Source organism: Streptomyces sp. SAI-135 (assembly GCF_029893805.1).
Lineage (GTDB): Bacteria > Actinomycetota > Actinomycetes > Streptomycetales > Streptomycetaceae > Streptomyces.
The window spans coordinates 8,275,572-8,333,242 of sequence record NZ_JARXYP010000002.1 but is presented as its reverse complement, the minus strand read 5'-3'; the positions used below and the strand labels follow the sequence as shown (position 1 = coordinate 8,333,242).

The 57,671-nt window shown below is 72.5% G+C and carries 43 protein-coding genes and 3 pseudogenes (1 of these 46 only partly in view); 28 read left to right on the top strand and 18 right to left on the bottom strand.

Annotated features, from left to right (window positions below):
- Positions 1 to 1,448, bottom strand: the 5' portion of a protein-coding gene (locus tag M2163_RS42140) for a cellulase family glycosylhydrolase (RefSeq protein WP_280896674.1). The gene continues 412 nt to the left of window position 1, outside the view; the window shows 1,448 of its 1,860 coding nt (coding positions 1-1,448); the start codon lies at positions 1,446 to 1,448; the stop codon falls past the left edge of the window.
- 77 nt (positions 1,449 to 1,525) lie between these two features.
- A complete protein-coding gene (locus tag M2163_RS42135; RefSeq protein ID WP_280896673.1) occupies positions 1,526 to 3,490 on the bottom strand; it encodes a TetM/TetW/TetO/TetS family tetracycline resistance ribosomal protection protein in 1,965 nt (654 codons plus the stop codon).
- 464 nt (positions 3,491 to 3,954) lie between these two features.
- On the opposite strand from M2163_RS42135, the gene M2163_RS42130 reads away from it, so the two are divergent.
- Positions 3,955 to 5,055, top strand: coding sequence for an XdhC/CoxI family protein (locus tag M2163_RS42130; RefSeq protein ID WP_280896672.1), 1,101 nt, complete (start codon positions 3,955 to 3,957; stop codon positions 5,053 to 5,055).
- Positions 5,056 to 5,390: 335 nt separating this feature from the next.
- Here the strand turns inward: M2163_RS42130 and M2163_RS42125 are convergent.
- Positions 5,391 to 5,894, bottom strand: a pseudogene (locus M2163_RS42125) (metallophosphoesterase).
- A gap of 378 nt (positions 5,895 to 6,272) precedes the next feature.
- Between M2163_RS42125 and M2163_RS42120 the strand changes: the two are divergent.
- On the top strand, positions 6,273 to 8,219 hold the full coding sequence (locus M2163_RS42120; protein WP_280896671.1) for a glycosyltransferase family A protein: 1,947 nt from the start codon (positions 6,273 to 6,275) through the stop codon (positions 8,217 to 8,219).
- A gap of 68 nt (positions 8,220 to 8,287) precedes the next feature.
- Here M2163_RS42120 and M2163_RS42115 read toward each other — a convergent pair whose 3' ends face one another.
- From M2163_RS42115 to M2163_RS42095, 5 genes are all read right to left on the bottom strand, one after another.
- A complete protein-coding gene (locus M2163_RS42115; protein WP_280847591.1) occupies positions 8,288 to 9,091 on the bottom strand; it encodes a class I SAM-dependent methyltransferase in 804 nt (267 codons plus the stop codon).
- Entirely contained in the window at positions 9,088 to 9,324 is a 237-nt protein-coding gene (locus tag M2163_RS42110; RefSeq protein WP_280896670.1) for a hypothetical protein, read from the bottom strand. Before M2163_RS42110 ends, M2163_RS42115 begins: the two co-directional genes overlap by 4 nt.
- A 356-nt stretch (positions 9,325 to 9,680) precedes the next feature.
- Positions 9,681 to 9,857 (bottom strand): hypothetical protein, encoded by a 177-nt coding sequence (locus tag M2163_RS42105; protein ID WP_280847593.1) that lies wholly within the window; start codon positions 9,855 to 9,857, stop codon positions 9,681 to 9,683.
- A 154-nt stretch (positions 9,858 to 10,011) separates the two neighbouring features.
- The gene (locus M2163_RS42100; protein WP_280847594.1) at positions 10,012 to 10,431 is read right to left on the bottom strand and encodes a CBS domain-containing protein; all 420 of its coding nucleotides are present in this window, start codon (positions 10,429 to 10,431) and stop codon (positions 10,012 to 10,014) included.
- Between the two features lie 46 nt (positions 10,432 to 10,477).
- Positions 10,478 to 12,925, bottom strand: coding sequence for a SpoIIE family protein phosphatase (locus tag M2163_RS42095; RefSeq protein WP_280847595.1), 2,448 nt, complete (start codon positions 12,923 to 12,925; stop codon positions 10,478 to 10,480).
- A gap of 194 nt (positions 12,926 to 13,119) precedes the next feature.
- Here M2163_RS42095 and lanKC point away from each other — a divergent pair, with 194 nt between their 5' ends.
- The 4 genes from lanKC to M2163_RS46680 all read left to right on the top strand — a co-directional run bounded on the left by lanKC (position 13,120) and on the right by M2163_RS46680 (position 19,769).
- On the top strand, positions 13,120 to 15,744 hold the full coding sequence (gene lanKC, locus M2163_RS42090) for a class III lanthionine synthetase LanKC (protein ID WP_280896669.1): 2,625 nt from the start codon (positions 13,120 to 13,122) through the stop codon (positions 15,742 to 15,744).
- A gap of 59 nt (positions 15,745 to 15,803) precedes the next feature.
- Positions 15,804 to 15,920 carry a SapB/AmfS family lanthipeptide gene (locus M2163_RS42085; RefSeq protein WP_020117173.1) on the top strand — a complete coding sequence of 39 codons (117 nt, stop codon included), beginning with the start codon at positions 15,804 to 15,806 and terminating at the stop codon, positions 15,918 to 15,920.
- Between the two features lie 88 nt (positions 15,921 to 16,008).
- Entirely contained in the window at positions 16,009 to 17,730 is a 1,722-nt protein-coding gene (locus M2163_RS42080) for an ABC transporter ATP-binding protein (RefSeq protein WP_280896668.1), read from the top strand.
- Positions 17,727 to 19,769, top strand: coding sequence for an ABC transporter ATP-binding protein (locus M2163_RS46680; RefSeq protein WP_348541369.1), 2,043 nt, complete (start codon positions 17,727 to 17,729; stop codon positions 19,767 to 19,769). Before M2163_RS42080 ends, M2163_RS46680 begins: the two co-directional genes overlap by 4 nt.
- Here M2163_RS46680 and M2163_RS46675 read toward each other — a convergent pair.
- Positions 19,692 to 19,976, bottom strand: a pseudogene (locus M2163_RS46675) (LuxR C-terminal-related transcriptional regulator); the annotation flags it as partial. The gene M2163_RS46680 and the pseudogene M2163_RS46675 sit on opposite strands and share 78 nt — an antisense overlap.
- A 604-nt stretch (positions 19,977 to 20,580) precedes the next feature.
- On the opposite strand from M2163_RS46675, the gene M2163_RS42065 reads away from it, so the two are divergent.
- A complete protein-coding gene (locus tag M2163_RS42065; RefSeq protein WP_280854007.1) occupies positions 20,581 to 22,701 on the top strand; it encodes a SpoIIE family protein phosphatase in 2,121 nt (706 codons plus the stop codon).
- A 196-nt stretch (positions 22,702 to 22,897) separates the two neighbouring features.
- Here M2163_RS42065 and M2163_RS42060 read toward each other — a convergent pair whose 3' ends face one another.
- Positions 22,898 to 24,292 (bottom strand): S1 family peptidase, encoded by a 1,395-nt coding sequence (locus tag M2163_RS42060; RefSeq protein WP_280896667.1) that lies wholly within the window; start codon positions 24,290 to 24,292, stop codon positions 22,898 to 22,900.
- 191 nt (positions 24,293 to 24,483) lie between these two features.
- On the opposite strand from M2163_RS42060, the gene M2163_RS42055 reads away from it, so the two are divergent.
- From M2163_RS42055 to M2163_RS42035, 5 genes are all read left to right on the top strand, one after another.
- Positions 24,484 to 24,897 carry a PaaI family thioesterase gene (locus M2163_RS42055; RefSeq protein WP_037714151.1) on the top strand — a complete coding sequence of 138 codons (414 nt, stop codon included), beginning with the start codon at positions 24,484 to 24,486 and terminating at the stop codon, positions 24,895 to 24,897.
- Positions 24,898 to 25,348: 451 nt separating this feature from the next.
- Positions 25,349 to 25,564 (top strand): hypothetical protein, encoded by a 216-nt coding sequence (locus M2163_RS42050; RefSeq protein ID WP_020134776.1) that lies wholly within the window; start codon positions 25,349 to 25,351, stop codon positions 25,562 to 25,564.
- Positions 25,565 to 25,734: 170 nt separating this feature from the next.
- Positions 25,735 to 26,541 (top strand): HlyD family efflux transporter periplasmic adaptor subunit, encoded by an 807-nt coding sequence (locus tag M2163_RS42045; RefSeq protein WP_280847601.1) that lies wholly within the window; start codon positions 25,735 to 25,737, stop codon positions 26,539 to 26,541.
- The gene (locus M2163_RS42040; RefSeq protein ID WP_280896666.1) at positions 26,538 to 28,760 is read left to right on the top strand and encodes an NHLP family bacteriocin export ABC transporter peptidase/permease/ATPase subunit; all 2,223 of its coding nucleotides are present in this window, start codon (positions 26,538 to 26,540) and stop codon (positions 28,758 to 28,760) included. Before M2163_RS42045 ends, M2163_RS42040 begins: the two co-directional genes overlap by 4 nt.
- A 1-nt stretch (position 28,761) precedes the next feature.
- Positions 28,762 to 31,575 (top strand): NHLP bacteriocin export ABC transporter permease/ATPase subunit, encoded by a 2,814-nt coding sequence (locus M2163_RS42035; RefSeq protein ID WP_280896665.1) that lies wholly within the window; start codon positions 28,762 to 28,764, stop codon positions 31,573 to 31,575.
- Between the two features lie 13 nt (positions 31,576 to 31,588).
- Here the strand turns inward: M2163_RS42035 and M2163_RS42030 are convergent, their stop codons facing one another.
- Together M2163_RS42030 and M2163_RS42025 are read right to left on the bottom strand one after the other, a co-directional pair.
- Complete coding sequence (locus tag M2163_RS42030; RefSeq protein WP_280896664.1) at positions 31,589 to 32,098, bottom strand: SRPBCC family protein; 510 nt, start codon at positions 32,096 to 32,098, stop codon at positions 31,589 to 31,591.
- A gap of 6 nt (positions 32,099 to 32,104) precedes the next feature.
- A complete protein-coding gene (locus M2163_RS42025) occupies positions 32,105 to 32,449 on the bottom strand; it encodes a metalloregulator ArsR/SmtB family transcription factor (protein ID WP_280847605.1) in 345 nt (114 codons plus the stop codon).
- 174 nt (positions 32,450 to 32,623) lie between these two features.
- Here M2163_RS42025 and M2163_RS42020 point away from each other — a divergent pair, with 174 nt between their 5' ends.
- The 6 genes from M2163_RS42020 (at position 32,624) to M2163_RS41995 (ending at position 37,495) form a co-directional block, all read left to right on the top strand.
- Positions 32,624 to 34,126, top strand: coding sequence for an MFS transporter (locus tag M2163_RS42020; RefSeq protein ID WP_280896663.1), 1,503 nt, complete (start codon positions 32,624 to 32,626; stop codon positions 34,124 to 34,126).
- 208 nt (positions 34,127 to 34,334) lie between these two features.
- On the top strand, positions 34,335 to 35,345 hold the full coding sequence (locus tag M2163_RS42015; RefSeq protein WP_280854008.1) for a Ppx/GppA family phosphatase: 1,011 nt from the start codon (positions 34,335 to 34,337) through the stop codon (positions 35,343 to 35,345).
- Between the two features lie 22 nt (positions 35,346 to 35,367).
- Positions 35,368 to 35,538, top strand: a complete 171-nt coding sequence (locus M2163_RS42010) for a hypothetical protein (RefSeq protein WP_280847607.1) — start codon at positions 35,368 to 35,370, stop codon at positions 35,536 to 35,538.
- Between the two features lie 60 nt (positions 35,539 to 35,598).
- Positions 35,599 to 36,612 carry an iron-containing redox enzyme family protein gene (locus M2163_RS42005; protein ID WP_280896662.1) on the top strand — a complete coding sequence of 338 codons (1,014 nt, stop codon included), beginning with the start codon at positions 35,599 to 35,601 and terminating at the stop codon, positions 36,610 to 36,612.
- On the top strand, positions 36,613 to 37,299 hold the full coding sequence (locus M2163_RS42000; protein ID WP_280896661.1) for a HemK2/MTQ2 family protein methyltransferase: 687 nt from the start codon (positions 36,613 to 36,615) through the stop codon (positions 37,297 to 37,299).
- Entirely contained in the window at positions 37,280 to 37,495 is a 216-nt protein-coding gene (locus M2163_RS41995; RefSeq protein ID WP_280847610.1) for a CDGSH iron-sulfur domain-containing protein, read from the top strand. The genes M2163_RS42000 and M2163_RS41995 overlap by 20 nt, the downstream gene beginning before the upstream one ends.
- Positions 37,496 to 37,704: 209 nt before the next feature.
- Here M2163_RS41995 and M2163_RS41990 read toward each other — a convergent pair whose 3' ends face one another.
- Entirely contained in the window at positions 37,705 to 38,133 is a 429-nt protein-coding gene (locus M2163_RS41990) for a protease inhibitor (protein ID WP_280847611.1), read from the bottom strand.
- Positions 38,134 to 38,455: 322 nt separating this feature from the next.
- Between M2163_RS41990 and M2163_RS41985 the strand changes: the two genes are divergently transcribed.
- The 4 genes from M2163_RS41985 (at position 38,456) to M2163_RS41970 (ending at position 42,669) form a co-directional block, all read left to right on the top strand.
- The gene (locus M2163_RS41985) at positions 38,456 to 39,019 is read left to right on the top strand and encodes a hypothetical protein (RefSeq protein ID WP_280896660.1); all 564 of its coding nucleotides are present in this window, start codon (positions 38,456 to 38,458) and stop codon (positions 39,017 to 39,019) included.
- A 156-nt stretch (positions 39,020 to 39,175) separates the two neighbouring features.
- On the top strand, positions 39,176 to 40,744 hold the full coding sequence (locus M2163_RS41980; protein WP_280896659.1) for a cytosine permease: 1,569 nt from the start codon (positions 39,176 to 39,178) through the stop codon (positions 40,742 to 40,744).
- Positions 40,741 to 41,442: an alpha/beta hydrolase gene (locus M2163_RS41975; RefSeq protein WP_280896658.1), complete on the top strand. Its 702-nt coding sequence runs from the start codon at positions 40,741 to 40,743 to the stop codon at positions 41,440 to 41,442. The genes M2163_RS41980 and M2163_RS41975 overlap by 4 nt, the downstream gene beginning before the upstream one ends.
- A 57-nt stretch (positions 41,443 to 41,499) precedes the next feature.
- Positions 41,500 to 42,669 (top strand): lactate 2-monooxygenase, encoded by a 1,170-nt coding sequence (locus M2163_RS41970; protein WP_280847615.1) that lies wholly within the window; start codon positions 41,500 to 41,502, stop codon positions 42,667 to 42,669.
- 34 nt (positions 42,670 to 42,703) lie between these two features.
- On the opposite strand, the gene M2163_RS41965 is transcribed toward M2163_RS41970, so the two are convergent.
- The 3 genes from M2163_RS41965 to M2163_RS41955 all read right to left on the bottom strand — a co-directional run bounded on the left by M2163_RS41965 (position 42,704) and on the right by M2163_RS41955 (position 45,489).
- Positions 42,704 to 44,320, bottom strand: coding sequence for an RICIN domain-containing protein (locus tag M2163_RS41965; protein ID WP_280847616.1), 1,617 nt, complete (start codon positions 44,318 to 44,320; stop codon positions 42,704 to 42,706).
- 542 nt (positions 44,321 to 44,862) lie between these two features.
- A complete protein-coding gene (locus M2163_RS41960; protein WP_007386606.1) occupies positions 44,863 to 45,240 on the bottom strand; it encodes a hypothetical protein in 378 nt (125 codons plus the stop codon).
- 3 nt (positions 45,241 to 45,243) lie between these two features.
- Entirely contained in the window at positions 45,244 to 45,489 is a 246-nt protein-coding gene (locus tag M2163_RS41955) for a hypothetical protein (protein WP_053852057.1), read from the bottom strand.
- A 143-nt stretch (positions 45,490 to 45,632) separates the two neighbouring features.
- On the opposite strand from M2163_RS41955, the pseudogene M2163_RS41950 reads away from it, so the two are divergent.
- The 3 genes and pseudogenes from M2163_RS41950 to M2163_RS41940 all read left to right on the top strand — a co-directional run.
- Positions 45,633 to 45,919: pseudogene (locus tag M2163_RS41950) on the top strand (2OG-Fe(II) oxygenase); the annotation flags it as partial.
- Between the two features lie 94 nt (positions 45,920 to 46,013).
- A complete protein-coding gene (sigJ, locus tag M2163_RS41945) occupies positions 46,014 to 46,928 on the top strand; it encodes an RNA polymerase sigma factor SigJ (RefSeq protein WP_280847617.1) in 915 nt (304 codons plus the stop codon).
- Positions 46,925 to 48,454, top strand: a complete 1,530-nt coding sequence (locus M2163_RS41940) for a cytochrome bc complex cytochrome b subunit (RefSeq protein ID WP_280896657.1) — start codon at positions 46,925 to 46,927, stop codon at positions 48,452 to 48,454. The genes sigJ and M2163_RS41940 overlap by 4 nt, the downstream gene beginning before the upstream one ends.
- On the opposite strand, the gene M2163_RS41935 is transcribed toward M2163_RS41940, so the two are convergent.
- The gene (locus M2163_RS41935) at positions 48,399 to 50,642 is read right to left on the bottom strand and encodes a glycoside hydrolase family 9 protein (protein WP_280847618.1); all 2,244 of its coding nucleotides are present in this window, start codon (positions 50,640 to 50,642) and stop codon (positions 48,399 to 48,401) included. The two genes, M2163_RS41940 and M2163_RS41935, sit on opposite strands and share 56 nt — an antisense overlap.
- A gap of 387 nt (positions 50,643 to 51,029) precedes the next feature.
- On the opposite strand from M2163_RS41935, the gene M2163_RS41930 reads away from it, so the two are divergent.
- The 3 genes from M2163_RS41930 (at position 51,030) to M2163_RS41920 (ending at position 55,634) form a co-directional block, all read left to right on the top strand.
- Entirely contained in the window at positions 51,030 to 53,411 is a 2,382-nt protein-coding gene (locus M2163_RS41930; protein WP_280896656.1) for a SpoIIE family protein phosphatase, read from the top strand.
- Positions 53,412 to 53,598: 187 nt separating this feature from the next.
- Entirely contained in the window at positions 53,599 to 54,288 is a 690-nt protein-coding gene (locus tag M2163_RS41925) for a DUF4232 domain-containing protein (protein WP_280896655.1), read from the top strand.
- Between the two features lie 89 nt (positions 54,289 to 54,377).
- Positions 54,378 to 55,634, top strand: coding sequence for an arsenic transporter (locus tag M2163_RS41920; protein ID WP_280897400.1), 1,257 nt, complete (start codon positions 54,378 to 54,380; stop codon positions 55,632 to 55,634).
- Positions 55,635 to 55,640: 6 nt separating this feature from the next.
- Here the strand turns inward: M2163_RS41920 and M2163_RS41915 are convergent, their stop codons facing one another.
- On the bottom strand, positions 55,641 to 57,578 hold the full coding sequence (locus M2163_RS41915) for an RICIN domain-containing protein (protein ID WP_280896654.1): 1,938 nt from the start codon (positions 57,576 to 57,578) through the stop codon (positions 55,641 to 55,643).
- Positions 57,579 to 57,671: the final 93 nt, after the last annotated feature.

Genomic DNA, 57,671 nt, shown 5'->3' with positions numbered 1-57,671 from the left:
TCGTACGTGAAGGCGACCGTGGTGCCCGAGGTGGCGCTCGGGTAGATCCGGTCGAGGAGCCGGGCGTCCTGGCGGAGTACCGCCGTGCCCGAGTCGTCGAGCCGCACGGCCGACAGGTCCTCGTCGTTCCAGGCGTCGCCGGACGTCCTGACCTTGGCGGGGTTGTCGTTCATCAGCTCGTGGTGACGGCCGTTGTAGATGTCCCACTGCCACTGGCTGCCGGAGAGGACGGGCCCCGAACCGGCTGGCACGGACCACCAGTCGGCGCCCTTCACCCGGGAGTCGAGCGCCTGGTACATGGCCTTGAGCACGGTCGGCGCCTTGCCGGCGGTCGAGCCGTTCAGCGGGTGCCCGAACTCGCTCACCACGGCCGTCGTCCCGGCCGCCGCCGCGCGGTCGCGGACCGTGCCGAAGTCGCCGGTGTACTGGCCGTCGGAGGCGTTGCCCCACATCAGGATGCCGGAGATGGCCTTCTGGTCGTAGAAGTGGGTGTTGAAGACGTACCGGGAACCGAGCGTGCCGGCGTCGAGGAGGCCGCCCTCCTCCTTGCTGACGTTGCCGTTCCAGAAGAGGTTCGGTTCGACCATCGCGGGCTTGTCCGTCCAGCCCGCCGCGTCCATCCGGGCCCGGAACCGCACGTAGAAGGGCCACAGCAGGTCGCGTTCCCAGGTGCGGCTGTTCTGCCCGGAGTCGTAGGTGCCGGCGTAGGGCTCGTTGTAGGGGTCGAAGCCGACCACACCGGCGAACTCCTCGGCGGAGAGGTTGGCCCTGAGGTACGCCATGGTCTTCTCGGCGGTGGTCAGGAAGGCGTCCTGGAGGCCGTACCTGTTGTGCCAGAAGTCGTACTGGGCCGCCTTCACCGCGCCGTTCTGGGTGATGTTCTGGCCCCACAGCAGGCAGATGCCGCAGGACTCGGCGGGGTAGCCGCCCAGCGCCACGGCCCACGCGGGGGCGCCGTCGCCGGTGTACCAGCTGCCCTGGTTGAACAGCCAGCGGGAGTACAGGTCCTGGTGGAAGTCGGGGTAGACCCGGATGCCCGCGTCGAGGAAGGCCCGCAGCTGCGCGGTGGCGCTCGCCAGGTACGCGGTGTCCACCTGGCCCCTCACCGGTTCCGCGTAGGCCCAGGAGAGCAGGAAGCGCACGGAGTTGCCGCCGCCGAGGGCTCTGAGCGCGGTGGCCGACTTCCTGGCGTCGGCGACGGAGGCGAAGGGCAGGCCCTTGTTCTCGGCGAGCTTGGTCTCGCCGGAGACGTTGTAGCCACGCAGCACGACCTCGCGGCCGTTGCCGTCGACGAACCGTCCGTTCCGGACGGTGAGGGCGGTGCCGTCGAACGGGAGGGAGTCGGTGAGGGCGTCGGCGGGAGCGGGCCGGACGCCCGCGACCGTCAGGAATCCACAGAGGACAACCAGAACAACGAGCAGACGTGCGCGTTTATTCGGCATGTCCATTACAGTCCGGCCATTTCGGTACAACGTCAACACCATCTGACTGATGAGTAAGTTTCACTTTCGTCGCTTTCGACGCCTCATCCGCCGACTCGACGTGTCACGTTCAACAGATACTCCCTGCGGTTGAGGGGGTTGTGATCACTGCGTGGGCGCCGCGGAACGGTTCCGTGCGAGACCGGCGCGTAGTGGTCGAAGCCGCTCTCCAACTCCCCCTCGCCGCGCGTCAGTCCGGGCAGCCGCTGCTCGAGGCCGTGCACCCGGGCGGCCGGAACCGCGCCCTCCAGGACACACCGGTCGCCCCGGGTCTCCGTCGTCCGCGGGACGGCCCTCAGAGCGGCGAGCACCGGCAGCAGGGCGCCGAGGGTGTCGGCCGGGGCCTCGACGCGGAAGCGGTGCATCGGCTCGTACACCCGGGTACCCGCCCGGCGGAGCGCCTCGACCAGGACCAGCGGGGTCAGGCCCCGGAAATCCGCTCCGGTGCTGGACATGCTCTTGTCGAAGCCCTGGTGGGCATGGCTCTGCCGGGGGCAGTAGCCGCAGTGGGTCATGGTGACCGTGCAGTCGGTGACCTGCCAGCCGGCGAGGCCCTGGCCGAGGGTCTCGCGCACGGTGTCCTCGACGGCCTTGAAGAAGGCGTACGGCATGGCACCGAGCTCCACCTCCAGGCGGAAGGACACACCGGAGCCGATCGGTGCCGGGTCGACGCGCAGGCCGACGGTGGCGAGGAAGGGGTTGGCGTCCTTCTTGACGAACTCGGCGGCCTCGCCCGTCCCGGCCGGACGCTCGACGCACAGGGGCGTGGTCTCACGGAAGGTGACGTCGAGGCCGAACTCCTCGGCGAGCGTGGCCTGGACGACCTCCTTCTGGACCTCCCCGTAGAGGGATACGGAGGTCTCCTGGCGTACCTCGTCGTGGCGCAGGTCGATCAGCGGGTCCTGTTCGGCGAGCCGGGTGAGGGCGAGGTGGAGGGACCTCGCGTCCGTGCCCGGGCCCGGCACGACGACCGTTTCGAGGGAGGGCGGGGCGAAGAAGCGGCCGTGGGCCTTGCGGGGTTCGCCGAGGGCGTCGCCGACGCGGACGCCGGTGAGCCCCCACAGCTTGGCGATCCGGCCCGCGGGGACCGTCTCCCGAGGGGCCTCGGTGCCGCCGCCGAAGACGCTGATCGCGGTGACACGGCCCTCGGTGCGCGCCTCGCCGAACGGCACCCTGTCGCGGACACCGAGCGTGCCGGAGAACAGGCGCGCGTACGCGATCTTCTCCCCTGCCGGTCCCCGCTCGACCTTGAACACCGTGCCGGAGACGGGCCCCTGCGGGTCGCCGTCGGAGGCGGGCAGCAACTCCGTGATGCCGGTGATCAGTTCGGGCACTCCCGCGCCCGTGGCCGCCGAACCGAAGTACACCGGGTGCACCAGGGCCCGCCGGGTCTGCGCGGCCAGCGCCCCGCGCAGCAGCCCCTCGTCGACCCGCCCCTCCACCCAGGCCGACAGCAGGTCGTCGTCGTGGTCCGCGAGGACGTCGTGGGCACCGATCCCGGGGACGAAACGGGCCTCGCGCGTGCCGGGCCGGTCCACCGTCCCCATCGGCACGATCTCCGGCGTGAGCCGCTCGGCGACGGTCCGCAGGACCTGCTCGGGACGGGCACCCCGGCGGTCGATCTTGTTGACGAAGAAGAGGGTCGGGATGCCCAGCCGCTGGAGGGTCCGCATCAGGATCCGGGTCTGCGCCTGGACTCCCTCGACGGCCGAGACGACGAGCACGGCGCCGTCGAGCACGCCGAGGATCCGCTCCACCTCGGCGATGAAGTCCGGGTGGCCCGGGGTGTCGATCAGATTGACGGTCACGTCGTCGACCGGGAAGGAGACGACGGCCGACTTGATGGTGATGCCGCGCCGGCGCTCCAGCGCGAGCGTGTCGGTCCTTGTGCTGCCGGCGTCGACACTGCCGATCTCGTCGATGACCCCGGCCGAGTGCAGCAGCCGCTCGGTCAGGCTGGTCTTACCGGCGTCGACGTGGGCGAGAATCCCGAGGTTGAGCAGGTGCACGAAGCGTCATGTCCTTTGGAGAGAGGGAGATTCCTTCCGGGATGGACAGGGACGCAGTGCGCATTTCGGCTCCAGGATCATGCGAGGCACGGACCTCTGAAGTGCAGCAGGTGCGCGCTCCCGGAGGCAACGGATTAAACGGACCGGGCGATGGCGGCGCTCGCCGGGGCCGTGCCCGACCGGCGCCGGGGTACCCGGTTCGGTGAGCCGCGCGGGAGGTCCTGGACCGCTGGAACCGGCAGGGCCCACGGCGGTCGTGGTGGTGCTGCCGGACGGCCGGGAGCGTGGCGATCCGGAGCTGCTCGCGGCCCGGATGCGAGGCTTGCACCGGTCGGCGCACGGGTGATCCGGGCCGATCCGCTCAAGGCGCACCCCGGTCGCGCCGGCGAGCGTGGACGCGTTCGTCGAGGGGCACAGCATGGCCGCACCGGAGCGTCCGGCGGCGGTGGTGAAAGGAGCCGGCGATGCGTGACATCCTCCCGGTGCTGAACGGCTGGTACACGGCGGGGCTGCCGTTCGGACTGGCCACGGTCGTCTCGACGAGCCGCAGCGCGCCCCGCGATCCCGGGGCGGCCATGGCGGTCGGCCCGGGCGACGAGGTCGTCGGCAGTGTGTCCGGCGGCTGTGTCGAGAGCGCCGTCTTCGAGGTGGCGAAGGAGGTCGTGGCGAGCGGCGAGGCCCGCCTCGAGACCTTCGGGTACAGCGACGAGGACGCGTTCACGGTGGGCCTCACCTGCGGCGGGGAGATCACCCTCCTCGTACGGCCCGTGACGGCCGCCCTGGATCCCGCGTTCGGCGAGATCGCGGAGTCGGTGGCGGCGGGCGCCCCGGTGACCGTGGCGACGGTGACGGACGGCCCCGCACCGCGCGGCGCCACGCTCGCCGTGTGGCCGGACCGCGTCGCGGGCACCCTCGGCACCACCGGCCTGGACGTGGCGGTCACCGCCGACGCCCGCGGCGAACTCGCCCTGGGCGCGACCGGGTCGCGGCACTACGGCCCGCGCGGCGAGCGGCGTGAGGACGCGGTCGGCGTCTTCCTGCACTCCTTCGCACCGCCGCCCCGCATGCTGGTCTTCGGCGCGATCGACTACGCGGCCGCCGTCGCCCGCATCGGCGCGTTCCTCGGCTACCGGGTCACGGTCTGCGACGCCCGCCCGGTCTTCGCCACGCCGAAGCGCTTCCCGGAGGGCGTCGAGGTGGTCGTGGACTGGCCGCACCGCCACCTGAGCGGCACCGCCACCGACGACCGCACGGTGATCTGCGTGCTGACCCACGACCCCAGGTTCGACGTGCCCCTGCTGGAGGAGGCGCTGCGCCGCCCCGCCGCGTACATCGGGGCGATGGGCAGCCGCCGTACGCACGACGACCGGCTGAAGCGGCTCGCCGAGGCGGGGCTGACCGAGGCCGAGTTGTCCCGGCTGCGCTCGCCCGTCGGCCTCGACCTGGGAGCCCGTACGCCCGAGGAGGTCGCCGTGTCCGTGGCCGCCGAGATCATCGCCCTGCGCTGGGGCGGCAGCGGCGCCCCGCTGACCGCGACGGCGGGCGCCATCCACCCGTCTGGGTGAGGAACTGCTCCCCGGCAGGCCGAGGAAGCCGACGGCGAGCCGTTCGGCCTGCTGCGCGCGACCGGCGTACCGGGCGCCGGGCGGGCCGTGGCCGCGTCGGCGGCGGCCGACGTGGTGGTCGCGGACACGCGGATAGGACGACGGAATCGAGGAAGTGCACCGCGAAGCGTGTGAGGCGCGCTCACAGGGGTAGCCGCCGAGCTACGGGAGAGGGTGTGGGAGCCCTCACCCGCCTCCGATCGGGAAGGAGGTCCGTGAAAGCGCACACTCGTAGCGTCCGGGCCGCTCTCCGGTACACGGGGCGGCCCGGACCCCCTCCCCATGCCGGACCGGCGTCACCGGTGCGGCGGCAGCCGGTGCAGCTGGACGTCCGCGAGGCGGCCGTCGGCCACGGTGGCGGTCATGTACGTGCAGTATGGCTGGCGGCGGCGGTCGGTCGGCGAGCCGGGGTTCAGCAGTCGTAGGCCGCCGGGCGCGGTGGTGTCCCAGGGAATGTGGCTGTGCCCGAAGACCAGGACGTCGGTGTCGGGATAGCGGGCGGCACAGCGGGCCTCCCGCCCTTGCGCGGCACCGGTCTCGTGGACGACGGCGAAGCGCAGGCCGCCCAGTTCGACTTACGCCACCTCGGGCAGCCGGGCGCGCAGTTCGGGTCCGTCGTTGTTGCCGTAGACGCCCACGAGGCGGGCGCTGCGGCTCTCCAGCAGGTCGAGGGTGGCGGCGTCGACCCAGTCCCCGGCGTGGAACACGACGTCGGCGCGCGGGAGTTCGTCGAGCAGCCGGCCCGGGAGCTGCTTGGCGCGCTTGGGGAGATGGGTGTCGGACATCAGCAGCAGACGCACGGGATCACCCTAGAGGAGCCTGCGGACAGCGTCCGGGACGTACTGCCTCGGCACGCCTCCTGAACCGGACCGCCCCCTCGCCACCCCGTCCATCCGTCAACTTCCCTTGATTTTGGACCGGGTGACGTTGCCGGCAACAGGTCGACGCCGTCGGCGGCCACCGCAATGCGGCCCCGTCCCGGCGGCGCACGGCAACAGGCGAGGTCGGCGTCGTGAGCCTCACGTCACGGGCGGCACCGCCCCCACCCCGAGTGCCCGAACCCGGCGGCTCCCGCCCACGGAAGGCGGGAAACGGCAGGGGCCCGAGGTCGTTAGCATCGGCCCGCATTGCGCCAATTGTGACGCAAGCCACAAACCACCCAAGGAGTCCGGACCCCGATGCCGGTCAAGGTCAGCGTCGTCATCCCCGTCTACAACCCCGGGGAGTACATCGAGGACTGCGTCGCCTCGCTGCGCAGGCAGTCCCTGCCCCCCGACGAGTTCGAGGCGATCTTCGTCGACGACGGTTCGACCGACGCCACACCGGCCCGGCTCGACGCGCTGGCCGCCGAGGTCGCGAACATCACGGTCATCCACCAGGAGGCCTCGGGCTGGTCGGGCAAGCCCCGCAACGTCGGGATCGAGGCCTCCCGGGGCGAGTTCGTGATGTTCGTCGACAACGACGACTACCTCGGCGACGAGGCCCTGGAGCGGATGTACGACTACGGGGTCGCCAACGGCGCCGACGTGGTCGTGGGCAAGATGGCCGGCAAGGGGCGCGGCGTCCCGGTGGAGCTGTTCCGCCGCAACCACCCCCGCGCCACCGTCGACAGCGCCCCGCTGATCGACAGCCTGACCCCGCACAAGATGTTCCGGCGGGCCTTCCTCGACCGCATCGGCCTGCGCTTCCCCGAGGGCAGGCGCCGGCTGGAGGACCACGTCTTCGTCACCGAGGCGTATCTGCGCGCGGACAACGTCTCCGTGCTCAGCGACTACGTCTGCTACTACCACCTCAAGCGCGACGACGCCTCCAACGCGGGTTTCCAGCGCTTCGACCCGGTGGGCTACTTCGCGAACCTGCGCGAGGCGCTCGACATCGTCGAGAAGTACACCGAGCCGGGGCCCTCCCGCGACCGGCTGTTCCGTCGCTGGTTGCGCAACGAGATGGTCGAGCGGATGCGCGGCAGGCGGCTGCTGGCCGCGCCCGAGGACTACCGCAAGGAGCTCTTCACCGAGATCCGCGGGGTGGTCGTCGAGCGCTTCGGCCCCGGCGTCGCGGCCGGCCTCCAGCCCATCCAGCAGGTCGTCGCCGCGCTGATCGCCGACGGCAGGCTCGACGACCTGGTGGCGTTCGCCGAGTGGGAGGCCCCCATCGCCGCCAAGGCCGGGCCGGACGGCGTCGCGTGGGAGGACGGTGTGCTGCGGATCGGCCTGTCCGCCGAACTCGCGTCCCGGGGTGCGCCGCTGACGTTCCCCGCCGAGGGCGGCGCCACGCCGCTCACCAAGCCGCCCGCCTCCGTCGAGGAAGCCGTGGACTGGGTCGGCGCCCACGCCGTGGACGGCTTCCAGCGCGCCACGGTCGATCTGCTGGTGCAGGAACGCGCCAGCTCGGCCCAGTACTTCCAGCCCGTGGACTTCACCCGGGAGAGCGTCCCGGACGAGGACGGCCGGGTGCGGCTGGTGCTGCGGGGCACGGCGACGGTGGATCCGGCCGTTGCGGCCGACGGCGGCCCGCTCGGCGCCGGGCAGTGGGACGTGTTCGTCCGCGTCAAGCTCGCCGGCTGCACCAAACAGTGCCGGCTGGGCCCCGTCCCCCTCACGGGACGGTCGGCCGCGAACGCCGGTGTCACGGGCGGCCACGTCGTCCTGCCGTACTGGACCGCGAAGGGCTGCCTCGCCCTGGACGTCGACGCGGCGCGCAAGCGGCTGGGCTTCGAGCGGGTCACGCCCGGGGAGGTCACGGTCGCCGGCGACCGCGTCGAGATGCCGGTACCGATGCACGTCCCCCGTGACACGCCCGTACTGCTCGAACTCACCCGTGGTTCCGGCACCGCGCCCGCGAAGGTGCCCGGCACGCTGCGGCCCCAGGGCTCCGCGGCCCTCCTGGACGCGGTGCTGCCGGTCGGTGACCTGCCCGGAGCGGACTGGCGGGTGGCGCTGAGCCCGGCGCCCGAGGCCGAGGAGCCGCGCTTCCATCCGCTGCCCTTCGCGCTGCGGGTCAAGAGGGGCCGGGTCGAGGCGGTGGCCGTGCGCGCGCCCCGGCCCCCCGTGGGCCGGACGCTGGTCCGCAGGGGGCGGCGGCTGGCCGGGAAGCTGGTCCGCAGGTTCAGGGCGCTCGGCAGGTAGACACCGAGACGTACGCGTGGAGCCGGGGAGGACGCGGGCGCGTCCTCCCCGGCTCCACGCCGCTGTGCTCAGCCGGCGTCGCTGAGCTGTTTCAGGCTGGTGCGCAGGTGCTCCCAGCCGCGGTCCCGCTTGCTGCCGCGGTTGCGGGCGTTCACCAGCGGCTTCCAGAACGCGCCCTCGATCAGTGCCTCCGGGCTGATCGCCGCCGTCCGCTCCAGGACCGTCTCGGGCACCTTCTGCGGGTCGGGGACGACGTACTCCGCGATGATCTCGTCGTACTTGTCCTTGAGCACCGTGTTGGCCGGGTCCGCGCCGAAGACCACGAGCTGTCCGGTGGGCTCGGTGTCGACCAGGATCGTCACCAGGTCGGGGCGGTAGCGGTTCAGAACCTCGATGATCTTGTAGACGTCCCCGGTCCAGGCGTTGGTGTGCCGGTCACGCGCGGCCTCGTCCACGTTGCGCGGCAGCATGTCGTCGAAGACGATCACGCTGGCCCAGTCCGAGTGCTTCTCCACGTTGATGAAGTCGCGCAGGGCGTATTCGAACAGGTGCATGCCGTCGATGAACGCCAGGTCGAGCGTGACGTCCTTCCAGTACCCGAAGGGGCTGCGGTTGCGGATGATGTTGCGCAGCGGGTGGCGGCCGCCCTTGAGGTGCTGGAGGGGGTTCTCGCGCGCGAAGAAGTCGTCGCTGGTGGCCTTCGCCAGGTGGACGTCGCAGCGGATCTCGGTGACCACCTTGAACGCCGGGTCGATCGCGATGCTCGGTACCCGGGAGAACGTCAGGCTGCGGCCGTCGTTGACGCCGATCTCCAGGTAGTTGCGGTTCGCGCTGGCTTGGTGGAGCCCCCGCAGGAACTCGTGACGTTTCACTGGGAAATCTCCTTGCGGATGTGTGGCGGTGCTTCGTGCAGGGCGGACCGCCGGTCCCGGTGGGAGTCCGGCGCGACCTCCGTCCACCGGTCGCGCGCCGGGGCGCTGCGGGTGGGGCGTGGTGCGGGCCCGTCAAAGGCCCGGCTGCGGGTGGGGCCGACCCGGGTCGTGCCGGAGTCGGAGAGCGCGTGCCTGCGCCTGGGCACCGTCTCGGCGACCTCCGAGGCCGCCACGCACGAGAGTGCGGAGTGGGGGCGGGCTCGCGGGAAGGTCGGCTCGGCGGGACGGACGGCGAACGCCGGCTCGACTGCGTGTAGGGCGTCTGCGTTGGGGATGTCTGCGCGCGAGGCGTCTGCGTTCGGGGCGTCTGCCCGTGGGGTGTCACGGATCAGCAGCGGGCCCGCCAGGAGCGGCAGGCCGTGGGACGAGACTGGCTGACGGGCGACGGACGCCGGCTGTTCGGCCGGGGCGGGCGCACTCGGCCGCGAACGGACACCGGCCCCGGTGAACGGTACGAGGGCCTTCATTTGCGCCACCCTAGCCCGGATCCGTCACGGGGGGTGACTCCACGGTGGCGCCGAGTAAGGGATCAGTCCTCGCCGCGGAAGATGTTGTCCTCTCCCGTGTGCGCCGTGCCGGGGCCCACCCGGTCCTGGACCGCGGGCAGACAGGTCCGCAGGTCTCCCTTGCCGCGCAGGCGGCGTGCCGTGGACCAGCCCGTCTCGGGCCGGCGTGCTGCGGGTTTCTCAACGGTCTGCGGGGTCACGGCGGTTCACCGTCCTTCCATGCTCCCCTCCGGGTCCCCAGGGGGCCGCGGGACAAACGGACCGTGAGGCCCGTCGGCCCGCCGCCCCCGCACACACATTCGTCGAGGGGTCGGGGAACCTGAACTTGACGGACGGCCGAACCGGCCCGCCCGCTCAGGTGTTGGGCCGTGCCACGCTGATGTCGCCGAGGGCCGATTCAGGATCGCGTTCCATGGCCAGGTCGCCGAGGGCGACGATGCCGACCGGGTGGCCGTGGTCGACGACCGGGATCCGCCGCACGGCGTGCTCGCGCATGAGCTCGATCGCGTGGTCCAGGTCGTCCTCGGGGGTGACGGTCACCAGGTCGTCGCTGCACGCCCCGGCCACGGTGGTCTGCTCCGGGTCGCCGCCCTCGGCGAGGGACCGCACCACGAGGTCGCGGTCGGTGACCAGGCCGCGCAGTTCGTCGCCCTCGGTGACCAGGACGGCGCCGAGGTCCTGGTCGCGCATGATCCTGGCGACGGCCGTCACGGAGGTCTGCGGTTCCACCGTGACCGGGGCGCTGGTCATGATGTCGCTGACGTGCTGAGTCATGACGTACCTCTCTGCTGCGGGGATGGTCCGCTTCGGGTACCCCTCCTCAGGCGTCCAGTGCGATTTCGCTCCACACCTGTTTGCCGCCGCTGACGGGCACGCTGCCCCAGGCCGACGACACGGCCTCGACCAGCAGGATGCCGCGCCCCCCGGTGGCCTCCCAGCCGATGCTGGTGGGCTTGACGGGGGTCCGGGGCGAGGCGTCGGCGACGGAGACGCGCAGCCTCCGGCCGACGAGGGTGAGGTCGAGGCGGACCTGGCCGCCGGTGTGCACCAGGGCGTTGGTGACGAGTTCGGAGACGACCAGCAGGGCGCTGTCCATGGCGTCCTCGGGGACGCCCCAGCCGCGCAGGGTGCGGCGGGTGAAGCGGCGGGCGTGCCGGGTGGCCTCCGGGACCCGCCACACCGTCCAGCTCTCCCGGAGCGGGTGGGTGGCCATGCCGTCGTAGCGCAGCAGGAGCAGGGCGACGTCGTCGCTGCGGCGGGCGCCGCCGAGCAGGACGTCCGCGACGAGGCCGAGGTGGGACGGGTCGGCGGCGGCCACCCCGCGGGCGAAGCGGTCCATGCCCTCGTCGATGTCGGACTCCTTGGACTCCACCAGACCGTCGGTGGTCAGGGCGACCAGGGTGCCGGGCGCCAGCCGGAGCGGGGTCATCGGGAAGTCGGCCTGGGCCAGCACCCCGAGCGGGGGGCCGCCGTCGGCCTCGGCGATCTCCGTGGTGCCGTCGGGGCGGCGCAGCACCGGTGGCAGGTGCCCGGCGCGCACGCACCAGGCGGTGCCCTCCTCCAGGTCGACGTCCACATAGGTGCACGTGACGAAGAGTTCGGAATCCAGGTCCATGAGGAGCCTGTTGGCGTGGGCGACGACGACGTCCGGGGGATGGCCCTCGACGGCGTAGGCGCGCAGCGCGGTCCGCATCTGGCCCATGAGGGTCGCGGCGGCGGCGCTGTGGCCCTGGACGTCACCGATGACCAGGGCGACGCGGTGGTCGGGCAGCGGGATCACGTCGTACCAGTCTCCGCCCAGCTCCAGCCCCGCGGTGCTGGGCAGATAGCGGGCGACGGCGACCGCGCCGGGCAGCCGGGGCAGGCGGCGGGGCAGCAGCTGGCGCTGGAGCATGCCGACGAGTTCGTGCTCGGCGTCGAGGGCGTGGGCGCGCATCAGTGCCTGCCCCGCGAGCCCTGCGGAGGCGGTGAGCAGGGCACGCTCGTCGGGGTCGAAGTGGTGCGGGGTGTCCCAGCCGATGAGGCAGGCGCCGGCCATACGGCCCGCGGCGGGCAGCGGCAGGACGGCTAGGCCGCCGGGGCCGACGTCGGCGAGGGCGGGTTCGAGGAGGGTGCCGGCCGGCCAGATCTGGGCGCGGCCCTCGCGCAGGGCGCCGGCCAGGGTGGGCATGGCCCGTACGGGTGCCTCGGGCCACTCGCTGCGCCACTCCAGGCGCCACAGCTCGGGCCAGGACTCCGCTTCGGGCGGGTCGAGGACGGTGACGACGAGCCGGTCGTTCTCCAGCTCGGCGAGGGCGATCCGGTCGGCCCTGAGCGGGGCGCGCAGGGCGGAGACCACGGCCTGGCTGACGTCGCGGACGGTGCCCGCCATGGAGAGGGCGGCGGCCAGGCGCTGGACGCGGGCCACGTCGGTGACGTCGGAGCGCAGGGTGGAGGCGTCGGCGACGGTGCCCACGAGCCGGGCGGGGCGGTCGTCGCCGCCGGGCAGCATGCGGCCGCGCAGCCGGAGCCATTTGGGCGGTCCCGTGGGCTGGAGGATGCGGAATTCCAGCTCGCGGTCGCCGGCGGACAGGTGACCGGCCTCGAACAGGGACATCAGCGAGGGCAGGTCCTCGGGGACGGTCAGGCCGAGCAGGGTCTCGATCTTGCCGTCGAAGGCGGTCCGGCTCATGCCGAACAGCTCCAGGATGCCGTCGCCGACCTCGACCCGGCCGGTGTCCATCTCGAGGCTGAACGTGTGGGAGCCCGGTTCCGTGCCGTCCGGGGCGGCCGCGGGGGCGGGGCAGACGACGGCGTCGGCGATCAGTTCGAGGCACTTGCGGTCCTCGTCGTCGAATCCGTGCGGGCCTTCGCTGACGGCGACGAGACAGGCCTGGCCGTCGTCGCCGTGGGCGGGCAGCACGGCCAGGTGGACGTCCCGCCGGGCCACCGTGCGGGACTCGGCGCAGGCGGCGAGTTCGTCCGGGCCGAGGAAGAGCGGCCTGCCGGAGCGGTGCGCGTCGGCGGGCGGGGAGTCGCCGGAGCCCGGATAGCTGTCGCGCAGCCCGTAGACCGTCCGGGGGACACCGGCCGACTCGACGAGGCGCAGCACCTCCCCGTCCTCACCGGGCATGTACACGGCGGCCAGTGTCGCCCCGGTGAAGACGAGCGCCTGTTCCAGGACACGGCGCAGCCGCTCCGGCGACTCAGGACCGTCCGTGAGCGCTGTCAGGGCATTTTCGGCACGCAGCGCTCTCGTTCTGCGTCCCGCAGCGCCCTCACTCACCACTTCGCCATTACAGCGCTAATACGGCACGTGCGCAGCCCCTGTGAGCGTTCCGTGGAGCGACCGCGGCCGGGGACGCTCGAAACCTCTCGAACAATTCTTGACGCATGCGTTTCGCACAGTGCTCTCGTGACAGCCGTGACTGTCCGTGGCCACCGCCCGCTGGAAGGCTCTGCGGTGGGCCAAGGAGGGGACGCATGGACAAGCGCTACGAGGTGTACGCGCTCGCCGACAGACACTTCTACGAGACGCCCGACCGGATCTCCGCCGGTGAGGCGCCCGTCTACGAGACGGCGCGCCGCGCGGTGCCGGCCGGCTGGGACGCGGCGCGCATCGGCGACTGGCTGACGCTCACACCGCTCGGCACGGACGGGAAGCCGGTGCCGGGCCCGTCCCAGGGCTGGAAGATCCACGCCTCGGCCACCCGGGAGAACGCGGAGCGGATCGCCGCCGTCGTGTGGGACTACTGCGTGCCCCGGCGCATCCCGTTCAAGTTCGTGCCCGGCCCGCATCTGCTGCACCTGCGCAACACCAAGTACGCGGCCCGCGACACCAGCGGCAAGTTCGTCACCGTCTACCCGGCCGACGAGGAGCAGCTGCACGAGGTGCTCCGCGAGCTGGGCGAACTCCTGGAGGGCTTCGAGGGCCCGTACATCCTCACCGACCTGCGCTGGCACGAGGGCCCGCTCTACGTCCGCTACGGCGCTTTCGCGCGCATGTTCGTCGTCGACGAGCGGGGCTCACTGGTACCGGCGGTGCGGGACGGCGAGGGCAAGCTGGTGCCGGACCGGCGGGCACCGTCCTTCCAGGTGCCCGAATGGGTGACGCTGCCCGCCTTCCTGGAGCCGCATCTTCAGGCGCGCAACACCACGACGGTCGGCGAGCTGCCGTACCGGATCGAGAAGGCGCTGCACTTCTCCAACGGCGGCGGTGTCTACACCGGCACCGACACCCGCGACGGGCGCAAGGTCGTCCTCAAGGAGGGCCGGCCGCACGCGGGACTCGCCGCCGACGGGGCGGACGCCGTCGCCCGCCTGGAGCGGGAGAAGGACGCCTTGGAACGGGTGGCGGGGACGGGCGTGGTGCCCGAGGTGCGGGACTGGTTCACCCTCGGCGACCACCGGTTCCTCGTCATGGACTTCCTGGAGGGGCGCCCGCTGAACTCCTTCTTCGCCGAGCGGCATCCGCTGCTCGGTCCGGACCCCGATCCGCAGGCCGTCGCCGACTACACCGCCTGGGCGGTGCGCATCCACGGCGCGGTGGAACGGGCGGTGGAGGCGGTGCACGCCCGCGGGATCGTCTTCAACGACCTGCACGTCTTCAACATCATGGTCGGCCCCGACGAGGAGTCGGTGTCGCTGCTCGACTTCGAGGCGGCCGCGCCGGTCGAGGAGAACGGCCGCCAGGTGGTCGCCCACCCCGGCTTCTTCGCCCCGCCGGACCGCAAGGGCGTCGACGTCGACCGCTACGCCCTGGCCTGTCTGCGGATCGCCCTGTTCCTGCCGGTGACCACGCTGTTCGTGGTGGACCGGGGGAAGGCCGCCCATCTGGCCGAGGTGGTCCTCCGCCAGTTCCCGGACGTGCCGCGGGAGTTCCTCGACGAGGCGGTCGCGGAGATCACCCGGGACACCGCCCCGGACACCGGCGGCGAGCGCAGGGCCCTGAAGACGGCGCCGTCCTACCTCGAACCCGGCGACTGGCCCTACAGCCGCGACTCCATGGTCAAGGCGCTCCTCGCCTCGGCCACCCCGGAGCGCCAGGACCGGCTCTTCCCCGGCGACATCACCCAGTTCAACGACGGCGGCGGCCTCGGCCTCGCGCACGGCGCGGCCGGAGTCCTGTACGCGCTGGACGCGGTCGGCGCCGAGCGCTACGAGGAGGGCGAGCGCTGGCTCCTGGCCCGCACCGCGCCCCCGCCGACCGGCACACCGCTCGGGCTCTACGACGGCCTCGCGGGCGTCGCGCACGTCCTGGACCGGCTCGGCCACCGGCAGCGCGCCCTCGACCTGGTCGGGCGGGTGCTCGCGGAGCGCTGGCAGAACCTCTCCTCCGACCTGCACGGCGGCCTGGCCGGACTCGGCCTGGTCCTCGGCGAACTGGCCCGCACCACGGGCGAGTCGGAGCTGCGGGACCGTGCCGCCGAGGCCGCCGACGTCCTCGTACGGCGACTCGCGCAGCCCCCCGCGGACACCAGGCGGCGCCGGGCCGGGCTGCTGAAGGGGTGGACCGGGCCCGCGCTGTTCCTGCTGCGGCAGTACGAACTCACGCACGAGCCACTGCTGTTGCGGGCGGCCGAGGTGGCGCTGCGCAGGGACCTGGAGTGCTGCGTGACGCATCCGAGCGGCTCGCTGGAGGTCGACGAGGGCTGGCGGACGCTGCCCTACCTCGGGGAGGGAAGCGCCGGCATCGGGATGGTCCTGGACGACTACCTCGCCCAGGGCGCCGACACCGAGGGCGAGTTCGAGCGGGCACGGGCCGGCGTGCTGACCGCCGCCACCAGCCGCTTCTACGTCCAGCCCGGCCTCTTCCAGGGCCGCGCCGGGATGATCCTGCACCTCGCGCGCACGGACACCCCCGGCGCGACCCGCGAGCGGCTCGCCCAGCAGATCGACGGGCTCGGCTGGTTCTCGATGGACTACCAGGGCCAACTGGCCTTCCCCGGCCACCAGATGATGCGGCTGTCGATGGACCTGGGCACCGGAACGGCAGGGTGCCTGCTCGCGCTCGGCGCGGCCCACGCGGCCCCCGGCGCCCCGACCGCCGCCCACCTGCCGTTCCTGCCGCCGCTCCGGCGGCCCCGAGAACGCGGTTCCGCGATGTGATGGAGCCGTGACCCAACCCCGTCCCCACGGGTGGACGACACCGAGGAAAGGAAACCGAGATGGCACTTCTCGACCTGCAGACGATGGAGTCCGACGAGCACACCGGCGGCGGCGGCAACAGCACCCTGAGCCTGCTGTCCTGCGTCAGCGCCGCGAGCGTCACGCTCTGTCTCTGACAGGCATCGTGCGCCCATGACTCCGGGCGGTCCACTCCCGCGAGGGAGGGGCCGCCCGGGGTCCTGCACACCTGCGGAAGGCCGCCGTATGACGACTGACACCTCGCCTCCGGCCACGCACGGTCTCCTGGGTCCGGCCCCCGCCCGCTGTCTGGTCCTGTGCCTGGTGAGCACGGCGGCGACCGGCGCCGGACTGCTGCTGCCCGCGGCTCTCGGCCGCACCCTGGACCTGCTGCTCGCCCAGGCACCGGCGACCCGCTGGGTCCTGGGCTGCGCCGCACTGGTCCTCCTCGTCGCCCTGCTCGACGCGGCGGAGACCGTCCTCGGCGGCACCCTCGACGCCCGCACCACCGCCTGGCTGCGCCGGCGTCTGACCGGGCACGTCCTGGCCGTCGGGCCGCGCGCCGGCGCCCGCTTCGGGCCGGGAGACCTCGTCGCCCGCCTCGTCGGCAACGCCGCCCAGGCCGGCACCGCACCGACCGCCCGCGCCGCCCTGTGCGCCGCGCTCGCCGGACCGGTCGGCGCCGTCGTCGCCCTCGGCCTCATCTCCCCCTGGCTCGCCGCCGTGTTCCTGGCCGGAGCGCCGGTGCTCGCCCTGCTGCTGCGCGCCTTCGCCCGGGACACCCGCGCGTGCGTGACGCGCTACCAGGAGGTGCAGGGCCGGATCGCGCAGGCCCTGTCCGAGGCCGTCGGCGGACACCGCACCATCCGGGCCGCGGGGACACAGGACCGGGAGACCGCCCGCGTCCTGCGCCCGCTGCCCGAGCTGTCCGAGGCCGGGCACCGCATGTGGCGGGTGCAGGGCCGGGCCTCGGGCCAGTCCGTCGCCGTGGCCCCGCTGCTTCAGATCGCCGTGGTCGCCGTGGCCGGGGTCCTGCTCGCCCGGCACCGTGTCACGGTGGGCGAGGTCCTCGCCGCCTCCCGGTACGCGGTCCTCGCGGCCGGCGTGGGCGTGCTGGTGGGCCGGCTCGCCGGCCTGGCCCGGGCCCGGGCGGCGGCCGGACGTCTGGACGAGGTCCTCGCGGAGCCCGCCGTCGAGCACGGCGGACGCCGGCTGCCGCCCGGCCCGGGGCGGCTGGAACTGCGGGGCGTCACCGCCCTGCGCGGCGCACGCGCCGTCCTCGACGGGGTCGACCTCGTGGTGCCGGGCGGGACGACCCTGGCGGTGGTCGGCCGGTCGGGGGCGGGCAAGTCGCTGCTCGCCGCCGTCGCCGGGCGCCTCGCCGACCCGGACGCCGGGGAGGTCCTGCTCGACGGGGTGCCGCTGCGCGAGCTCACCCACGACGAGCTGCGCCGCTCGATCGGGTACGCCTTCGAACGCCCCGCCCTGCTCGGCGGCACCGTCGAGGAGGAGATCGGCCTCGCCCTCGCCTCCCCCTCCCCCGCCCGGGTCCGCGAGGCCGCCCGCACGGCCCGCGCCGACGACTTCGTGCGCCGGCTCCCCGACGGTTACGACACCCTCGTCGCGGACGCTCCCCGCTCCGGTGGGGAGTCCCAACGGCTGGGGCTGGCCCGTGCGTTCGCCCACGGCGGCCGGCTGCTCATCCTCGACGACGCCCTCTCCAGCCTCGACACGGTCACGGAGGCCCGCATCGCCGAGGCCCTGGTGGGCGGCGGGGCGGCCGGCACCCGTCTGCTGGTCGCCCACCGCACCGCCACGGCGGCCCGCGCGGACGCGGTGGCCTGGCTGGACGGCGGGCGGGTGAGGGCGGTGGGACCGCACGAGGAGCTGTGGCGGCTGGCGGAGTACCGGGCGGTGTTCGGGGGCGAGGCCGAGGGGGCGGACGCCTCGGACGGGGGACCGTCATGAGCGCCGGCCCGGCCCGCGGCGGCGGGATGTACGGGCGCGGCTTCCGGTTCCTGCGGGCCCGTTGGCGGGTGCTGGTCCGGCTCGGCGGCTGGTCCGTGCTGGAGACCGGGCAGACCTTCCTCACCGGGTACGCGCCCGCCCGCGCCCTGGACGAGGGGTTCCTGGCCGGACGGCCCGGTGTCGGACTCGGATGGCTCGGGGCGGCCGCGATCGGGGTGCTCGTCGGGGCGTACGGAACGGTACGGGTGTACGCCGCCGTCGCCGCGCTGGTGGAGCCGCTGCGGGACCTGCTGGTCCGGCGGGTGGTGGAGCGCGGGGTCCGGGATGCGGACACGGGTGCGCTGTCCGGGCTGACGCAGCAGGTCGAGATCGCGCGGGACACGTTCGCCGGGCTCGTGATGGTGTCGCGTTCGTTCGTCTTCACGTCCGTCGGCGCCGTGGTCGGACTGGCCTCGCTCGACCCGTTGCTGCTGCTGGTCGTGGGGCCGCCGCTCGCCGCGGGACTGGGCCTGTTCGCGGCCACCCTGCGTCCGCTGGCCCGGCGCCAGGAGGAGTTCCTGGTCGCCGACGAGGCGCTGGCCGACGGTCTGGGCAGGGTCTGTCCGGGCTTGCGGGACATCACGGCGGCCGGCGCGGAGCAGCGGGTCGCCGCCGACACGGGCCGGCTCGTGGACACCGAGCGGCGGGCCGCGTACTCCCTGGCCCGCTGGTCCGTCCTGCGCGTGGCCTCCCTCGCCCTGGGCGGCCAGCTCCCGATCGTCCTGCTCCTCGCCTGCGCCCCCTGGCTCCTGGCCCGCGGCATCACCGCGGGCGCCCTCGTCGGCGCCCTCGCCTACGTCACCCAGTCCCTCCTCCCGGCCCTGCGCAACCTGGTCCACGGCCTGGGCACGAGCGGCTCGCGCCTGGTGGTGGTCCTACGGCGGCTGGTCCGCGAGCCCACGCGGACGGCACCCCACGACACCAACCCTCCGCCCGGCCCGGCCGACACCACCGACCCGGCCGACGCGGTCCGCCCGGCGGCCCACGGCCTCCCCGCGCACGGACGTGAAGCCCTCGGACCCGACCACTCCCCCACCCTCGAACGGGCCGCCGGCTCCGGCTCACCCACTCCGACGCGGCCGACGACACCCCGGCTCCCCACCGCCCACCCCCTGGGGGCCCCCGCGCTCTCCCTCACCGCCCTCTCCTTCGCCTACGGCCCCGCCGCCACTCCCGTCGTCGACCGCCTCGACCTCGACCTCGCGCCCGGCGCCCACCTGGCCGTCGTAGGGCCCAGCGGGATCGGGAAGTCCACGCTCACCGCTCTGATCGCGGGGCTCCTGGAGCCCACCGGGGGGAGGATCCGGCTGTGGGGACACCCCGTGCCCTCACCCGCCGCGGCCGCGCTGCGCGTGCTCATCCCGCAGGAGGCGTACGTCCACAGCGGCACCCTCGCCGAGAACCTCGGCCATCTGAGGCAGGACCCGGTGCCCGAGCCGGAGCTGCTCGCGGCGGCCGAGGCCGTCGGGCTCACCCCGCTCCTCGAAGCGCTCGGCGGACCGCGGGCGGCCGTCGACCCGGCCACGCTGTCCGCGGGCGAGCGGCAGCTCGTCGCGCTGGCCCGGGCCCATCTGTCGTACGCCCCCCTCGTGCTGCTCGACGAGGCGACCTGCCATCTGGACCCGCGGTCCGAGGAGCGCGCCGAGCGGGCCTTCGCCAACCGGCCGGGGACCACGCTGGTGGTCGTCGCCCACCGGATCAGCTCGGCCCGCCGCGCGGACCGCGTGCTGCTGATGGACGGCCCGCGTACGGCGTACGGCACGCACGACGAGCTGGTGCGGAAGTCGCCCGCCTACCGCGCACTCGTGGGCGGCTGGACGGCGGTGCCCCCCGGGCGCTCAGAGCCAGCCCTGCCCCTGCGAGATCCGGATCGCGTCGATGCGGTTGCGGGCCCCGGTCTTGCGGGTGATCGCGGCCATGTAGTTGCGCACGGTCCCGTGGGACAGGCACAGGCTCCCCGCGATCTCCGCGATGGAGGCCCCCTCGGCCGCGAGGGATAACACGCTCAGTTCACGTCTGGTCAGGGGCATCTCCGCGGCCTGGAGGAAACCGAAGCCCAGCGAGTCATCGACGAAACGTTTCCCTTCGGCGACCCGGCGGATCCCCCGCACCAGCCGCTCCGGCGCCGCCCCCTCCTTGTCGACGTACCCGAGCGCTCCCGCCTCCACGGCCCGCTTCAGCAGTCCGGGCCGGTTGGCGCTGGCCATCACGAGAAGGCGCGGCGTACTGGGGTCCTTCTCGCGCAGGGACAACTCCCCCAGTGGGGGGATGCCGTACGCGTCCGAGCATTCGAGGTCGGCCGCGCAGACGTCCGGCCGCACGGTCCGCAGACGGCCGGGCGCGCTGTGCCACGGGGTGTCGAACACCCCGAGATCGGGTTCCCGGCGGAGCCACTCCGCCAGGGCCGATCTCACCAGACACGCGTCGTGCACCAGAAGCACCCGGATCACTGTTCGTCCCCCTCGGTTGGCGCGGCTCGGTTCCGTGGCATGAAACGCGTGCCCCATTGTTCGGGTCCCGGACCGGCCTCGGGCGCGAAGAATTGGCCATCAGGGTGCGCGGGGGCGCACGAGCGGCGCCCGTGTCCCGTGACGCGCTTCGACTGTGGGGGCATGGTCCGGGACCGAGGGGGTACACGGCCGTTCTCGCCGTCACGTGGCTACCCGTGTGCCCGCACCCGGGAAGCACTCGCCGTGCGGGACACGCCGTGAGGGTGGAGATTTGATCCCGGGGGCGCGGCACGCGGCAGCTGCCTACGCTCCTTGCGGGACGCGCCCGTGCGAGGAGGTGGTCGGCGTGTCCGACGGGCATATGTCCCCGGCGTCGGCGGGCGCCCGGACCCGGGTGGGACGGCCGCTGCTCACCCTCGCGCTGGCGTCGATGATGGACGAGGTGCACGCCCACTCCGGCGCGGTGTACCTCATGGCCGCCGACGAACCCGTACTGGAGATGGCGGTGATGGCCGGCCTGCCGCGGGCGTTCGCGGCGCCCTGGGAGCGGGTGGGGCTGAGCGCGCCGATCCCGGTGGCGGAGGCGGCGCGGGAGCGGCGGCTGGTGTGGGTGGGCGGCGAGCACGAGATGGCACGCCGCTATCCGCGGATCGCCGTGGTGCTGCCGTACCCCTTCGCGCTGGCCGCGGTGCCGGTGGCGACCGCGGCCAAGGTGTACGGCGCGGTCTTCGTGACCTGGCCCGGCTCGCACCCGCCGGACCTGTCCGACCGGGAGCGGGACCATCTGACCGCGGCCTGCGGGCGGCTCGCGGTGCGGCTGGAGCGGGCGGTGGAGGACAGCGTGTCGCCGCACACCGAGCCGGATCTGCTGGCCGCGGCCCACGTCGGCAGCCCGGCCGGGACGCTGGGCACGGTGGAGGCGGCACGGATGGTGGCGAGGCTGCCGTACGGACTGTGCTCGCTCGATCTGCACGGGCGGATCTCCTTCGCCAACGACGCGGCGGCCGAGCTGATCGGCGTCCCGGTCTCCCGGTTGCTGGGCTCGCAGCTGTGGGCGGCGGTGCCCTGGCTCAACGACCCGGTCTACGAGGACCGTTACCGGGGCGCGCTGCTCAGCCAGCACAGCACCTCGTTCGTGGCGCTGCGGCCGCCCGGGGACTGGCTGTCGTTCCGGCTGTACCCGAGCACCACCGGGCTGAGCGTCCGAGTGAGCCGGGCCCGGGCGGTGACGGAGATGAACCGGGCCGGCCCGCGGCCCGGGGACGCGCCGGCCCGGCTGGTGACGATCTCGCAGGTGCTGAGCCTGGCCGGAGCGCTGACCGAGGCCGTGGGGGTGCAGGACGTGGTGCAGCTGGTGGCCGACGAGATCGCCCCGGCGGTGGGGAGCCAGGCCCTGGTCGTCCTCGGTTCACGGGCGGGACGGCTGCACGTGCTCGGGCATCGCGGATATCCGGACGCGCGGGTCGTGGAGCGGTTCGACGGACTGCCGCTGAGCGAGACGACGCCGGGGACGCATGCCCTGACGACCGGGGTGCCGGCGTTCTTCGACTCCAGGGAACAGCTGGAACGTCTGTACCCGATGCGGCACGCCACCCCCGACGGGTTCGCGGCCTGGGCCTATCTGCCGCTGATCGCCTCCGGGCGCCCGGTGGGCACCTGTGTGCTGGCCTACGCCGAACGGCACCCCTTCCCGGCGGACGAGCGGGCGGTGCTGACGAGCCTGGGCGGGCTGATCGCGCAGGCCCTGGAGCGGGCCGTCCTGTACGACGCCAAGCACCAGTTGGCGCACGGTCTGCAGGCGGCCCTCCTCCCGCACACCCTGCCGACGCTGCCCGGCATCGACGCGGCGGCCCGCTATCTGCCGGCCACCCAGGGCATGGACATCGGCGGCGACTTCTACGACCTGGTGCCGGTGGACGGGCTCGCGGCCGCCGTGATCGGGGACGTGCAGGGCCACAACGTGACGGCGGCCGGGCTGATGGGGCAGCTCCGGACGGCGGTACGGGCGTACACGACCGTCGGTCAGACGCCGGAGGAGGTCATGCGCTCGACCAACCGGCTGCTCATCGACCTCGGCGCCGAGCTCTTCGCGAGCTGTCTGTATCTGCGGCTCGACCCGGCGCGGGGGCGGGCGGTCATGGCCCGGGCCGGGCATCCGCCGCCGCTGCTGCGCCGGCCGGACGGCCGGGTGCGGGTGCTGGACCTGGCCGGGGGCCCGCTGCTGGGCATCGACGGCTCGGCCGGCTACCCGACGACGGAGGTCGATCTCGCGCCCGGTTCCGTCCTCGTCCTCTACACGGACGGTCTGATCGAGTCCCCGGGCGTCGACATCGAGGACGCGCTCGCCGAGCTGGGACGGCAACTGGCCGAGGCCGGTGACCGTCCGCTCGACGAGCTGGCCGACGAACTCGTGCGCCGCAGCGCGGCGGCCCGGGAGCGGAGCGACGACGTGGCCCTGCTCCTGCTGCGGGCGGCGGGCTGATCCGCCGGACCGTCCCCGCGCTGTTCTGGACGCCGGAAGCACGCCGGTCCGGCCCTCCCGCCGGAGGGCCGGACCGTTGCACCTCCCGGGCCGGGACAGCGGTGTGGCCGGGAGGCGGTCACAGGGCCTGCGTCGGCAGCGGGGGGTGTGGGGGGGCCGCTGCCGACGCGGCCGGTTCAGGGTGTCGTGCGGGGGGTCAGTTGTGCGACTGGTCCGCAGCGTCACCCGCGGCGTCACCGGTGCCGTTTCCGGTGTCCTGGCCGTTGCCGGCCTCCTCGCCGCCGATCACGTCACCGCCGGCCTCCTGGCCCGCGCCGGCCTCGTCACCGGGGCTCGCACTGGCGTCGCCACCGGCACCGGCTTCCTGGCCCGCGCCCGCCTCGTCGCCCGCACCGGCCCCGGCGTCGCCACCGGCGCCGGCCTCCTCGCCGCCGGCCTGGTCGCCGCCCGCACCGCCGGCCGCGTCACCCGCGCCGAGCGTGGCGCCGACCGCCTGGAGTGCGGTGGTGACCGGCTGGAAGAAGGTCTCGCCACCGACCGTGCAGTCGCCGCTGCCGCCGGAGGTCAGACCGATCGCCGCGCCGTCCTGGGTGAACAGCGAGCCGCCGCTGTCGCCGGGCTCGGCGCACACGTCGGTCTGGATGAGTCCGGTGACGGTACCCTCGGGGTAGTTCACGGTGGCGTCGAGGCCGAGGACCTGGCCGTCGGCGAGTCCGGTGGTGGAGCCCATCCGGAAGACCTGGAGGCCGACCTCGGCGTCCGCGGCCTGGTTGATCGCGACGGTCTGGCCGCCGCCGACGTTGACCTCGCTGGGCGCCTGGGTCGCCGGGTCGTCGTACTTGACCAGGGCGAAGTCGCCGTCGCCGGGGAAGGTGGCCTGGTCGACGGTGGCGATCGGCTGGCCGTCCTGGGTGTCGGACCACTGCTCGGCCGCGACCCCGCAGTGACCGGCGGTCAGGAAGGCGGGACTGCCGTCACCCGCGGTGACGTTGAAGCCGAGCGAGCAGCGGGCGCCGCCGGCGAAGATGGCGTCACCGCCGGAGACGAAGGTCTTGAAGGTGCCGGCCGACTTCTTCACGGTCGCCATGCCGGAGCCGAGGCTCTTCACGGTCGACTCGAGGGTGTTCCACTTGGCGCCGGTGACGGTGCTGTCGGCGGTCACCAGGATCTTGTTGGTGCGCGGGTCGACGGCCCAGGCGGTGCCCGGGATGGTCGCCTCCTCCTTGAGGGTCTTCGCGCCGGCCGCCAGCTCGGTGAGGCTGTTCTCGACCTCGCGGACCTTGGCCCCGGCCTTCTTCGCCTGCACGACGACGTTGTTGTTGTCGCCGGGTATGACGTTCACGACGAGCTGGCCGCTGTCGGAGTCGTAGTAGGACCCGGCGAAGGCGTCGCCCAGCAACTCCTCGAGCTGCGAGGCGAGGTCCGAGGCGTCCGACGCCTTCAGAGTCTTCGGCGCGATGGCCGCCGCGTCGTTCGACGAGCCGTCCTGGGACGCGTTGGCGTTGGGCAGCAGAATCGCGGCCGCTCCGAGCGCCACCACGGTGCCTGCCGCGAATGCGGCCTTGCGCTTCGGAATTCGCTTGTGACTCAAACTTCTCGACCTCCTGGGGGGACCGGAGTCTGTGACCGCCGTACGGCAGTCGGTTGTTCGGGGCGCCTGGATGGCCATGGGTACGCACGGTGTGCACGGGGCGTTCAATGCCGTTTCTTTACGCCCCGATTGCCACGCCGATTCGGCCACGGGCCGGGCCGGGCGCGCGGCGGGCGGGAACAATCCCCCATATGACGATGACGCCCGCCGAAGCCGACAAGATCCTCGCCGACAACTTCGCCCCCTGGGTCCTCGACCTCGCCCTGAGCGTCGAGTCCCTCGGCGCCGACCATGCCGTGCTGCGTCTGCCCTGGTCACAGCGGCTGGCCCGGGAAGGGGGCGCGCTGTCGGGCCAGGCCCTGATGGCCGCTGCCGACACCGCCACGGTGATCGCGGTCTCGGCGGCCCGGGGCGCCTACGGACCGATGACGACGGTGCAGCAGTCCACCAGCTTCCAGCGGGCGGTGACCGGTTCGGATGTCCTGATCAAGGCGGTCGTCACCAAACTGGGCCGGCGCATGGCCTTCGCCGACATCACGATGACCGACTCCGCGACGGGTGACCTCGCGGCCCGGGCGAGCACGGTCTACGCACTTCTGGGCTGACACGCTCAGCAAGCGTTCGACAACGGTCCGTTGTGAATACCGCCCCGAATCCCCTCTCCAGCGAATCTGCACATCGAATGCGCAACCAGGTCACCGGGAGCGGGAGTTCTGCACAAGCGCGGACCGGCACCCATGCCATTGGCGAGGTGTGTCGCATTCGCCGCGGCAGCGACAAGGCCCCGTTCACGCCGCCGTGACATCACCTGTGAAGAAGTCGGCATCAAGGCGTGCGCAAGTCTGCACGGATGAAGCTTTCTGTGACTCAAGTTCCCTGGTGAGAAAGATGGTTGATTGGAAGCGCGGAGCCGCAGCGTGCTTTGATCCATCGCACCGCAAGGCCATCGGGGTTCCCGGAAACGGGAATCCGGCGCCTTGTGACTGCGGCCGTCGTCTGTCCCCAGAGGGGGCCGCTCCCCCCTTGTGAAATACCCATACGAAGGGAAGTTCCATCATGAACTCCACCCCCCAGGTTGAGACCGTCGAGATCTCGGACGCCGACCTCGACAACGTCTCCGGCGGCCTGCAGCTCAACGCCCTCGGCACCGTCACCAGCCTGGTGGACGGCGTCGCCCCGGTTTCCGGCCTGGTCAACACGGCCGTCGGCACCGTTGAGGGTGTGACCGGCCTGAACACCGCCCCGGTCACCGGCCTGGTCGCCGGTCTCTGATCACATTCTCCGTGATCTGATCACTTTCTTGTGGTCGACCCGTCCCGGAGCCGCAAACCGGCGGTTCCGGGACTCTTGGGTGCCGTAAACCGGCCGGCTCGTGAGAGTCGGTCCTTTGTCATTGGCAGCATGCGTCGCATTCGCACGCTTTCGCAGGTGAGGGAAGACCCGTGCAGTTCCGCCAACAGGCCCTCGCCAAGCTCCAGTCACCGGAGGAGCTCGACCTTCCGGTGCGCTTCGCCCGCCCGCAGGGCTGGCTGGTGATGTCGGTGACGGTGGTCGTGATGGCCGCCGCCTCGGTGTGGGCGGTGACCGGTTCGGTCGCCTCCACGGTGAGCGCGCCCGCCATCCTCACCCACGGGCAGGGCAGTTACATCCTCCAGAGTCCGGTCGCGGGCCAGGTCACCCAGGTGATCGCCGAAGAGGGCAGCCAACTGCCCGCCGACTCCCCCGTACTGAAGGTCCGTACGTCCGAGGGCGACACCGTCGTCCGCACGGTCGCCGCCGGCCGGGTCACCGCGCTGGCGGCCACCATCGGCCAGATCATCTCGACCGGCGCGAACGTCGCCGCCGTGGAGAAGGTCGCCCACGCCTCCGATCCGATGTACGCCACGGTGTACGTGCCCGCCGAGAACGCCGCCTCCATACCGGACGACGCGGCCGTGGACCTAACGGTCTCCTCGGTGCCCACCCAGGAGTACGGCGTGCTGCGCGGCCATGTGAAGTCGGTGGACCGCTCGGCGCAGTCGGCGCAGCAGATCGCCGCGTTCCTCGGGGACGGCCAGCTCGGTGAGCAGTTCACCAAGGACGGCCGGCCGGTCGCCGTACTGGTGAGGCTGGACAGGTCGAAGGCCACGAAGAGCGGTTACCGGTGGTCGTCCGCGGACGGACCGCCCTTCGCCCTCACCTCCATGACCCTGGCCACGGGTTCGATCCGGCTGGCCGATCAGCGCCCCGTCGATTGGCTGCTGCCGTGAGCACCGCACAGGACACCCGGAGCAGACGCCGCTCCGCCCCGCCCAAGCGCCCGGTTCCCAAGGGGAGGGCGAAGACGGTCCGGACACCGACCGTCCTCCAGATGGAGGCCGTGGAGTGTGGCGCCGCCTCCCTCGCGATGGTGCTCGGCCACTACGGCAAGCACGTCCCGCTGGAGGAGCTGCGCATCGCCTGCGGTGTCTCCCGCGACGGCTCGCGCGCCAGCAACCTCCTTAAGGCGGCCCGCAGTTACGGCCTGACGGCCAAGGGCATGCAGATGGACACGGCGGCCCTCGCCGAGGTGAAGACCCCGGCCGTGCTGTTCTGGGAGTTCAACCACTACGTCGTCTACGACGGCATGGGCCGCCGCTTCGGCCGCCGCGGGGTGTACATCAACGACCCCGGCAAGGGCCGCCGTTTCGTCCCGATGGAGGACTTCGACGGCAGCTTCACCGGTGTCGTACTGGTGATGGAGCCCGGTGAGGGCTTCACCAAGGGCGGCCGCAAGCCGGGTGTGCTGGGCGCGATGCCGGCCCGGCTGCGCGGCACCGCGGGCACCATGCCGGCGGCGGTCCTCGCGAGCCTGCTGCTGGTGCTGGTCGGCGCGGCCACCCCCGCGCTCTCCCGCACCTACATCGACATGTTCCTGATCGGCGGCCAGACCTCGCTGCTGGGTGTGCTGTTCGCGTCGATGGGCGCCTGTGTGGCCCTCACCCTCGCCCTGACCTGGCTCCAGCAGGCGAACCTGCTGCACGGCCGGATCATCTCCTCCACCCTGTCCAGCGCCCGCTTCCTGCGCCATCTGCTGCGCCTGCCGGTGACGTTCTTCTCCCAGCGCAGCCCCGCCGACCTGGTCCAGCGCCTCCAGTCCAACGACCAGGTGGCCGAGACCCTGGCCCGCGACCTCGCGGCGGCGGGCGTCGACGCGGTCGTGGTCGTCCTGTACGCGATCCTGCTCTACACCTACGACCCCCAGCTCACCTTCGTCGGCATCGGCGTGGCCCTGCTGAACGTGGCCGCCATGCGGGTCGTGATCCGGCTGCGGGCCACCCGCACGGCCAAGCTCCGCGCCGACAGCGCCCGGCTCACCAACACCGCCTACACGGGCCTCCAGTTGATCGAGACGATGAAGGCGACCGGCGGCGAGGACGGCTACTTCCGCAAGTGGGCCGGACAGCACGCCACCACGCTGGAGGAACAGCAGAAGCTCGGGGTGCCGAGCGCCTGGCTGGGCGTGGTCGCGCCGATGCTGGCCACCTTCAACAGCGCGCTCATCCTGTGGATCGGCGGCATGCGGGCCGTCGAGGGCGGTATCTCCGTCGGCCTGCTGGTCGCCTTCCAGGCCCTGGTCACCCGCTTCACCGCACCGATCACCCGCCTCAACGGCGTGGCGGGGCGCATCCAGGACTTCGCGGCCGACGTGGCCCGCCTCAAGGACGTCGAGAACTTCAAGGCCGACCCGCTCTACGGCCGCCCCGGCGCGGGCGACTCGACCCGCCGCCTGCACGGCCACGTCGAACTCCAGAACATCACCTTCGGCTACAACCCGCTCGACAAGCCGCTCCTCACCGGCTTCGACCTGACCGTCGGCCCCGGCCAGCAGGTGGCGCTGGTCGGCGGTTCGGGCAGCGGCAAGTCGACCGTCTCGCGGCTGATATCCGGTCTGTACGCGCCGTGGGAGGGAGTGATCCGCATCGACGGACAGCGCCTGGACGACATCCCGCGCGGCGCGCTCGCCTCCTCGGTGTCCTTCGTCGACCAGGACGTGTTCCTCTTCGAGGGCTCGGTCCGCGACAACGTGGCGCTGTGGGACCCGTCGATCCCGGACGAGGCCGTGGTGGACGCGCTGCGGGACGCGGCCCTGTACGACGTGGTCATGCGCCGGCCCGGCGGCATCCACAGCAGGGTCGAGCAGGACGGCCGCAACTTCTCCGGCGGCCAGCGCCAACGCCTGGAGATCGCAAGGGCGTTGGTGCGCCGCCCCAGCATCCTGGTGCTCGACGAGGTGACCAGCGCGCTGGACGCGGAGACCGAGCTGGTCGTCATGGACAACCTCCGCAAGCGCGGCTGCGCCTGTGTGGTGATCGCGCACCGGCTCAGCACCGTGCGCGACAGCGACGAGATCGTCGTACTGCAACACGGCACGATCGTGGAGCGCGGGCGGCACGAGGAACTGGTGGCGCGCGGCGGCGTGTACGCGGCTCTGGTCAAGGAACGGTGAGATGACGACCGCACACGAAGGGGACGTCGTACTGGGCGCCCTCGGGCAGATGGGCACGCGCATCGACTGCGCCGGATTCAGCCGCATCGACCTCGAAGGCCCGCAGGTGCTGTGGCTGGTCGTGTCGGGAGCGGTGGACCTGTTCGCGGTGGACGCCGGACAGCAGGGCCACTGGCACCACCTGGGCCGTCTGGAGCCGGGCGCGCTGCTGCTCGGACCGGTGGCGGGGCCGCAGCACACCCTGGTGGCACGCCCGCTCAGGGACTGTGTCGTCCACCGCATCGGCCTGCGCGAGCTGTACGAGCCCGCCCACACCCAGACCTGGTCGTACGACGCGTACGGCAACCCCCAGTACGTGCCGCCGACGACGAGCCCCCTGGAGTACGCCCTCGCGCTGGGCGTCGGCCGCAGTCTCTCCATCCTCTTCCAGGCGCCGATGGCCGACGAGCGGGCCGCCGCCCCCACCGACGACGACGTCTTCTGGATGCAGGTGCCGCCGGGCAGTGTGCAGTACGGCTCGCTCTACGGCGCCGAGGCGGCCGCCGACCTGCTGATGGACCCGGCGGTCTGGCAGTCGATGGTCGACCAGCAGTACCGGCTGCTGACCACGCTCGACCGCTGGATCGAGCAGCTGGAGCGCACCCACGAGACCCGGACCGCCGCCGGTATCAGGGCCGGTGAGGCGGTCAGGGCCCAGGCCGACCGGACCCTGCTCGCGTCCATCGGCAGGTCGAAGCAGCGGGCCACGGCCGCCGACGCCGACGCGAGCTACGCGGCGTGCAAGCTGGTCGCCGACGCGGCCGGGATCGCGCTCGCCGACAACGCGCACGGCGGCACCGAGAGCGACCGCCTCGACCCGGTGGAACGGATCGCGCTCGCCTCCCGCGTCCGCATCAGGTCCGTACGACTGGACGGGCGCTGGTGGCGGGACGACGTCGGCCCGCTGGTGGGCCACCGGGCACTGTCGGGTGCGCCGGTCGCGCTGCTGTGGCGGCGCGGCGGCTATGTGGCCGTGCATCCGGCGACCGGGCGTGAGACACCGATCGAGAAGGACAACGCGGAGGAGTTCGAGCCGCGCGCGGTGATGTTCTACCGTCCGCTGCCCGACCGGAAGCTGAGCCCGCTGGGGCTGGTCCGGTTCAGCATGCGCGGCACCGGCGGCGATGTGACGAATCTGCTGCTCAGCGGTCTGGTGACGGTGGCGATCGGCGCGCTGGTCCCCATCGCGACCGGCAAGGTGCTCGGCGAGTTCGTGCCGAAGGCGCAGACCGACCTCATCGTGCAGGTGTGTCTGGCCGTGATGCTCAGCGGTGTGGTGACGGCCGCGTTCATGCTGCTGCAGAACCTCACCATGCTGCGTCTGGAGGGCCGTATCGAGGCAACCCTCCAGCCGGCGGTGTGGGACCGGCTGCTCAGGCTGCCCACGAAGTTCTTCACCGAACGCTCGACCGGTGAACTGGCCAGTCAGGCCATGGGGATCAGCTCGATCCGCCGGATGATGGCGGGCATCGGCCCCACCGTCGCCCAGTCGGTGACCATCGGCGCGATGAACCTGGGTCTGCTGTTCTGGTACAGCGTCCCGATGGCCATGGCCGCGATCGGCATGCTCGTCGTGATCGCGGCGGGCTTCCTCGGGCTCGGGCTGTGGCAGGTGCGCTGGCAGCGGCGCCTGGTGGTGCTCGGCAACAAGCTGAACAACCAGGCGTTCCAGACCCTGCGCGGTCTGCCCAAACTGCGGGTGGCGGCCGCGGAGAACTACGCGTACGCGGCCTGGGCCTCGGAGTTCGCCCGCAGCCGGGAGCTCCAGCAGAAGGTGGGCCGGATCAAGAACCTCACCTCGGTGATGGGGTCGGTCTACCTCCCCCTGTGCACCCTGCTGATGTTCATGCTGCTCGCGGGCCCGGCGCGCGGCTCGATGTCGGCGGCGGAGTTCCTCACCTTCAACACCTCGGTGACGATGCTGCTGACCGCGGTCACCCAGCTCACCGGCGCCTTCGTCTCGGCGGTGGCCGCGCTCCCCCTGTTCGAGGAGATCAAGCCGGTCCTGGAGGCCCAGCCGGAGGTGCGCACCGCGAGCACCCGGCCGGGGCCGCTCACGGGGGCGCTGGAGGCCCGCAGGCTCTCCTTCCGCTACTCCGACGACGGCCCCCTGATCCTCGACGACGTGTCCTTCGAGATCCGGCCCGGCGAGTTCGTGGCGATCGTCGGCCCGAGCGGCTGCGGCAAGTCGACCCTGCTCAGGCTGCTGATCGGCTTCGACCGCCCGGTATCGGGGAGTGTCCTCTACGACGGCCAGGACCTGGCCGCCCTCGACCAGTCGGCGGTGCGCCGGCAGTGCGGTGTCGTGCTCCAGCACGCCCAGCCGTTCACCGGGTCCATCCTGGACGTCATCTGCGGCACCGAGCCCTACACGCCCGAGGAGGCGATGGCGGCGGCCGCGATGGCGGGGCTCGCGGAGGACATCCAGCGGATGCCGATGGGGCTGCACACCATCGTCTCGGGCAGCGGGGCGATCTCCGGCGGCCAGCGCCAACGGCTGATGATCGCCCAGGCGTTGATCCGGCGGCCCCGCATCCTCTTCTTCGACGAGGCGACCAGCGCGCTGGACAACGACACCCAGCGCACGGTCATCGAGTCCACCAAGGCCCTCAACGCCACCCGGATCGTCATCGCCCACCGGCTGTCCACGGTGCTGGACGCGGACCGCGTGATCGTGATGGAGAACGGCAAGGTCGCCCAGCAGGGCCCGCCCGCACAGCTCCTCGCGGATACGGGCGGGCGGCTGCACGAGCTGGTACGGCGTCAGATGGCGTGAGGCGGGACTCCCGTCAGCCCGTCCCGGGGACCGGCGCGCCCGAGGGGACCCCGGCGTCGACGTACGCCTGGTAGAGCTCCTTCCAGTGCGGTTCCTCACGATGCCCGCCGCCGGCCCGTGCGTCGAGGGAGGCCAGACACACCTCCCATCCGGCACCGTTGCGGGCGGCGGAGTCGGCGGCGCCGAGGACGTTGGTGAGGGTGAAGCGGGTCCGCTTCTCGTCCAGGGCCTCCAGGTCGAAGTGCACTTCGTCGCCGCCCCATGCGAAGGACAGGTGACGGGGTGCGTCCACGGCGACGACCCGGCCCGTGGAGTCCTCCATGTGGGGATCACCGCTGAACTTGACGGTGCCGCCGGGGCGCAGCTCGATCTCGGCCCGGGACGGGAACCAGTGTGCGAGTTCGTCGGCGTCGGTCACGAACTGCCAGACCCGGGCGACGGGATGGTCGTAGGTGCGGCTGAAGCGGACGGCGGAGCGGCCGTCGTCCAGGGTCAGGTAGGTGCCGGTGAGGTCTGCGGCCATGGTGGATCAGTCCTTCGGGGCGGGTTCCTCGGGGGTGTCCGGCGCCGTCGCGTCCAGGCGGTCGCCGAGTGCGTCCAGGCTCGTGTTCCAGAGCTTGCGGTAGGGAGTCAGCCAGGCGTCCAGCTCGGCGATCGGGCCGGGGTCCAGGGCGTAGACCCGCCGCTGCGCGTCCTGGCGCACCCGGACCAGGCCCGCGTCCCGGAGCACTCGCAGATGCTTCGACGTGCTGGGCTGGCTCAGTCCGCACGCCTCCACGATCTCCCCCACGGGCCGGGGCCGCTCGAGGAGGAGCGCGACGATGGCCCGCCGGTGCGGGTCGGCGAGGGCGGTCCAGAGCCGGGCGTCGGACATGGCACCCAATATGCCTCGTGAGTTATATGCCAGTCAAGGCATGCGAGTACACCGCGCCACCCCTCGCTAGCGAAACGTTGCCGTTTCGCTCCAGGTGGTCTAATCTCGTCGCGTACGAAACGGTTTCGTTTATGAACCGGATGAGCACCGGCCGACTTTCCCTGGAGTTCTCCCATGTCCCAGAAGACCCTGACCGAAAGCGGGCGGGAGGGTGCCGTCGAAGCACCGGCCGCCGCTTCGGCCAAGCGGTGGTGGATCCTCGCCGTCATCGCGCTCGCCCAGCTGATGGTGGTGCTCGACGCGACCATCGTGAACATCGCCCTTCCCTCGGCCCAGGCCGACCTCGGCTTCTCTGACGGCAACCGGCAGTGGATCGTCACGGCCTACGCCCTGGCGTTCGCCTCCCTGCTGCTGCTCGGCGGCCGGATCGCCGACCTCTTCGGCCGCAAGACCGCCTTCCTCGTCGGGGTCTTCGGCTTCGCGGCCGTCTCCGCGCTCGGCGGTGCCGCCACCAACTTCGAAATGCTGGTCACCGCCCGTGCCCTGCAGGGCGCCTTCGGCGCGCTCCTCGCACCGGCCGCGCTGTCCCTGCTGAACACGACGTTCACCGACGCCCGCGAGCGGGCCAGGGCGTTCAGCGTGTACGGCGCGATAGCCGGCGCCGGTGGCGCGGTGGGTCTGCTGCTCGGCGGCGTCCTGACCGACGCGCTCGACTGGCGCTGGACGCTGTACGTCAACGTCGTCATCGCCGTCGTCGCCTTCGCCGGCGGCTGGCTGCTGCTGCACAACCACCGGGACGCCGCGAACTCCAAGCTGGACGTGCCCGGCACGCTGCTGGTCGCCGCCGGCCTCTTCTCCCTGGTGTACGGCTTCTCCAACGCCGAGACGCACGACTGGGACTCCCCCGCGACCTGGGGCTTCCTGATCGCCGGCGGTGTCCTGCTGGCCGCCTTCGCCTGGTGGCAGACCCGTGCCGCACACCCGCTGCTGCCGCTGCGCATCCTGCTGGACCGCAACCGGGCGGCCTCCTTCCTGGCCGTGCTGATCTCCGGCGGCGGCATGTTCGGCGTGTTCCTCTTCCTGACCTACTACCTCCAGCTGAACCTGGGCTTCAGCCCGACGAAGACCGGTGTGGCGTTCCTGCCGATGGTCGCCGCCCTGATGGTCGCGGCCCAGGTCGGCACCACCGTGCTGGTCCCCCGGATCGGACCGAAGACGGTCGTCCCGCTCGGCTTCGCGGTCGCCGCGGTCGGCATGGCCTGGCTGACCGGGATCGGCGTCGGCTCCAGCTACCTGTCCGCCGTGCTGCCCCAGCTGATCGTGACCGGCTTCGGCCTCGGCCTGGTCATGCCGCCGGCCATGCAGCTGGCCACCGGCGGGGTCGCGGCCGAGGACGCGGGAGTCGCCTCCGCCACCGTCAACGCCATGCAGCAGGTGGGCGGTTCGATCGGTACGGCCCTCCTGAACACCCTGGCCGCGAGCGCCGCCACCGACTACCTGGCCGGCAAGGACCCGACCGACAAGCTGGTCCAGGCCCGGGCCACGATCGAGAGCTACACCACCGCCTTCTGGTGGTCGGCGGTGCTCTTCGCCGCCGGAGCGCTGATCGCCTTCCTGCTCTTCCGGCGCGGGGTGCCGGAGCAGGACGCGGACGCCGCGCCTGTCGTCCACATGTAGTCGCAGCACCGGGAGCCGCCGGCCCGAAGGGTCGCCGTCAGCAGGGAGACGGCGGCCCTTCTCGCTGCCCGGGGGCACCGCATCCGCCATGACGGGGCGTCACTTGCGGGCGCGGTGCCGACGTATGGTGCCCGTCCGGTGGCTGAGAGCGACGCTTCGTCTGCGCGCCCGGCGTTGGAAGGGGTTCTGCGTGGGTACCCACAGGGCCATGCGGATAAGCGTGGTGGATGTGGGTTCGAACACGGTCCGTCTGGTGGTGGCGGACGCCGAGGACGGGGTGCCCTTGCCGGTGCACACCGCGAAGTGGCGGTTGAGACTCGCCGACCATGTGCGGCCGGGCGGCCCGATACCCGACGAGGCCGTGGAACGCCTGGTGGAGGCGGTGGAAGGCGCGAGCCGGACCGCCGCCCGATGGGGCGCGGCCGGACCGCTGGCCTTCGCGACCGCGGTCGTGCGCTCGGCACCCAACCGTCAGGAGGTGCTGCGCACCGTCCGGACCCGGACCGGCGTCGGGCTGTACACCCTGCCGGGCGAGGTGGAGGCGGAGCTCACCTTTCTGGGCGCGCGGCGCTGGATGGGCTGGCGCGCGGGACCGCTCGCGCTGTTCGACATCGGCGGCGGGTCACTCGAAGTCGCCTTCGGGCGCGGGCGGTTGCCGGACTACGTGGCCTCGCTGCCGCTGGGCGCGGGCCGGCTGACACACGAGTTCTTCGAGGGGCAGGACCCGCCGCCCCCGGAGGCGGTGCGGGCGCTGCGCCGCAAGGTCCGCCACCAGCTGCGGGACGTGGCGTCACGGATCCGCTGGGAGGGACCGCGCACCGCGGTGGCCACCTCACGCACCTTCGAGCAGTTGGGCCGGCTGTGCGGGACCCCGCCCGGGCGGCGCGGGCCGTTCGTGGAACGCCGGATGCACCGCGCCGACCTGCGGGAGGCCGTCGAGCGTCTGGCCGTCCTCCCGGCCGCACGGCGGGCCGAGCTGCCCGGAATCTCCGCTCCGCGCGCCGCACAGAGCTTGGCCGGTGCCCTCGTGGGGCACACGGCCATGAAACTCACCGGGGTCAGGACCGTCACGATCTGCCCCTGGGCGATCCGCGAGGGGGTGCTGCTGCGCCACATCGAGGACGGCGCCTCCTGGTGGGCCGAGATCGCCCGCCGCAACGAGGAGAACACCGTCCCCGCTGAGCCGGTGCCCCTGCGCATCGCGGCCGCCACCACCTGAACGAGAGAACGAGGAGACAGCCGTGCCGGAGAAGAAGCAGAAGCCCGACAGCGCCCTGGACGAGGTCCTGCACGAGTTCGAGGACGCCGAGAAGCGGGTCCGGGACTCCGACGAGCAGCGGGCGCACAGGGGCGAGGCCGGGGACGCGACCAGCCCCAATCAGCACGCCCAGGAGGACGCCTCCGGAGAGTGACGCCGGACCGGCCCCGGGCGGACGGTGGGTGATCCGCCGCCGCCCGGGTACCCGGGGCCCATGCCTCAGGACCCTCGAGAACCACAGCTGCCGCCGGCCCGGGGCCCGGTCTCCGCCGCAGTCCAGGAATACCTGCTCGGCGCCGGACCGCTGCCGCGCCACGAGACCGTCGCCGGGGCGGACGTGTACGGCGACGACCTCCAGCTGGCCCTCTACATCTGCTACGAACTGCACTACCGCGGCTTCCGGGGCGTCTCCCCCGACCACGAGTGGGACCCCGACCTGCTGCGCACCAGGGCGGCGCTGGAACACCGCTTCCTGACCGCCCTGCGCTCGGACACCCCGGTCCACGACAGCGTCGAGGACGCGCTCGCCGGGCTTCTCGTGGAACCGGTCGACGGCACCGGAGTCAGCCACTTCCTGCGCAAGGAGGGCGACCTGTGGCACGTACGGGAGTACGCGGCCCAGCGCTCCCTCTACCACCTCAAGGAGGCCGACCCGCACGCCTGGGTGCTGCCCAGGCTCTGGGGCCGGGCCAAGGCGGGCATGGCGGCGGTGGAGTTCGACGAGTTCGGCGGCGGCCGCCCCGACCGCGTCCACGCCCTCCTGTTCGCGAACCTGATGACCGACCTGGGCCTGGACACGACGTACGGGCACTATCTGGACGCGGCCTGCGCGGAAATGCTCGCGACGGTGAACCTCATGTCCCTGCTGGGCCTGCACCGCAGCCTGCGCGGAGCGCTGGTGGGCCATTTCGCGGCGGTCGAGATCACCTCGTCGCCCGGCTCCAGGCGGCTCGCCGAGGCGATGCGCCGCACCGGCGCGGGACCGGCCGCCGAGCACTTCTACGACGAGCACGTCGAGGCCGACGCCGTCCACGAACAGGTCGTACGGCATGAGGTGATCGGCGGCCTGCTGGCCGAGGAACCGCATCTGGCCGCCGACGTCGCCTTCGGTATCGACGTCACCGGTCATGTCGAGGACCGGCTCGCGGACCGGCTCCTGCGTGACTGGCGGGACGGGCGTTCCTCCCTGCGTACTCCGCTGGCTTCCGAAATCCACCATATTTCCTGAATGCCGGGGTACTTGGGCATGGTGAGATCACTGAACCCCCCTCTGGTCCTCCCCGGTGTCTACAGCCCGCAGGAGGACACCGCGCTGCTGGCCGGGGCCCTGAGCGAAGAACCGCTGCCGCCCGGCGCGGACGTCCTGGACGTGGGCACCGGGACCGGTGCCCTCGCCCTCCAGGCGGCCCGCCGGGGCAGCCGCGTGACCGCGGTCGACGTGTCGTGGCGGGCGGTGTGCACGGCCCGGGCGAACGCCTGGCTGACCGGCGCGTCGGTCCGGGTCCGGCGCGGAAACCTCTTCCACCCCGTGCGGGACCAGTCGTTCGACCTCATCCTGACCAACCCGCCGTACGTGCCGGCGCCGACGGGTGCCCGGCCGCCGCGCGGAAAGGCGCGGGCCTGGGACGCGGGGCACGACGGGCGGTTCGTCCTGGACCGTGTCTGCCGGGAGGCCCCCGCCCTGCTGCGCCCCGGCGGAGTGCTGCTGATCGTGCACTCCGAACTGAGCGACTCCGGACGGACCGTGGGGCATCTGCGCGAGGCCGGTCTCAAGGCCGCCGTGACCCGCCGTCACCGCGTCGCGTTCGGACCGGTACTGCGGACGCGGGAGGACTGGCTGCGCCGTCGTGGTCTGCTGTCCGCGGCCGACGAGAAGGAAGAGCTGGTGGTCGTCCGTGCCGAACTCCCCCTCTGACTCCGGCTCCGACCGGCCGTGCCGCATCCGGGTCCAGCACCGCGGCCCCCTGCTCGTGGAGGGACCCGTGGAGGTGGAGCTGGAGGACGGCTCCACGGTCGCCTCCGACCGCTTCCGGGTGGCACTGTGCACCTGCCGGCGCAGTCGACGCTATCCGTGGTGCGACACCAGCCACCGTGAGCGGACCCGTTCATAGCCAAGAAGTCGATGCGGGGCGGCCATGGCACGGGAGTCCGACGACCGTGCTGCCCTTAGGGGAGGAAGGCATGTGACCCGAGGGTCCGGCGGACGGCCCCACTCCGTCCGCCGGACCTCGGTGCGGGATCACGGGGTTCCGTGAGAGGGGCGGCACTCCCCAACTGCGGGCCCCCCGGGCAGGTCACGGGTACCACGCGACCCCGGTCTTCAGAACGCGAAGACGGTCCCGTAGGAGCTCTTCACGCACTCGTTGGCGAAGGTGCGTTCGTAGGAGACGCGCTGGCCCCGCCAGACGCCCTCGACCGTGACCACGACGGGGTCGTACTCCCTGGTGCACATGGCGTCGGAGCCGGCCCCGAGGGCGTCGAAGTCCCCTTGCGCGGCACGCAGTTCGGCGCAGGCGGCGGTCGCGGCCGGATGGGTGCCCGAGGAGGTCGGGGCACAGGTCAGGGTCACGGCGCGTTCCGGGGTGACGGCGGCGGCGCTCTCGCCGTGGCCGAGGGTGAGCACCAGGGCCGACGGTGCGTACAGGCCCTGGGCGGCGGCCGGTTCGGCGAGGGCGGCCCCGGTCAGGGGCCCGCAGACGGCGGTGGCCGTGAGGCCGAGGGTTGCTGCCCAGCGCGCGGTGTTCCGCATTGTGTGCATCCTTCCGCTGGATTCGAGGGTGTGCCCTCCGACTCGGTCGGTGCCGGAGCGGCGAGCGCGAGTCTGCCGAGTCCCGGCCCGAACTTCACATCGACCCCACAGCTTTCAGTAACCTTGCGTGTTGAATCAGTGGCGTGAAGTCACATCATCCGAACAGCTGAGCCCCTCAACCCGGCGGTTCTTGATCGCCCGATCCGGCCGGATGGCCTGATTACCCCGCCTCGGCAATAGGCCTGAAACATTCCGCTTCAGCTGTCGGCACACCTCGTCACGGCCCCTTGCGTTCATGAGGGCGTGGAGTAATCGTCATTACATGATTACCGACGAACAGCGAGAGAAGCTGCGCGGCTGGTTCACCGGCCGCTTGCCCGACGACCTCTTCGAAGCCCTGGTCGAGGTGGTCGCCGACCGCGAGGAGATCACCGTGATCGGCCGCATCCCCGGGCCCCGGCTCACGGGGGACGTCTCGGGCGCCGAGCGGGAGGCGGCCGTACAGGGCCGGATCCAGGAGTTCCGGGAGCGCACCCGCGAGGACCGGGTCGCGGTCGCCCGCGAGGCCGAGCACCAGTTCCGCCGCAAGGTGTCCTGGGGCGTGGAGTGCGACGGTGAGCGCGCCCTGTTCACGCATGTGGCCGCGCCCGTGATGACCCGGCTGCGCCAGCCCGAGCGCCAGGTCCTGGACACCCTCATCGCCGGCGGGGTCGCCCGCAGCCGCAGCGACGCGCTCGCCTGGTGCGTCCGGCTGGTCCAGCGGCACACCGACGACTGGCTCTCCGAGCTGCGCGAGTCCCTGGAGCACGTCCAGCGGGTGCGCGAGCGCGGGCCCGACACCGAGGGGGTGGCCGAATCCTCCACCGGGGGCCCTGAAGATGGATGAAACGTCCACTGGCCGCGGAACGTGGACCGGCCGTACCGTCGGCACACCCCAGCAGGACGGTCTCCGTGTACGCCGTACACCCCGCGGTGTGCCCGGACCGTCCTCCCCCGCCGCGCCACCCCGCGCTCCACCGCCGTACTCCCCGCTGGAGCCCCCTTGTCCCCGCAGTCCGGCACCGCCGAGCAGTCCCTCACCGAGGTCGAGACCCACGGGGTGGAGCGCATCCCCGACGCGGACCGCACCGCGACCCCGCTCGACCTGTTCCGCCTGGCCTTCGGCGGCGCGAACACCTTCTCCACCTGTGTCCTCGGCGCCTTCCCGATCCTCTTCGGGCTCTCCTTCTGGCAGGGGCTCGCCGCCACCCTCCTCGGCGTGCTCGTCGGCGCGCTGATCCTGTGCCCGATGGCGGTGTTCGGCCCGGTCAACGGCACCAACAACGCCGTCTCCTCCTCCGCTCACCTCGGCGTGCACGGCCGGGTGGTCGGCTCCTTCCTCTCCCTCCTGACGGCGATCGCGTTCTTCTCCATCTCGGTGTGGAGCTCCGGCGACGCCCTGGTCGGCGGCGCGCACCGGCTCTTCGGCCTGAGCCGCGATGATCTGACGTACGCCCTCGCGTACGCGCTGTTCGCCGGTCTGGTCCTCGCCGTGTGCGTGTACGGGTTCCGGTTCATGCTGTTCGTCAACAAGGTCGCGGTGGCCTCGGCGACCGTGCTCTTCCTGCTGGGCGCGATCGCCTTCGCGGGCGACTTCGACGCGTCGTACGCGGGCGTCTTCACGGATACGGCGGACGCGGCGACCAAGGACCTGTTCTGGCCGTCGTTCATCGGCGCGGCGCTGATCGTGCTGTCGAACCCGGTGTCGTTCGGCGCGTTCCTCGGCGACTGGTCGCGCTACATCCCGGCCGGCACCCCGCGCCGCCGGGTGATGGGCGCCGCGTTCCTCTCCCAGCTCGCGACGCTGGTGCCGTTCGTCTTCGGGCTGGCCACGGCCAGCATCATCGCGGCGAAGGCGCCCGACTACGTCGATCCCGCCGCCCCGGACTTCGTCGGCGGACTGCTCGCGATCTCGCCGGGCTGGTACTTCCTGCCGGTCTGCCTGCTGGCGCTGATCGGCGGCATGTCGACCGGCACGACGGCCCTGTACGGCACCGGCCTCGACTTCTCCTCGGTGTTCCCGCGGCTGTCACGGGTTCAGGCGACGCTGCTGGTGGGCGTGTTGTCGATCGTGTTCATCTTCGTCGGACGCTTCGGGCTCGACCTCGTGCAGTCCATCTCGACCTTCGCCACGATGATCATCACCTGCACCACCCCGTGGATGGTGGTGATGATGCTGGGCTTCTGGACCCGGCGCGGCTGGTACGACCCGGACGCCCTCCAGGTCTTCAACCGGCGTCAGCGCGGCGGCCGTTACTGGTTCACGCACGGCTGGAACTGGCGGGGCATGACCGCGTGGTGGGTGGCCGCGGTGCTCGGCGTGCTGTTCACCAACATCCCGGGGCAGTTCGTGGGCCCGCTGGGCGATCTGGCGAACGGCGTCGACATCAGCCTGCCGCTGTCGCTGGTGGTGGCCGCGGTGCTGTTCCTGACGCTGCTGCGGCTCTTCCCCGAACCGCGGGCCGTGTACGGGCCCGAGGGGCCCCGGCTGGCGCGCACCGTCGAGGTACCGGTGCCGCCGGTCACCGGGCCCGGGGCACCTTCGGTGCCGTCGGCTACGTTGCGGGCATGACTGATTTCGTACTCGTGGCAGGAGCGCGCCTGTCGGCGTCGGCGTGGGACGAGGTCGCGGCCGAGCTGCGCGCGGCCGGCCACCGGCCCCATCCGCTGACGCTGTCGGGTCTCGCGGAGAAGCGGGGCGTCCCCGCGGGGCAGCAGACCCATGTGCGGGACGTCGTCGAGGAGGTCGAGCGCCTCGACCTGCGCGAGGTCGTGCTGGTCGGGCACAGCTACGCGGGTGTCCCCGTGGGGCAGGCGGCCGCTCGGATCGGTGACCGGCTGGCACGGGTGGTCTTCGTGGACTCCGAAGTACCCGTGGACGGCGAGTCGTTTCTGTCGGGGTGGGAGAGCGACCACATCCGCGAGGCCGTGGCGGAGCACGACGGCTTCTGGCCGCCCGCCCCCGCGGACCACTTCGCCGGCCAGGGGCTCACGGACGAGCAGATCGCCCGGATCATCGACCGCTCGTGCCCGCACCCGGGGGCGACGCTCACCGAACCCGCCGTCCTCACCCGGCCCTTGAGCGAACTCCCGGCGACGTACGTCAAGTGCCGCCTCGACGACGAGGAACCGCCGCCCGTCGTGGCGGAGTTGGTGAAGAGCGGGCACTGGGAGCTGGTCGAGATCGACACCGGACACTGGCCGATGTTCTCCCGGCCGGCCGAACTGGCAGGGATTCTCGCCGGCCTGGGCCCGGCCTCCCCCTCCTGACCAGGGGCCGCCCCCGATATCGTCGGCGCACCCGACGAGGAGAGGCGGTTGCGGCGGATGGCCAGGCACTGGGCGGACTTCCAGTACGAGATCTATCTGAACGGGATGTCGGGTGCGGTGCCCCGGCTGCCCACCGACCTGACCCGGCTGGAGGAGCTCACCGAGCAGCGCCTCGGCCCGGGACCCGTGGGCTACGTGGCGGGCAGCGCGGGCGACGGCAGTACCGCGCGGGCGAACCGGGCGGCGCTGGAGCGGCGCCGGATCGTCCCGCGCATGCTGCGGGACGTCCACGAACGCGACCTGTCCGTCGAGGTGCTGGGCCGGCCGCTGCCCGCCCCGCTGGCCCTCGCACCGGTCGGCGTCCTGTCGATCATGCACCCGGACGCGGAGCGTGCGGCGGCGCGGGCCGCGGCGGCACAGGGCGTGCCCTACATCCTGTCGTCCGCCGCCAGCACGCCGATGGAGCAGGTCGCCGAGGCGATGGGGGACGCCGAGCGCTGGTTCCAGCTGTACTGGCCGAAGGACCCGCAGGTGGCCCTGAGTTTCCTGCACCGGGCCAAGGCGGCGGGGTACACGGCACTGGTCGTCACCCTGGACACCCCGTTGCTGTCCTGGCGGCCCCGCGATCTCGACCAGGCGTATCTGCCGTTCCTGCACGGGGTGGGCACCGCCAACTACTTCTCCGACCCGGCCTTCCAGGCGGGCCTGGCCAAGCCGGTGCACGAGGATCCGAACGCGGCCGTGCTGCACTTCGTCGGCATGTTCTCCGATCCCGGCAAGACGTGGCCCGACCTCGCGCTGCTCAGGGAGCACTGGGACGGGCCGATCGTCCTCAAGGGCGTCCTGCACCCGGACGACGCCCGCCTCGCCGCCGACGCCGGCATGGACGGGGTCGTGGTCTCCAACCACGGCGGCCGGCAGGTCGCCGGGTCCGTCGCGGCGGCCGACGCGCTGCCGAGGGTGGTGGCGGCGGTCGGCGACCGGCTGACCGTGCTCTTCGACAGCGGTGTCCGCACCGGCGACGACGTCTTCAAGGCCCTGGCGCTCGGCGCCCGCGCGGTGCTCCTCGGCCGTCCGTACGTCTACGGCCTCGGCCTGGACGGACAGGCCGGCGTCGAGCACGTGATCCGCTGCCTGCTCGCCGAGCTGGACCTCACGCTCGCCCTCTCCGGACACGCGAGCCCGGCCACGGTCGGCCCCGACGACCTCGTGGAGGCCCCCTCCTGAGGGGAGGCCACCACGAGATCCACGAGCGGAGTCCCTAGATCCGGTCCGTGAGCTCGGCGGGCCGGGCCTGCGGGCCCTCGCTCCCGGTGACCGACAGCGAGCCGGGACTGGCGCCGGTGGCCGCGTCGGCCAGCCACCGCTGCTGGTCCGAGCCGTCGCGGACCTTGACGACGACGTCGGCACCCGGGTCCTCGGCGGTGGGCGCGAGGGCGAGCCGCTCGTCCCAGCGGGGCAGTAACTCCCCCTGCACGGTGAGGTCGTAGCGCACGTCGTCGGCCCGCTGCGCCTTCTCGTCGGCGCAGGTTCCGAGGACGACCACGCCCGCGTCCTTGTGCGAGTCCAGGCACAGCCCGGGGTTGGCCTCGCTGCGCAGCAGCCCGTCGATGCCGTACGACCACCGCTGTGTCAGGTCGGTCGAGCAGGCGGCGAGTTCGGTGGCCGCGCCCGCCCTCACGGTGCCCCGGATGTCGAGGCAGAGGTCGGCGGCGGCGTTGCGCAGCCGGGTCACCGCCGGTGCGGTGGGCAGTTGGGCGGTGCCCGGGGTGGGGGTGGCGGTGTCCGGGGTCGGGTCTCCTCCGGTGGCGCTGGTGGAGGCGGCCGGGTCGGCACCGCCGTCGTGCGACCACAGGCCGGCCGCGAGCATGGCGGCGAGGAGGCCCGCGGAGGTGAGGCCCACTCCGGTGAGCAGCGTCCGGGACGACCGCAGGCCCCCGCCCTCGCCGGGAGCGCGGCGGCCGGGCGCCGGGATGCGCGCGAGGATGCGGCGGCGTGCCGCGCCGTGCCGGCCGGAACCCCGGCCGCGGGCCGCCGTCGGGGGCGTACGCCCGGCGCGCAGTTCGAGGTAGCGGCGGGCACCCCAGCCCAGCACCGACTCGGCGATCAGGATGCCCAGACCGCCCTCGAAATGGCTCAGTTGTTCCGCGGCGGAACGGCAGTATCGGCACTCCGCGAGATGCTGCTGGACATCCGGCAACAGGGCTCCGCCGCGGCGAATGGGAACGTCGAGGAGGCGGTTGTAGAAGCGGCAGTCCTTCGTCGGCGCGAGTTCCCGATGGGCATGTACACACCCTTCGCGGAATTTTTCACGCGCCTGTTCGAGTGTGGCCGACGCGGTCTCGGTGTCCATGCCGAGGAGCGCGGCGGGCACGGCTATCGACTCCGCCTCCACCTCGGTGTGCCACAGCAGACAGCGGGCGAGTCCGGGAAGGGACTGGAATGAGCGCTCGGCGAGCTTGCGGTTTTCGGGGGTCATGGACTTGGCGGCCCGCATCCCGCGGCCGCCGTTCGGTTTCACCAGGTCCGGCAGAACACCGGTCGTCCGGTCCTCGGCCGTCCACTCCTTGACCGTGTCCCGCACGGCCACGAGGGTTCTGGGGCGCAGCGCGAGGGCCGGTTCGCCGAGCGCGAGCCGGTCCAGGACCTGGTGGAAGGCGGCCGCGGCCACCATGGTGGCGGTCTCGGACGGGGAGGCGAGGCAGATGACCGCGTATTCGTGGGCCGGCTTCCAGTGGCGGGCCATGAGCAGGGCGACGGCCTGGGTGGCCTCGGCGTCGGGGCGGCCCCTGAGGCGGGCGGCGAGATCCTCGTCGGATTCTCCCGAGGCGCCGCCGGGCGGCGGGTAAGGAGGGAGCGGGGGGTGGGGGGTTGGCACTGAGCGGGTTTCCTTCCCACGGACATGGGACTCACAGAAAGTTCCCCTGCCGAAAAGGAGTGCCGAAGGGGCATTCCTTTCGGACGCGAGGGTGGGAAGCACGAATTCGCCGGCGCCCCTCCGACCCGGTTCCCCACGGGACGAATGCGACCCGGCCTTGCCCCCCACACAGGTGGTTCACCCTTGCACAGGTCACTCACGGCCAACAAGGCACCCGGGCAACATCCGCATCACTTTGAAAGATGGTCAGACGAAGTCGCAACTGCGTGCCCTCGCACCGGCTTTCGACATTCCGTGCGCCCCGTGTGAAACCCGCGCACGCGCCGGAGCACCGCGCACGCTCCCCCGGGGCGGTGAGCGGTAGTCCACTGGAGTCGGCCCTTCTCGGAGGCCCCCGCGCGGGACGGCGGCTCTTCCGCGCGACACCCCGGCCGCCGACCCCGTTCCTCCCGCCCTCGGTCGGCGGCCCCGGGGGCGAGGTGGTCGGCGTCCGGCCGGGGCACTCGCGTCCTGCTCGGGACCTTCTGCGCGCCCCGGCCTCCTCAGATCTGCCAGGAGCGCAGCCGGTCGGCCGCGCCGTACACGTCGGTCTTGCCGGAGATCAGATCGCGGGCCAGGTCGACGAGGGCGCCGTAGGGCGGGTCGATGCCGACGCCGCTGACGAACATGTAGGCCACGGCGGTGGCACAGGCGAAGCGGGCGTTGGCCGACGGTAAGGGCTTGAGCAGGGCCAGGGTGTGCAGGAGGGCGGCGGCGCGCCAGGCCGGGTCGGAGTCCACGCCGAGGCGGGGCGGGTCGACGCGGTGCCGGGCGACGGCGGCGACCAGGGCCGAGAAGTCGTTGATCGTGGGCTGGTCTGGCAGGACCTCTTCGTGCCGCTGGAGCAGCCAGGGCACGTCGATGTGGACGACGGAAGCCATCGGTCAGGCGACCCGCCCCGCGCCCTTGGCGGCCGGTTCGTCCTCCGGGAAGGCGGCGGCGAACTCGTCGGCGTGGGCGGAGAAGAAGCGCCGGAACGCCTCCGCGCCCTCCTGAAGGGCCCGGTGCCGGGCGATGTCGGCCGCGGCGGCCTCACGCACGAGGGCCTTCATCGACGTACCGCGCTCCTTGGCGATCTGGCGCAGGTCCTCTAGCTCGCGATCGCTGAACTCCACATTGAGAGCTGGCATGCTCTCAACGGTACCGCGCGGGTACTTGACCGTAAATACGCGCAGCTCGGGGCGGCTGTGGAGCGGTACCGCGAAGGCCCGAGAGCGGTGTCCGACTCCCGCCGGAGGGGCGGTGGGCAGCCTCCCACACTCGAAAACTCTGTCCGCGGCTGCTGCCCGTCGCCCGTGAGCTGGGCGGCCCGGCTCGGACGTCCGGCCCCCTGGCCCGGCTCCCTGGAGGAGTGGCTGGAGCGCTGCCACGCGGCGCGGTGATCGGCCTCGCCGAGCACGGCACCGACTACACGGGCGGCGAGTTCCTGCTGGTCGAGCAGCGGCCCCGAGCGCAGCCCCGGGGCACGGCGACCGTGCTCCCCCGGCGATGCGGCACGGGGTGAGCGTGGCGCGCTCCGGCCGGAGGCACGCGCTGGGGATCGTCTTCCACGACGCGTCCTGGATGAGGCGTGGGTCACATTCGCGAGCCGGATGTCACATTCCGGGGCCGCGGGACCTCGCAGTAGTGAGCGCGCTACCGGGAGGCCACAGGAATGTCCGAGATCCCCGTACCCGACGCCGAGGCGGCGACCGGTGTCTTCGTCGAGCACCGGGAGCTGCTGTTCGGCGTCGTCTACAACATGCTGGGCAGCGTCGCCGACACCGAGGACGTGCTCCAGGACACGTGGTTGTCGTGGTCGCGCCGGGGCCCGGGCGGGGTCGACAACCCCCGTGCCTATCTGGTGCGGATCGCCGTCAATCACGCGCTCCAGCGGCGGGCGGTGGTCAGCCGCCGCCGGGAGACCTATGTCGGCCCGTGGCTGCCCGAGCCCCTGGTCGCCGACGAGGACGGCGCCGACGACCCCGCGCTGCGCACCGAGTCCGTGTCGCTGGCGATGCTGGTGGTCCTGGAGTCGCTGTCCCCGCTGGAACGCGCGGTGTTCGTGCTGCACGAGGTGTTCGGGTACGCGCACACCGAGATCGCGGAGATCCTCGACCGCACCCCGGCCGCCGTACGGCAGGTGGCCCGTCGCGCGCGGGCCCATGTCCATGCCCGCCGTCCGCTGTACGAGGCGCATCCGCGGGTCCGCCGGGAGGCGACCGAGCGGTTCGTGCGGGCCGCGGTGGGCGGCGACATCGCGGAGCTGATGGAGATCCTCGCGCCGGACGTGACGGTGTGGACGGACGGCGGCGGCAACCGCAGGCCCGCGGCGCTGCGCCCGGTGCACGGCCGGGACAAGGCGGTACGGCTGCTCACCGGTTACGCGAAGCGGGGCGGGGCCGGGGCCGGCTCCCTGGAGCTGCGCTACCGCCGGGTCAACGGCGACGACGCGGCCGTGCTGTTCCAGGGCGACGCGCCCTACGCGGTGATCGTCATGGACCTCACCGCGGAGGGCGACCGCGTCTCGGGCCTCTTCGTCGTCAGCAATCCCGACAAGCTCACGCATGTGCAGAAGGAGGAGGCGTGACACGCACGGAACGCCCGGCGGAGCCGGGGAAGGGCGAGCGGCTGTCCGGCTGGCTCGACGGACGGCTCGGCACCCGCACCCTCGGCGCGAAGTACCTGCGCAAGGTCTTCCCGGACCACTGGTCCTTCCTGCTCGGCGAGATCTGCCTCTACAGCTTCGTGGTCCTGATCCTGACCGGCGTGTGGCTCACCCTGTTCTTCCATCCGTCGATGAACGAGGTGACGTACCACGGCAGTTACACGCCCCTGAACGGGGTGCGCATGTCGGAGGCGTACGCGTCGACGCTGGACATCAGCTTCGACGTGCGCGGCGGGCTGCTGATCCGGCAGCTCCACCACTGGTCGGCGCTGATCTTCGTCGCCGCGATGCTCACGCACATGATGCGGCACTTCTTCACCGGCTCGTTCCGCAAGCCGCGCGAGGTCAACTGGATGTTCGGCTGGACGCTGCTGTTCCTGGGCCTGTTCGAGGGCCTCTTCGGCTACTCGCTCCCGGACGACCTGCTGTCGGGCACGGGTCTGAGGTTCGTGTACGGCGCCACCCTGTCGGTGCCGATCGTCGGGACGTATCTCGCGCTGTTCCTGTTCGGCGGCGAGTTCCCCGGCCATGACATCGTGGCCCGCTTCTACTCGCTGCACATCCTGGTGATCCCCGGCATCATGGCGGCTCTGGTGGTGGCCCACCTGATCCTCGTCGTGTACCACAAGCACACCCAGTTCGCGGGCCCGGGGAAGACCGAACGCAACGTGGTCGGCACCCCGTTCTTCCCGGTGTACCTGGCGAAGGCGGGCGGCTTCTTCTTCCTGGTCTTCGGGACGCTCACCCTCATCGCGGCCGTGGCCTCGATCAACCCCGTCTGGTCGTACGGCCCTTACCGTGCCGACCAGGTGTCCACCGGCGCCCAGCCGGACTGGTACCTGGGGTTCGCGGAGGGGCTGGTGCGGGTGATGCCGGGCTGGGAGATCACCCTGTGGGGGCACACGCTGATCCTCGGAGTGCTCGTCCCGGTCGTGGTCTTCCCGCTCCTGCTGCTCTTCATCGGTGTCTACCCGTTCCTGGAGGCCAGGTTCACCAAGGACAGGCGGGAACACCATCTGCTGGACCGCCCGCGCAACCGTCCGGTCCGCACGGCGATCGGCACCTCCTGGATCAGCCTGTATCTGATCCTGCTGGCCGGGGGCGGCAACGACATCGTGGCGACCCGGCTCCACCTGTCGATCAACACCGTCACCTGGGCGGTACGGATCGGGATGTTCGTCGTCCCGGTGGTCGTCTTCGTCGCCACCCGGCGGATCTGCCTCGGCCTCCAGCTCCGGGACCGCGAGCTGGTGTTGCACGGCCGGGAGACCGGGGTGATCAAGCGGCTGCCGCACGGTGAGTACGTGGAGGTGCACCAGCCGCTCGATCAGGCCCGGCTCCACACGCTCACCGCGCACGAACGGCCCGGTGAGCTGGTGGAGCATGCGCGGGTCAGCCTTGATCCGCCACGAAGGACGCCATCCGGGTCAGGGCCGAGTTCCAGTTGATGGTGTGCTCGTTGGTCGACCAGGACTGGATGTCGTCGATGTAGCAGAACTGGCCGACGCAGCCCTGGAGTTTGCTCTGTGCGTAGGGGTCCTGGATGCCCGAGTTCGGCCCGCCCGCAAGGGTGCCCTTCGGCGGGTTCGGCATGTTCGGGTCGAGCTGGTGGGCGTACCAACGGGCGTGCTGGTTCTGGGAGTTGACCTCGCCGTAGCCGGTCACGTACGAGATGTTCAGGGCGTTGCGGCCGAAGATGTAGTCGATGCCCTGGAGAGCGCCGTCCCGGTACTTCGAGGCGCCGGTGATGTCGTAGGCGGTGGCGATGACGATCCCGTTGTGCAGGATCTGGTGATTGGAGCCCCAGTCGTAGAGGTTGCCCTCGGGGGCGTACGGCATGCCGTAGGGGTGGGCCTTCAGGGTGGCCAGGTAGCCGTCGGCGCCCTTGACCACCGACTGGCGGACCTTGTCGCGGCCGGGCAGCTTGCTGGGCACGGTCGCCAGGTCCAGCCGGGCGGCCGCGGCCGTGCGGGCCCAGTCGTAGCCGACGGGACTGAAGATGTCGGCGGTGTGCACCGGCGAGGCGAGCACACGGTCCTGGAAGGCCTTCTCCCCCGTGGTGAGGTACAGCTCGGCGGCGGCCCAGTAGAACTCGTCGGTGACGTTGTTGTCGGCGTAGGTGCCGCCTCCGGTGCCGTCGCTCTCCGAGGCGTACAGGTCGGGGTGGGCGAGCGCGGCGGTCCAGGCCTTGCGGGCCGCCGCGAGGGCCTTCGCCGCGAACGCCTTGTCGTACGGCTTGTACAGACGGGCGGCCTGCGCGGCCGTCGCGGCGAGGTTCAGGGTGGCCGCGGTGGACGGCGGGTGCAGTTCGCGCTTCTGCGGGTCGTCGCTCGGCAGCAGCGGCAGACCGGTCCACTGCTCGTCGTGGATCTTGTGGTGGGCCATCCCGGCCAGCGGCTGCCCGTCCGGCACCTGCATCTTGAGCAGGAAGTCCAGCTCCCAGCGGGCCTCGTCGAGGATGTCCGGGACCTTGTTGCCGCTCTCGGGGATGGCGAGGGTGCCGTCGCCGAGCCTGGCGGGCTGCCCGGTGCGGGCCAGCAGTTCGCGTTCGTAGGTGCTCAGCACCTCCCAGGTGGAGATGCCGCCGTTGACGACGTACTTGCCGTGGTCGCCGGCGTCGTACCAGCCGCCGGTGACGTCGAGGGTGTAGTCGCACACGCCGGGCTGGCAGGGCACGTTCTTGTCACCCTGGTTGGGGGCCACGTTCACGTGCCCCGCGGCGCGGCCGTAGCCCGGGCGCAGGTCGTCGCGGATGGCGATGCCGCTGCGCTGGGTGTAGTAGTACTTCGCCGCGTCGAGGCGGAGCTGCTCGTAGGCGCCCGTGCCGATATCGAAGGGGCGGCTGGTCTCGCCGTCCGCGACCAGGGTGAGGCCCTCGCCGCGCTTCTTGTAGGCCCCGAAGTCGATGGAGTGGACGTTCTGCCCGGAGGAGGCGTCGACGCCCCGGGGCACGGTCGAGCCGTGGGCGACGACGGCACCGGAGGCGTTCTTGAGCTGCCAGGGCAGCTTGGTCGTGGCGTCCGTGACCAGAGTGGCGTTCTTCGGTCCGGCAGGCAGATAGGCGACCTGGTTGACCCGCACCCGCGGTCCGGTGTCGGGCTCGTACACCTCGGGCGGGACCCCGCCCAGCAGGGAGGCGTCGTCCATGCAGAAGCGGAACGGGTCGGCGCCGCCGCCGAGCTGGAAACCGACCTGGCCCTGGGCGGTGTCGACGGGCGAGGTGAAGGTGTACGAGTAGGAGTTCCCGGACACGCTCAACTGCGGGCTCACCTCGAAGTAGGTGTCGTAGGGCGCCACTTGCAGCCCCACGATCGCGCGCACGACATTCCCTTCGGGCGAGCCCTTCGCGGTGAAGGAGAACTTGTACGACTCGCCCTTCACCAGGGTGACGTCGTTCTGGCCGACGGCGGCGTCCCAGCGGTTGGCGGTGCCGCCGGGCACGTCCGCGCACAACTGTCCGTCGGACACGGCCGCGGTGACGTTGCTGGTGGTCCACCAGGGCTCGACGGCGGTGTCGAAGGTGCCGTTCCTGAGCTGCTCGACCTCCTCGGCGGCGGCCGGGGAGACGGGCGCGGCCACAAGTGCCGCGCCCAGCAGAGCGGTCAGGGACAACAGGGCGGTTCTGCGTCTGTTCACGTCCGGGCTCCTCGGGGAGGTACGGGCCGCGCCCACTATGGGAGCGCTCCCAACTGAGGGTCGCAGGCCATGTTTGTTGCAGTCATGACACCCCGTCAACGGTCCGGACGGGACGGGTTTTCCGTCCGGACCGCCGTCGGCCCGGTTCAGGTACCCGGCACCACCATCTCGGCGATGCGCACCGCGCCCCGGGTCTCGGCCGTCAAGGTGCGGTCGTGGGCTTCTGTCCCCCCATGTCACCTCGGCCGGATTTACGCCTTGACGGCGGTCCGTCCGGGGATGGGGCGTGCGCAGGGGTTCGCCGTTCGTGCGCGGGCACGACGCACTACGCTTGGAACCCAAGTGACGTGTCTGTTCACTGAGAGTGCGCGCAATGGAGTGGCGACGATGACCCTCGTGTACCCGTTCGACGACGCGGCGACGGCGCGGGCCGTCGTCGGTGAGGACGGCACGCTGGTCGCGTGGAACGCCGGCGCGCAGCGGCTGCTGGGCTGGTCGCCCGCCGAGGTCGTGGGCAGACCGGCGGCGAACCTCCTGGTCGGCCAAGGCGGTGAGCTGCCCGACGGGCCCGTCGGCGCCCGCTGGGACGGCACCCTCACCCTGTGCCACCGCGACGGCACGGCCGTGACGGTGTGGCTGCTCGCCCACCACCAGAACTCCTCGGACGGCGGCCCCGGGCATTGGCTCGTGGTCACCCCGCTGGAGCCGGGCGGTCCCCGCTCCCCCGACGACCCGCTGGGCACGGCCGTACTGACCCAATCGCCCTGTGCCGTCGCCGTCTACGACGACGAGCTGCGGCTGCGCCGGATCAACGACGCGATGGCGGACGTGATCGGGCTGCCCGAGAAGCGGATCCAGGGCCTGAGACTCTCCGAGATCGGCGGCAAGCGGCAGAGCGAGGAGCTGGAGGAGCACCTGCTGCACGTGCTCACCACCGGCCGGGCGAAAGACGTGCAGACGTACATGCGCACCGGCGGCGAGGACAGCGCGCACGCCTGGCTGGCCCGGATGGCGCCGATCACCGACCCGGCGGGCCGGGTGCGCGGTGTGTGCCTGGCCGCCCACGACTTCACCGACCTCTTCCTCGCCCGGGAGCGGCTCCAGCTGGTCAACGAGGCGAGCGTACGCATCGGCACCACCCTCGACGTCACCCGCACGGCCCAGGAACTGGCCGACGTGTGCATTCCGGCACTCGGTGACTTCGTCAGCATCGACCTGCTGGACCCGCAGGAGAACGGCGAGCCACCGGCGAGGCTCGCACCGCCCGTCGAGCTGCGCCGCGCCGCCCACCAGTCCGTCGAACCCGGCAATCCGCTGGCGGTGGTCAAGCCGGGACACACGGAGGTGTACCCCGCCTCCTCACCGCAGGCCGACTCGCTGACGGCGGGCCGGACCATCGTGGCCACGGTCGCCTCCGGACACCTGGACGAGTGGCTCACCTGGAACAGGACACGTGCCGAGCGGGTCAAGGAGTACGGCGTCCACTCCACGATGTCCGTGCCCATCCAGGCCCGCGGCCAGACCCTCGGGGTCGCCGTCCTCACCCGGTACCGGCGGCCCGACCCCTTCACCCCGGACGACGTGCTGCTGGCCGAGGAGATCACCGCGCGCGCCGCGATCTGCATCGACAACGCCCGCCGCTTCTCCCGCGAGCGCGAGACGGCCCTGGCCCTCCAGCGCAGTCTGCTGCCCCGCTCCCTGCCCCGCACGGCCGCCGTGCAGGCCGCCTCCCGCTATCTCCCGGCCGCCCGGGCCGGGGTGGGCGGCGACTGGTTCGACGTGATCCCCCTGTCGGGCATGCGGGTCGCGATGGTCGTCGGGGACGTGGTCGGGCACGGCATCCAGGCCTCGGCGACGATGGGCCGGCTGCGCACCGCCGTCCGCACCCTCGCCGACATCGACCTGGCCCCCGACGAGCTGCTCACCCACCTCGACGACCTCGTCGTACGGCTGTCCGCGGAGGCCGGCGGTGAGGGCAGCCCCGGCGAGGTCGGGGCCACCTGTCTGTACGCGGTGTACGACCCGGTGTCGCGGCGCTGCACGCTGGCCCGGGCGGGGCATCCGGCACCCGTGATGCTGACACCGGGCGGGCAGGCGCGCCAGGTGGACCTGCCCGCGGGGCCGCCGCTTGGCCTGGGCGGGCTGCCGTTCGAGTCCGCCGAGCTCGCGCTGCCCGAGGGGACCCTGCTGTCCCTGTTCACGGACGGGCTGATCGAGTCCCGGGAGCGGGACGTGGACGCCAGTCACGCGATGCTGTGCGAGGCCCTGGCCATGCCCGCCGACTCCCTGGAGGAGAGCTGCGACCGGGTGCTGCACGCGCTGCTGCCGCCCGGCGGCTCCACGGACGACGTGGCCCTGCTGCTGGCCCGCACCCTGGGCCTGCCCGCCTCCCAGGTGGCGACCTGGGACATCCCCGCCGACCCCTCGCTGGTGGCGCCCGTGCGCAAGCAGGTCGTGGAGCAGCTCGCCCGCTGGGACCTGAGCGAGGCGTCGTTCACGGCGGAGCTGGTGACGAGCGAGCTGGTGACGAACGCCATCCGCTACGGCGCCCGCCCCATCCGGCTGCGTCTCATCCATGACGCGACCACGCTGATATGCGAAGTGTCCGACACCAACCACACCGCCCCGCACCTGCGGCGCGCCAAGACCTGGGACGAGGGGGGCCGGGGGCTGCTCCTGGTCGCCCAGCTCACCCAGCGCTGGGGCAGCAGGCACACGGCCGACGGCAAGACCATCTGGGCGGAGATCGGGCTCCTCGACCTGGAATGAGCCGCGCCCGCGACGGCACGCGTACCGACCGGCGCGGCCGGGTACGCACCTGGAGCGCCCGCCGTGGGGCGGCCGCCCCCGTCACGGTGGCCGTCGGCCGACTTTCCGGCCATGCACATCGGAGCCAGGTGACGGGGCACAAGGTCCCGTACGCGCGCGTGCCCGAGATCTCCGGGAGTGTGGAGACATGACGAACAGGTTGCTGGGTGGACGGCGGGCGGCACTGCTCGCGAGTTCGGTCGCACTGCTCGGCCTGCTGGCGGGCTGCGGGAGTGGCGACGACGGCTCGGCGAGCGCCTCGCCCACGGAGTCCGGCACGGCGGCCCCGGCGACGGGCACCACCACACCGTCCGCCTCCGTGCCCGCGTCCGGGGACGCGAGCGGCGCGCCGAGCGGGGTCCCCACCGACGCGGTCAGCAACTCCCGCACCCCGTCCGCGCCGCAGTCCCCGGCCGGCGGGACCCGGTGCCACACCGCCGAGCTCAGCGCGTCCGTCGGCCGCAACAACCCGGGCGCGGGGCAGGAGAACTTCCCGGTCGTGCTGACGAACACGTCGAGCCGCACCTGCACGCTGCACGGCTACCCGGGCACCGCCTTCGTCGACGCCTCCGGCAGGCAGCTGGGCCCCGACCCCGAGCGGTCCTCGGGCGATCCGCAGACGGTGCGGCTGGCACCGGGCCGCAGCGCCTGGGCCGGCCTGTCCTTCGCGAACCCCGAGGTCAGCGGGGCGGGCACCGCCACCCCTGCCGCCCTTCTGGTGACCCCGCCGGACGAGGAGGACCCGCTGAAGGTGACCTGGAAGGGCGGCGAGGTCCCGGTGTCCGGCACCGAGTCGTCGGTGCGGCTCATCCCCTTCAGCCCGGGCACCGGGGCCTGAACAGCCGGGGGCGGGGGCCCGGAGAGAGTTCTTACCCTGGCCTGGTTTCATGACCTGGCACGTCTGCCCGCCCCTTTGAAGGAACCGCCCTGAACACCCCGCTCGCCGAAACCCTGTCCGTCTCCCTGCTCGTCGCCGTACTCGTCTGGGCGGTCCTACGCCCCTTCGGCTGGCCGGAGGCCGTGGTCGCGGTCCCGGCGGCGGGGCTCGCGGTCGTGACCGGGGCGATCTCCCCGGAGCACGCGTGGGCGGAGGCCGAGCGGCTGGGGCCGGTGGTCGGGTTCCTGGCCGCGGTACTGGTGCTCGCCCACTTCTGTGACGTCGAGGGGCTGTTCCACGCCTGCGGGGCCTGGCTGGCGCGGCGGTCGGCCGGTTCGCCGGGGCGGCTGCTGACCGGTGTGTTCGGGCTGGCCTCGGCGATCACGGCGGTGCTGAGCCTGGACGCCACCGTGGTGCTGCTCACGCCCGTGGTGCTGGTCACCGCCTCCCGGATGGGGGCCCGTGCGAAGCCGCACGTCTACGCGTGCGCGCACCTGTCGAACACGGCCTCCCTGCTGCTGCCGGTGTCGAATCTCACGAACCTGCTGGCCTTCGAGGCGAGCGGGGTGAGCTTCACCCGGTTCGCGCTGCTGATGACACTGCCCTGGCTGGCGGCGATCGCCGTCGAGTACGTCGTGTTCCGGCGCTTCTTCGCAAGCGACCTCACCGTCGTCGACCACTCCCCCGAGCCCGCCGAGGAACCCGCGCTGCCGCTGTTCGCGCTGGTCACCGTCGGGTGCACGCTGGCCGGATTCGTGGTGGCCTCCGCGTTCGGCGTCGATCCCGCCTGGGTCGCCTGTGCCGGGGCGCTCGTGCTGGCGGGCCGCGCCCTCGTCCGGCGGCAGGCGAGCCCCGTCTCGGTGGTGCGGGCGGCGGCTCCGGCCTTCCTGGCGTTCGTGCTCGCCCTCGGCGTCGTGGTGCGCGCGGTCGTCGACAACGGGCTCGCCGACGCCCTGCACCACGTCCTGCCGGACGGGATGGGCCTCCTCGCGCTGCTGGGGATCGCCGCGCTGGCCGCCGTCCTGGCGAACCTGATCAACAACCTGCCCGCCGTCCTGGTCCTGCTGCCGCTCACCGCGGCGGCCGGGCCCGGCGCGGTCCTCGCGGTGCTGCTCGGGGTGAACATCGGCCCGAACCTGACCTACGCCGGGTCCCTCGCCACGCTGCTGTGGCGGCGCATCCTGCACCGCGACGACCACGAGGTGGGGCTCGGGGAGTTCACCCGGCTCGGCCTGCTGACCGTGCCGACCGCGCTCGTGGCCGCGGTGGTGGCCCTGTGGGGCTCGCTCCAGCTCGTCGGAGCCTGAGCGGGGTCAGCGCCCGCCGCCCCAGCCGCCGCTTCCGTACCCGTAGCCACCGCCGTACCCGTAGCCACCCCCAGAGCCGTAACCGCCGCCGTAGCCGGATCCGCCACCGCTCTGATCGCCCCAGGAGCAGGAGTAGGGATCGGTGGAGCACTGGTCTCCGGGGTACGTGCTCGACGGGGTCGGGGTGGCCGTCGGTGTGGCGGTCGCCGTCGGGGTCGGGGTGGGCGTCCTGGACGGCGCGGGGGCGGACTTCGGGGTCGGCGTGGCGCTGCTGTCCGCGTCCCAGTTGACCGCCTCCATCTGCGGGTCGGTCCTGGAGGTGTCGAACACCCAGCGCTGGGCGGGGCCGTCCTCGCGGTTCTTCAGGACCAGCGCGCCGGATCCGTCGGTGGCGGCGGGCGCCAGCGCGAGGTCCTGGTTCCAGCGCGGTACGAGGGTGCCCTGGAGGGTGAAGTCGTAGCGGATGTCCTTGGCGTCGGGTGCGGTGGCGCCCGTGCAGGTCGCGAGCCGCACCGAGAACCCGAGGCGGGAGTCCAGGCACAGGTCGGGGTCGGCGGCGCTGCGCAGCAGCCCGTCGGTCTCGTACGTCCACTGCTGGTCCTGGGACGCGGAGCACTCGGCGAGTTCGGTCTCGGCGCCCCGGGCGAGCTCCTTGCCGACGACACCGACGCACCGTCCGGACTCGACGTTGTGCAGACGGCCGCGCAGGTCGCCCCGGCGCGCCTCGCTCGCCCCGGCCCACGACGGGTCGCTGGTCGCGGAGGCGGTGTCGGAGCCGGGCGCCTCGGACGGGGTGGCGTCGGCCGGACCGCTGTCGTCCGAGTGGAAGGAGGACCACATGACGAGGGGAAGGACGACGAGCCCGCTCACCGTCAGGACGGCCGCGGCGAGGTTGCGGCGCGAGGTGCGGCGGGCGGCCTTGTGGGCCGAGCGGCGGGAGGCGGAGCGGGCACCGGCGCGATGACCGGGGGCGGCGGGCGCCGGGTCGGCGGGCACGGGACCGGGGGCGATGTCCTGGCCCGGGGTGGGGAAGGGCATCGGTGTGCCGAAGGCCTCGGCCACGAACGGCCGTGCCGGGGCGTGCTGTCGGGCCTCGTGCGCCGTGTCCGTGTCGTCGACACTCAGCCGTGCCTGCACATAGGCGGCGGCACCCCAGCCGAGCACGGCCTCGGCGAGAGCGAGACCGAGCTGCCCGTTGAACTGGTGCAGTTGGTCGGCGGTGTGCATGCAGTGCCGGCACCGCTCCAGGTGCTCGCGCAGATCGGGGTCGAGGTCTGCGCCGCCACGCCGGTAGGTCACGTCGAGCAGCCGCAGATAGTGCCGGCACTCCTGCTCGGGGGCGAGCTCGCGGTGGACCTGGAGGCATTCCTCGCGCAACCGCTCGCGAGCCCGGCGGAGTTCGACGCGGGCGTCCTCGTCGTCCAGGCCGAGAAGGCCCGCGGGGACGCCGATCGGCTCGGCCTCCACCTCGGTGTGCCACAGCAGGCAGCGGGCGGACTGCTGAAGCCTCTGGAAGGCGCCGGACAGCAGCCGTCGCTCGGCGGGGGGCAGCAGACGGGCCGCGGCTCGGCCGCCGCCCGCCTCGGTTCTCAGCTCGGGGTGGAGCATCTCCCGGCGGCCGTCGGAGTCCCACTCGGCCGCGATCCGGCGGACGGTGACGAGCAGATGGGGCCGCCACGCGGCGGTGGGTCCGGTGTGGCGCAGGGACTCGCCGAAGAGCCGGGTGAACGCGGCCGTGGTGAGCATGCCCGCGGGACGGGGACCGTCGGTGCACAGCCGCGCGTAGGCGAAGGCGGCTTCCCAGTGCCGGTCGAGGAGTTCACCGACGGGCTGCAGGGCCGGCGTCGTGCCGCTCCACTTCTTGAGCTCGGCGCTCAGCTGTTCGTCCGTGACGTCGTACGGGCGAACCGGAGACGGGGAATTCGACAGGCCTGCATCCTTCACGGCGGCATTTCCTCCCGAGGGCATGCTGCATTGCATTAAGTCCATACCAATGGGTGCGTCCGCCTGGGACAGCTCTTTTGAAGCATGAGGGGC

What these genes read in the sequence shown, in the direction of transcription:
- M2163_RS42000 (WP_280896661.1), top strand. Translation starts at nt 36,613, where the DNA reads ATGCCGGGGTACTTGGGCATGGTGAGATCACTGAACCCCCCTCTGGTC.
- M2163_RS41985 (WP_280896660.1), top strand. Translation starts at nt 38,456, where the DNA reads ATGATTACCGACGAACAGCGAGAGAAGCTGCGCGGCTGGTTCACCGGC.
- M2163_RS42055 (WP_037714151.1), top strand. Translation starts at nt 24,484, where the DNA reads ATGACGATGACGCCCGCCGAAGCCGACAAGATCCTCGCCGACAACTTC.
- M2163_RS41990 (WP_280847611.1), bottom strand. Translation starts at nt 38,133, where the DNA reads ATGCGGAACACCGCGCGCTGGGCAGCAACCCTCGGCCTCACGGCCACC.
- M2163_RS42005 (WP_280896662.1), top strand. Translation starts at nt 35,599, where the DNA reads ATGCCTCAGGACCCTCGAGAACCACAGCTGCCGCCGGCCCGGGGCCCG.
- M2163_RS42080 (WP_280896668.1), top strand. Translation starts at nt 16,009, where the DNA reads ATGACGACTGACACCTCGCCTCCGGCCACGCACGGTCTCCTGGGTCCG.
- M2163_RS42065 (WP_280854007.1), top strand. Translation starts at nt 20,581, where the DNA reads ATGTCCCCGGCGTCGGCGGGCGCCCGGACCCGGGTGGGACGGCCGCTG.
- M2163_RS42085 (WP_020117173.1), top strand. Translation starts at nt 15,804, where the DNA reads ATGGCACTTCTCGACCTGCAGACGATGGAGTCCGACGAGCACACCGGC.
- M2163_RS41955 (WP_053852057.1), bottom strand. Translation starts at nt 45,489, where the DNA reads ATGCCAGCTCTCAATGTGGAGTTCAGCGATCGCGAGCTAGAGGACCTG.
- M2163_RS41970 (WP_280847615.1), top strand. Translation starts at nt 41,500, where the DNA reads ATGGCCAGGCACTGGGCGGACTTCCAGTACGAGATCTATCTGAACGGG.
- sigJ (WP_280847617.1), top strand. Translation starts at nt 46,014, where the DNA reads ATGTCCGAGATCCCCGTACCCGACGCCGAGGCGGCGACCGGTGTCTTC.
- M2163_RS42035 (WP_280896665.1), top strand. Translation starts at nt 28,762, where the DNA reads ATGACGACCGCACACGAAGGGGACGTCGTACTGGGCGCCCTCGGGCAG.
- M2163_RS42030 (WP_280896664.1), bottom strand. Translation starts at nt 32,098, where the DNA reads ATGGCCGCAGACCTCACCGGCACCTACCTGACCCTGGACGACGGCCGC.
- M2163_RS42050 (WP_020134776.1), top strand. Translation starts at nt 25,349, where the DNA reads ATGAACTCCACCCCCCAGGTTGAGACCGTCGAGATCTCGGACGCCGAC.
- lanKC (WP_280896669.1), top strand. Translation starts at nt 13,120, where the DNA reads ATGGACAAGCGCTACGAGGTGTACGCGCTCGCCGACAGACACTTCTAC.
- M2163_RS42130 (WP_280896672.1), top strand. Translation starts at nt 3,955, where the DNA reads ATGCGTGACATCCTCCCGGTGCTGAACGGCTGGTACACGGCGGGGCTG.
- M2163_RS46680 (WP_348541369.1), top strand. Translation starts at nt 17,727, where the DNA reads ATGAGCGCCGGCCCGGCCCGCGGCGGCGGGATGTACGGGCGCGGCTTC.
- M2163_RS42020 (WP_280896663.1), top strand. Translation starts at nt 32,624, where the DNA reads ATGTCCCAGAAGACCCTGACCGAAAGCGGGCGGGAGGGTGCCGTCGAA.
- M2163_RS41930 (WP_280896656.1), top strand. Translation starts at nt 51,030, where the DNA reads ATGACCCTCGTGTACCCGTTCGACGACGCGGCGACGGCGCGGGCCGTC.
- M2163_RS41975 (WP_280896658.1), top strand. Translation starts at nt 40,741, where the DNA reads ATGACTGATTTCGTACTCGTGGCAGGAGCGCGCCTGTCGGCGTCGGCG.
- M2163_RS42120 (WP_280896671.1), top strand. Translation starts at nt 6,273, where the DNA reads ATGCCGGTCAAGGTCAGCGTCGTCATCCCCGTCTACAACCCCGGGGAG.
- M2163_RS41925 (WP_280896655.1), top strand. Translation starts at nt 53,599, where the DNA reads ATGACGAACAGGTTGCTGGGTGGACGGCGGGCGGCACTGCTCGCGAGT.
- M2163_RS42015 (WP_280854008.1), top strand. Translation starts at nt 34,335, where the DNA reads ATGCGGATAAGCGTGGTGGATGTGGGTTCGAACACGGTCCGTCTGGTG.
- M2163_RS42100 (WP_280847594.1), bottom strand. Translation starts at nt 10,431, where the DNA reads ATGACTCAGCACGTCAGCGACATCATGACCAGCGCCCCGGTCACGGTG.
- M2163_RS41960 (WP_007386606.1), bottom strand. Translation starts at nt 45,240, where the DNA reads ATGGCTTCCGTCGTCCACATCGACGTGCCCTGGCTGCTCCAGCGGCAC.
- M2163_RS42025 (WP_280847605.1), bottom strand. Translation starts at nt 32,449, where the DNA reads ATGTCCGACGCCCGGCTCTGGACCGCCCTCGCCGACCCGCACCGGCGG.